The sequence below is a fragment of the Terrihabitans rhizophilus genome (assembly GCF_033898525.1).
GTDB lineage: Bacteria > Pseudomonadota > Alphaproteobacteria > Rhizobiales > Methylopilaceae > Flaviflagellibacter > Flaviflagellibacter rhizophilus.
Genome location: NZ_JAXAFJ010000013.1, coordinates 1 through 54807, shown reverse-complemented (window position 1 = coordinate 54807; position 54807 = coordinate 1). Strand labels below are relative to the sequence as shown.

Annotated in this window: 61 protein-coding genes and 1 pseudogene (1 of these 62 only partly in view); 43 read left to right on the top strand and 19 right to left on the bottom strand. The window is 65.7% G+C overall.

Features of this window, described 5'->3' with window-relative positions; translation table 11 throughout:
- The 6 genes from tesB to xth all read left to right on the top strand — a co-directional run.
- Window positions 1-734 carry the 3' portion of an acyl-CoA thioesterase II gene (tesB, locus tag SCD90_RS15875; RefSeq protein WP_319845694.1) on the top strand. It extends 142 nt beyond the left edge of the window, so only the last 734 of its 876 coding nucleotides appear in the window; its start codon lies off the left edge, out of view; its stop codon occupies window positions 732-734.
- Window positions 735-956: 222 nt separating this feature from the next.
- Complete coding sequence (locus tag SCD90_RS15870; protein ID WP_319845693.1) at window positions 957-1295, top strand: P-II family nitrogen regulator; 339 nt, start codon at window positions 957-959, stop codon at window positions 1293-1295.
- 39 nt (window positions 1296-1334) lie between these two features.
- Window positions 1335-2711, top strand: a complete 1377-nt coding sequence (locus SCD90_RS15865; protein WP_425265711.1) for an ammonium transporter — start codon at window positions 1335-1337, stop codon at window positions 2709-2711.
- A 212-nt stretch (window positions 2712-2923) separates the two neighbouring features.
- Window positions 2924-5428: an FtsK/SpoIIIE family DNA translocase gene (locus SCD90_RS15860; RefSeq protein ID WP_319845692.1), complete on the top strand. Its 2505-nt coding sequence runs from the start codon at window positions 2924-2926 to the stop codon at window positions 5426-5428.
- A gap of 69 nt (window positions 5429-5497) precedes the next feature.
- Window positions 5498-6331, top strand: coding sequence for an outer-membrane lipoprotein carrier protein LolA (locus tag SCD90_RS15855; RefSeq protein ID WP_319845691.1), 834 nt, complete (start codon window positions 5498-5500; stop codon window positions 6329-6331).
- A gap of 248 nt (window positions 6332-6579) precedes the next feature.
- Window positions 6580-7380 carry an exodeoxyribonuclease III gene (gene xth / locus SCD90_RS15850; RefSeq protein ID WP_319845690.1) on the top strand — a complete coding sequence of 267 codons (801 nt, stop codon included), beginning with the start codon at window positions 6580-6582 and terminating at the stop codon, window positions 7378-7380.
- Here the strand turns inward: xth and SCD90_RS15845 are convergent.
- Window positions 7377-7823 (bottom strand): L,D-transpeptidase family protein, encoded by a 447-nt coding sequence (locus SCD90_RS15845; protein ID WP_319845689.1) that lies wholly within the window; start codon window positions 7821-7823, stop codon window positions 7377-7379. The two genes, xth and SCD90_RS15845, sit on opposite strands and share 4 nt — an antisense overlap.
- 190 nt (window positions 7824-8013) lie before the next feature.
- Between SCD90_RS15845 and SCD90_RS15840 the strand changes: the two genes are divergently transcribed.
- Window positions 8014-8700 (top strand): response regulator transcription factor, encoded by a 687-nt coding sequence (locus SCD90_RS15840; RefSeq protein ID WP_319845688.1) that lies wholly within the window; start codon window positions 8014-8016, stop codon window positions 8698-8700.
- A gap of 33 nt (window positions 8701-8733) precedes the next feature.
- Window positions 8734-9198 (top strand): Crp/Fnr family transcriptional regulator, encoded by a 465-nt coding sequence (locus SCD90_RS15835; protein ID WP_319845687.1) that lies wholly within the window; start codon window positions 8734-8736, stop codon window positions 9196-9198.
- On the opposite strand, the gene SCD90_RS15830 is transcribed toward SCD90_RS15835, so the two are convergent.
- On the bottom strand, window positions 9195-9887 hold the full coding sequence (locus SCD90_RS15830; protein ID WP_319845686.1) for a YggS family pyridoxal phosphate-dependent enzyme: 693 nt from the start codon (window positions 9885-9887) through the stop codon (window positions 9195-9197). The two genes, SCD90_RS15835 and SCD90_RS15830, sit on opposite strands and share 4 nt — an antisense overlap.
- Before the next feature lie 133 nt (window positions 9888-10020).
- On the opposite strand from SCD90_RS15830, the gene leuS reads away from it, so the two are divergent.
- The 3 genes from leuS to holA are packed head-to-tail and all read left to right on the top strand — an operon-like array spanning window position 10021 to window position 14203.
- The gene (gene leuS, locus SCD90_RS15825; protein WP_319845685.1) at window positions 10021-12624 is read left to right on the top strand and encodes a leucine--tRNA ligase; all 2604 of its coding nucleotides are present in this window, start codon (window positions 10021-10023) and stop codon (window positions 12622-12624) included.
- Complete coding sequence (gene lptE, locus SCD90_RS15820) at window positions 12611-13165, top strand: LPS assembly lipoprotein LptE (RefSeq protein ID WP_319845684.1); 555 nt, start codon at window positions 12611-12613, stop codon at window positions 13163-13165. Before leuS ends, lptE begins: the two co-directional genes overlap by 14 nt.
- Window positions 13166-13171: 6 nt before the next feature.
- On the top strand, window positions 13172-14203 hold the full coding sequence (gene holA / locus SCD90_RS15815; protein ID WP_319845683.1) for a DNA polymerase III subunit delta: 1032 nt from the start codon (window positions 13172-13174) through the stop codon (window positions 14201-14203).
- Between the two features lie 151 nt (window positions 14204-14354).
- Here the strand turns inward: holA and SCD90_RS15810 are convergent, their stop codons facing one another.
- From SCD90_RS15810 to hemE, 9 genes and pseudogenes are all read right to left on the bottom strand, one after another.
- On the bottom strand, window positions 14355-15224 hold the full coding sequence (locus SCD90_RS15810) for a ParB/RepB/Spo0J family partition protein (protein ID WP_319845682.1): 870 nt from the start codon (window positions 15222-15224) through the stop codon (window positions 14355-14357).
- A 17-nt stretch (window positions 15225-15241) separates the two neighbouring features.
- A complete protein-coding gene (locus SCD90_RS15805) occupies window positions 15242-15679 on the bottom strand; it encodes a ParA family protein (RefSeq protein ID WP_319845681.1) in 438 nt (145 codons plus the stop codon).
- Window positions 15680-15702: 23 nt separating this feature from the next.
- Window positions 15703-16149, bottom strand: a pseudogene (locus SCD90_RS15800) (ParA family protein); the annotation flags it as partial.
- 5 nt (window positions 16150-16154) lie between these two features.
- Window positions 16155-16796, bottom strand: a complete 642-nt coding sequence (gene rsmG / locus SCD90_RS15795; RefSeq protein ID WP_319845680.1) for a 16S rRNA (guanine(527)-N(7))-methyltransferase RsmG — start codon at window positions 16794-16796, stop codon at window positions 16155-16157.
- Window positions 16793-18658, bottom strand: a complete 1866-nt coding sequence (mnmG, locus tag SCD90_RS15790) for a tRNA uridine-5-carboxymethylaminomethyl(34) synthesis enzyme MnmG (RefSeq protein ID WP_319845679.1) — start codon at window positions 18656-18658, stop codon at window positions 16793-16795. The genes rsmG and mnmG overlap by 4 nt, the downstream gene beginning before the upstream one ends.
- Complete coding sequence (mnmE, locus tag SCD90_RS15785; RefSeq protein WP_319845678.1) at window positions 18659-19957, bottom strand: tRNA uridine-5-carboxymethylaminomethyl(34) synthesis GTPase MnmE; 1299 nt, start codon at window positions 19955-19957, stop codon at window positions 18659-18661.
- Between the two features lie 97 nt (window positions 19958-20054).
- The gene (gene rho, locus SCD90_RS15780) at window positions 20055-21317 is read right to left on the bottom strand and encodes a transcription termination factor Rho (protein WP_319845677.1); all 1263 of its coding nucleotides are present in this window, start codon (window positions 21315-21317) and stop codon (window positions 20055-20057) included.
- A 192-nt stretch (window positions 21318-21509) separates the two neighbouring features.
- Window positions 21510-21941 (bottom strand): protoporphyrinogen oxidase HemJ, encoded by a 432-nt coding sequence (gene hemJ / locus SCD90_RS15775; RefSeq protein WP_319845676.1) that lies wholly within the window; start codon window positions 21939-21941, stop codon window positions 21510-21512.
- Window positions 21941-23002 (bottom strand): uroporphyrinogen decarboxylase, encoded by a 1062-nt coding sequence (gene hemE, locus SCD90_RS15770; RefSeq protein WP_341849675.1) that lies wholly within the window; start codon window positions 23000-23002, stop codon window positions 21941-21943. Before hemE ends, hemJ begins: the two co-directional genes overlap by 1 nt.
- Window positions 23003-23278: 276 nt before the next feature.
- Between hemE and SCD90_RS15765 the strand changes: the two genes are divergently transcribed.
- From SCD90_RS15765 to dnaQ, 4 genes are read left to right on the top strand one after another with little or no spacing between them, the layout of a single operon-like run.
- Window positions 23279-23908, top strand: coding sequence for a Maf family protein (locus SCD90_RS15765; protein ID WP_319845674.1), 630 nt, complete (start codon window positions 23279-23281; stop codon window positions 23906-23908).
- Window positions 23905-24753 carry a shikimate dehydrogenase gene (locus SCD90_RS15760; RefSeq protein ID WP_319845673.1) on the top strand — a complete coding sequence of 283 codons (849 nt, stop codon included), beginning with the start codon at window positions 23905-23907 and terminating at the stop codon, window positions 24751-24753. Before SCD90_RS15765 ends, SCD90_RS15760 begins: the two co-directional genes overlap by 4 nt.
- Complete coding sequence (gene coaE, locus SCD90_RS15755) at window positions 24750-25355, top strand: dephospho-CoA kinase (RefSeq protein ID WP_319845672.1); 606 nt, start codon at window positions 24750-24752, stop codon at window positions 25353-25355. The genes SCD90_RS15760 and coaE overlap by 4 nt, the downstream gene beginning before the upstream one ends.
- Window positions 25356-25369: 14 nt before the next feature.
- Complete coding sequence (gene dnaQ / locus SCD90_RS15750) at window positions 25370-26080, top strand: DNA polymerase III subunit epsilon (protein ID WP_319845671.1); 711 nt, start codon at window positions 25370-25372, stop codon at window positions 26078-26080.
- Here dnaQ and secB read toward each other — a convergent pair whose 3' ends face one another.
- Window positions 26081-26572 carry a protein-export chaperone SecB gene (secB, locus tag SCD90_RS15745; RefSeq protein ID WP_319845670.1) on the bottom strand — a complete coding sequence of 164 codons (492 nt, stop codon included), beginning with the start codon at window positions 26570-26572 and terminating at the stop codon, window positions 26081-26083.
- Between the two features lie 190 nt (window positions 26573-26762).
- On the opposite strand from secB, the gene SCD90_RS15740 reads away from it, so the two are divergent.
- From SCD90_RS15740 to SCD90_RS15730, 3 genes are read left to right on the top strand one after another with little or no spacing between them, the layout of a single operon-like run.
- Window positions 26763-27467: a Tim44/TimA family putative adaptor protein gene (locus SCD90_RS15740; RefSeq protein ID WP_319845669.1), complete on the top strand. Its 705-nt coding sequence runs from the start codon at window positions 26763-26765 to the stop codon at window positions 27465-27467.
- Window positions 27464-28546, top strand: a complete 1083-nt coding sequence (gene mltA, locus SCD90_RS15735) for a murein transglycosylase A (protein ID WP_319845668.1) — start codon at window positions 27464-27466, stop codon at window positions 28544-28546. Before SCD90_RS15740 ends, mltA begins: the two co-directional genes overlap by 4 nt.
- On the top strand, window positions 28543-29109 hold the full coding sequence (locus tag SCD90_RS15730) for a Smr/MutS family protein (protein ID WP_319845667.1): 567 nt from the start codon (window positions 28543-28545) through the stop codon (window positions 29107-29109). Before mltA ends, SCD90_RS15730 begins: the two co-directional genes overlap by 4 nt.
- Here the strand turns inward: SCD90_RS15730 and SCD90_RS16710 are convergent.
- The 3 genes from SCD90_RS16710 to hslV form a co-directional block, all read right to left on the bottom strand.
- Complete coding sequence (locus tag SCD90_RS16710) at window positions 29106-29192, bottom strand: small membrane protein YohP (protein ID WP_482258158.1); 87 nt, start codon at window positions 29190-29192, stop codon at window positions 29106-29108. The two genes, SCD90_RS15730 and SCD90_RS16710, sit on opposite strands and share 4 nt — an antisense overlap.
- Before the next feature lie 62 nt (window positions 29193-29254).
- Window positions 29255-30568 carry an ATP-dependent protease ATPase subunit HslU gene (gene hslU / locus SCD90_RS15725; RefSeq protein WP_319845666.1) on the bottom strand — a complete coding sequence of 438 codons (1314 nt, stop codon included), beginning with the start codon at window positions 30566-30568 and terminating at the stop codon, window positions 29255-29257.
- Window positions 30569-30609: 41 nt separating this feature from the next.
- A complete protein-coding gene (gene hslV, locus SCD90_RS15720; RefSeq protein ID WP_319845665.1) occupies window positions 30610-31161 on the bottom strand; it encodes an ATP-dependent protease subunit HslV in 552 nt (183 codons plus the stop codon).
- A gap of 191 nt (window positions 31162-31352) precedes the next feature.
- On the opposite strand from hslV, the gene hisB reads away from it, so the two are divergent.
- The 7 genes from hisB to coaA are packed head-to-tail and all read left to right on the top strand — an operon-like array spanning window position 31353 to window position 35882.
- Window positions 31353-31949 (top strand): imidazoleglycerol-phosphate dehydratase HisB, encoded by a 597-nt coding sequence (gene hisB / locus SCD90_RS15715; protein ID WP_319845664.1) that lies wholly within the window; start codon window positions 31353-31355, stop codon window positions 31947-31949.
- Between the two features lie 6 nt (window positions 31950-31955).
- Window positions 31956-32447, top strand: a complete 492-nt coding sequence (locus tag SCD90_RS15710; RefSeq protein ID WP_319845663.1) for a DUF2628 domain-containing protein — start codon at window positions 31956-31958, stop codon at window positions 32445-32447.
- On the top strand, window positions 32444-33079 hold the full coding sequence (hisH, locus tag SCD90_RS15705; protein ID WP_319845662.1) for an imidazole glycerol phosphate synthase subunit HisH: 636 nt from the start codon (window positions 32444-32446) through the stop codon (window positions 33077-33079). Before SCD90_RS15710 ends, hisH begins: the two co-directional genes overlap by 4 nt.
- Window positions 33067-33807, top strand: coding sequence for a 1-(5-phosphoribosyl)-5-[(5-phosphoribosylamino)methylideneamino]imidazole-4-carboxamide isomerase (hisA, locus tag SCD90_RS15700; RefSeq protein ID WP_319845661.1), 741 nt, complete (start codon window positions 33067-33069; stop codon window positions 33805-33807). Before hisH ends, hisA begins: the two co-directional genes overlap by 13 nt.
- Window positions 33804-34604 carry an imidazole glycerol phosphate synthase subunit HisF gene (hisF, locus tag SCD90_RS15695; protein ID WP_319845660.1) on the top strand — a complete coding sequence of 267 codons (801 nt, stop codon included), beginning with the start codon at window positions 33804-33806 and terminating at the stop codon, window positions 34602-34604. The genes hisA and hisF overlap by 4 nt, the downstream gene beginning before the upstream one ends.
- Window positions 34601-34921, top strand: coding sequence for a phosphoribosyl-ATP diphosphatase (locus tag SCD90_RS15690; RefSeq protein WP_319845659.1), 321 nt, complete (start codon window positions 34601-34603; stop codon window positions 34919-34921). Before hisF ends, SCD90_RS15690 begins: the two co-directional genes overlap by 4 nt.
- 10 nt (window positions 34922-34931) lie before the next feature.
- Window positions 34932-35882, top strand: coding sequence for a type I pantothenate kinase (coaA, locus tag SCD90_RS15685; protein WP_319845658.1), 951 nt, complete (start codon window positions 34932-34934; stop codon window positions 35880-35882).
- Window positions 35883-35896: 14 nt separating this feature from the next.
- Here coaA and SCD90_RS15680 read toward each other — a convergent pair whose 3' ends face one another.
- The 3 genes from SCD90_RS15680 to SCD90_RS15670 all read right to left on the bottom strand — a co-directional run bounded on the left by SCD90_RS15680 (window position 35897) and on the right by SCD90_RS15670 (window position 37689).
- On the bottom strand, window positions 35897-36178 hold the full coding sequence (locus tag SCD90_RS15680; protein WP_319845657.1) for a DUF551 domain-containing protein: 282 nt from the start codon (window positions 36176-36178) through the stop codon (window positions 35897-35899).
- 186 nt (window positions 36179-36364) lie between these two features.
- Window positions 36365-36688: a YnfA family protein gene (locus SCD90_RS15675; RefSeq protein ID WP_319845656.1), complete on the bottom strand. Its 324-nt coding sequence runs from the start codon at window positions 36686-36688 to the stop codon at window positions 36365-36367.
- Window positions 36685-37689 (bottom strand): adenosine kinase, encoded by a 1005-nt coding sequence (locus SCD90_RS15670; RefSeq protein WP_319845655.1) that lies wholly within the window; start codon window positions 37687-37689, stop codon window positions 36685-36687. The genes SCD90_RS15675 and SCD90_RS15670 overlap by 4 nt, the downstream gene beginning before the upstream one ends.
- 125 nt (window positions 37690-37814) lie before the next feature.
- Between SCD90_RS15670 and trpS the strand changes: the two genes are divergently transcribed.
- The 14 genes from trpS to trmB all read left to right on the top strand — a co-directional run bounded on the left by trpS (window position 37815) and on the right by trmB (window position 50238).
- The gene (gene trpS, locus SCD90_RS15665) at window positions 37815-38864 is read left to right on the top strand and encodes a tryptophan--tRNA ligase (protein ID WP_319845654.1); all 1050 of its coding nucleotides are present in this window, start codon (window positions 37815-37817) and stop codon (window positions 38862-38864) included.
- 152 nt (window positions 38865-39016) lie between these two features.
- Entirely contained in the window at window positions 39017-39583 is a 567-nt protein-coding gene (locus SCD90_RS15660) for a NifU family protein (RefSeq protein WP_319845653.1), read from the top strand.
- Between the two features lie 65 nt (window positions 39584-39648).
- Entirely contained in the window at window positions 39649-40323 is a 675-nt protein-coding gene (tsaB, locus tag SCD90_RS15655; protein ID WP_319845652.1) for a tRNA (adenosine(37)-N6)-threonylcarbamoyltransferase complex dimerization subunit type 1 TsaB, read from the top strand.
- A gap of 2 nt (window positions 40324-40325) precedes the next feature.
- Window positions 40326-40814: a GNAT family N-acetyltransferase gene (locus SCD90_RS15650; protein ID WP_319845651.1), complete on the top strand. Its 489-nt coding sequence runs from the start codon at window positions 40326-40328 to the stop codon at window positions 40812-40814.
- 97 nt (window positions 40815-40911) lie between these two features.
- Window positions 40912-41292, top strand: a complete 381-nt coding sequence (locus SCD90_RS15645) for a Fur family transcriptional regulator (RefSeq protein ID WP_319845728.1) — start codon at window positions 40912-40914, stop codon at window positions 41290-41292.
- A 7-nt stretch (window positions 41293-41299) separates the two neighbouring features.
- Window positions 41300-42088 carry a lyso-ornithine lipid O-acyltransferase gene (olsA, locus tag SCD90_RS15640; RefSeq protein WP_319845650.1) on the top strand — a complete coding sequence of 263 codons (789 nt, stop codon included), beginning with the start codon at window positions 41300-41302 and terminating at the stop codon, window positions 42086-42088.
- A 101-nt stretch (window positions 42089-42189) separates the two neighbouring features.
- The gene (gene miaB / locus SCD90_RS15635; protein WP_319845649.1) at window positions 42190-43575 is read left to right on the top strand and encodes a tRNA (N6-isopentenyl adenosine(37)-C2)-methylthiotransferase MiaB; all 1386 of its coding nucleotides are present in this window, start codon (window positions 42190-42192) and stop codon (window positions 43573-43575) included.
- A gap of 2 nt (window positions 43576-43577) precedes the next feature.
- A complete protein-coding gene (locus SCD90_RS15630) occupies window positions 43578-44603 on the top strand; it encodes a PhoH family protein (protein WP_319845727.1) in 1026 nt (341 codons plus the stop codon).
- Window positions 44600-45100 (top strand): rRNA maturation RNase YbeY, encoded by a 501-nt coding sequence (ybeY, locus tag SCD90_RS15625; RefSeq protein WP_319845648.1) that lies wholly within the window; start codon window positions 44600-44602, stop codon window positions 45098-45100. Before SCD90_RS15630 ends, ybeY begins: the two co-directional genes overlap by 4 nt.
- A 19-nt stretch (window positions 45101-45119) precedes the next feature.
- Window positions 45120-46124 carry a hemolysin family protein gene (locus tag SCD90_RS15620; protein WP_319845647.1) on the top strand — a complete coding sequence of 335 codons (1005 nt, stop codon included), beginning with the start codon at window positions 45120-45122 and terminating at the stop codon, window positions 46122-46124.
- 2 nt (window positions 46125-46126) lie between these two features.
- The gene (lnt, locus tag SCD90_RS15615; protein WP_319845646.1) at window positions 46127-47710 is read left to right on the top strand and encodes an apolipoprotein N-acyltransferase; all 1584 of its coding nucleotides are present in this window, start codon (window positions 46127-46129) and stop codon (window positions 47708-47710) included.
- A 142-nt stretch (window positions 47711-47852) separates the two neighbouring features.
- Window positions 47853-48266, top strand: a complete 414-nt coding sequence (locus tag SCD90_RS15610) for a helix-turn-helix domain-containing protein (RefSeq protein ID WP_319845645.1) — start codon at window positions 47853-47855, stop codon at window positions 48264-48266.
- A gap of 78 nt (window positions 48267-48344) precedes the next feature.
- Window positions 48345-49523, top strand: a complete 1179-nt coding sequence (metK, locus tag SCD90_RS15605; protein WP_319845644.1) for a methionine adenosyltransferase — start codon at window positions 48345-48347, stop codon at window positions 49521-49523.
- Window positions 49524-49536: 13 nt separating this feature from the next.
- Window positions 49537-50238 carry a tRNA (guanosine(46)-N7)-methyltransferase TrmB gene (gene trmB, locus SCD90_RS15600; protein WP_319845643.1) on the top strand — a complete coding sequence of 234 codons (702 nt, stop codon included), beginning with the start codon at window positions 49537-49539 and terminating at the stop codon, window positions 50236-50238.
- A 559-nt stretch (window positions 50239-50797) separates the two neighbouring features.
- On the opposite strand, the gene SCD90_RS15595 is transcribed toward trmB, so the two are convergent.
- Window positions 50798-51472 (bottom strand): superoxide dismutase, encoded by a 675-nt coding sequence (locus SCD90_RS15595; protein ID WP_319845642.1) that lies wholly within the window; start codon window positions 51470-51472, stop codon window positions 50798-50800.
- 172 nt (window positions 51473-51644) lie between these two features.
- Between SCD90_RS15595 and rimP the strand changes: the two genes are divergently transcribed.
- The 4 genes from rimP to SCD90_RS15575 all read left to right on the top strand — a co-directional run.
- Window positions 51645-52304, top strand: a complete 660-nt coding sequence (gene rimP / locus SCD90_RS15590) for a ribosome maturation factor RimP (RefSeq protein WP_319845641.1) — start codon at window positions 51645-51647, stop codon at window positions 52302-52304.
- A 4-nt stretch (window positions 52305-52308) separates the two neighbouring features.
- Window positions 52309-53904: a transcription termination factor NusA gene (gene nusA / locus SCD90_RS15585; protein WP_319845640.1), complete on the top strand. Its 1596-nt coding sequence runs from the start codon at window positions 52309-52311 to the stop codon at window positions 53902-53904.
- Entirely contained in the window at window positions 53901-54596 is a 696-nt protein-coding gene (locus SCD90_RS15580; RefSeq protein ID WP_319845726.1) for an RNA-binding protein, read from the top strand. Before nusA ends, SCD90_RS15580 begins: the two co-directional genes overlap by 4 nt.
- Window positions 54593-54807, top strand: a 215-nt coding sequence (locus tag SCD90_RS15575; RefSeq protein ID WP_319845639.1) for a translation initiation factor IF-2 associated domain-containing protein, incomplete at its 3' end; no start/stop codon positions are given. The genes SCD90_RS15580 and SCD90_RS15575, both read left to right, overlap by 4 nt.

Here is a 54807-nt window from a genome sequence, read left to right as displayed (position 1 = left end):
TCAACACGGTGTCGGAGCGGGCGGTGCATTCGCTGCACGCCTATTTCCTGCTTGCGGGCGACGCATCGGTGCCGATCATCTACGACGTGGAGCGCCTGCGCGACGGCGGCAGCTTCAGCACGCGGCGGGTCACGGCCCTTCAGCACGGGCAGACGATCTTCGAGATGTCGGCTTCTTTCCACGCAGCCGAGACGGGGCTGACCCACCAGTTCGCCATGCCCGAAACGGCCGATCCCGAGAGCTTGCCCGATGCGCACAGCATCCGGGACATGCCCGATGTCCCATCTCCGGTTCGCGCCTATTTCGATGCAGCAAGGCCGATCGAGATGCGGCCGGTGGACATGACGCGCTACCGCAAGCGCGGAGAGGCGCGCGAGCCCCGGCAGGCAGTGTGGTTCCGCACGTCCGAGCCGCTGCCGGACGAGGACGGCCTCCATCAGGCGGCGCTTGCCTATGCGTCCGACAAGACGCTGCTGGACACCGCGCTGGTGACGCATGGCAAGACCGTGTTCTCCATGGAGATCATGGCGGCCAGCCTCGATCACGCCGTGTGGTTTCACCGTCCGTTCCGCGCCGACGACTGGCTTCTTTATGTCCAGGACAGCCCGAGTTCCGGCCACGGCTTGGGTCTGGCACGCGGCCTGATCTTCAGCCGGGATGGGCGCCTTGTCGCCAGCACTGCGCAGGAGGGTCTGATCCGCGTGCGCAAGCCGAAGCCATCGACGCTTTTTTAGGCAATCGCCTCAAATCAACCTGCACAACAATGCGCCATTTGCCCGCGGATGTTGCTCGATGCCTCCGCGCACGCGGGCAACATCTCCTGAGATGAGCAATCTCCGCCCCGCCGCGCAACTTGGCACGACCCTTGAATAGAGGGATGCGGCTGAGCCCGGCAATGACCGGGCGCTGACAGACGCTGCGGGTTCTCCGCGGCGCATCAAGACGGGGGACCAGGCATGAAACTGGTGATGGCTATCATCAAGCCGTTCAAGCTGGACGAAGTCCGCGACGCACTGACGTCGCTGGGCGTTCACGGCCTGACGGTGACTGAGGTGAAGGGGTATGGCCGGCAGAAAGGCCATACGGAGATCTATCGCGGCGCGGAATACGCGGTGAGCTTCCTGCCGAAGCTGAAGATCGAGGTGGCGGTTGCCGCCGGCATGGTGGACGCAGTCGTCGAGACCATCACCACCGCCGCGAAAACCGGCCAGATCGGCGACGGCAAGATCTTCGTCACCCCCATCGAGCACGCGATCCGCATTCGCACCGGCGAGTCGGACAACGACGCGCTCTGAGCCCATCCCTTTCATCCGATCCTTCTCCGGAGCACATCAATGAACGTCTCGAAACTCGCAGGGCTCGCGGTGCCTGCGGCGCTGCTCGGCCTGATGGCCGTGGCACCCGCCCTCGCACAGGAAGCCATCCCGTCCGCCACCGAGGCCGCGCCCGCCGCGGCTGAAGCCGTCGCCGCAACGGTGAACAAGGGCGACGTCACCTGGATGCTCGTCGCCACCGCGATGGTCTTCCTCATGATCGCGCCTGGCATCGGCCTGTTCTACGGCGGCCTCGTCCGCTCCAAGAACATGCTCTCCGTGCTGATGCAGACCTTCGTGGTCGGCTGCATGATGATGCTTGTCTGGGTCGTCTACGGCTATAGCGTTGCCCTGAACGCCGGCGGCATCGCCGACCAGTTCTTTGGGGGCGCCAGCCGCCTCTTCCTCGCCGGCATCAACAACGACTCCACCGCCGCCACCTTCACGGACGGCGTGGTCATCCCGGAATACGTCTTCGTCGCCTTCCAGATGACGTTCTTCGCCCTGACTCCCACGCTGATCATCGGCGGCCTCGTCGAGCGCATGAAGTTCTCGGCCATCCTGCTGTTCTGCCTGCTGTGGGGCACCTTCGTGTACCTGCCGGTCGCGCACATGGTCTGGTACGCTGAAGGCTACCTGTTCAAGATGGGCGCTCTGGACTTCGCGGGCGGCACGGTCGTGCACATCAACGCCGGCATCGCCGCTCTTGTCGGCGCCATCGTCCTGGGACCGCGCATCGGCTATGGCCGCGAGATCCTCGCTCCGCACTCGCTGGTTATGACGCTGATCGGCGCCGCGATCCTGTGGTTCGGCTGGTTCGGCTTCAACGCCGGCTCCAACCTCGAGGCAAATGGCGGCACGGCGCTGGCCATGCTCAACACCTTCGTCGCAACGGCCGCCGCAACGCTCGGCTGGCTGCTGGTCGAAGCTCTCGGCAAGGGCAAGGCCTCTCTGCTCGGCGCGGTGTCCGGTGCCATTGCCGGCCTCGTGACCGTGACCCCGGCGGCTGGCCTCGTCGGCCCAATGGGCGCAATCGTGATGGGCGGTCTTGGCGGCGTGGTCTGCTACTACTTCTCCACCTCCATCAAGAACGCCCTCGGCTATGACGACTCGCTGGACGTGTTCGGCATCCACGGCGTGGGCGGCATCATCGGCTCCATCCTGACGGGCGTCTTCGTCGCCCCGTCTCTCGGTGGCGTCGGCGTGGACGGCTACACGATGGGTGGACAGGTGATGACCCAGGTCATCGGCGTGCTGATCACCGTCGTGTGGTGTGGCGTGGTGTCCTTCATCCTCTTCAAGCTTGTCGACATGATCGTCGGCCTGCGCGTGTCGGCAGAGGCAGAGCGGGAAGGCCTCGACATCACCTCGCACGGGGAACGCGCCTACACGCACTGAGCCAGATTTCTCCTCCCAAACTCGACCCGGGCAGCCACGCTGCCCGGGTTTTTCTTTGCCTGCACGGCCGCAGATCGCGCTTTCCGCCGCGGAAGAGCCATCAGGGTTAAGCCCGCCTTTACCCTGTTGCCGCTAGTGTCACGACAGGTACGGTTCGGAGGGGTCCGGTGCGAGCGCTGGTTTATCGCGGCGGTGTACGGCGCAGGCGTGCGATGTCCGACGACATGCGCGACGCCCTTGGCAGGAGGGCCGTGGAATTCGGCGGCCTGGTTCTGGTGGCGCTGGCCGCCACAGCCGCGTTGGCCCTGGCGACATGGTCCGCAGCGGATCCGAGCCTCAACAATGCTTCCGACGCGCCGGTGAGCAACATGCTCGGCGCGACGGGCGCATTCATCGCCGACATCCTGATGCAGACCGTTGGACTTGGCTCCATCGCCTTTCTGCTGCCGATCGGCGCATGGGGCTGGAGGCTCGTCAGCCACCGGCCGCTGGAGCATGAGAAACTGCGGCTCGCCGCTTGGCTGGCAGCGGCCCTTGCGGCTTCCGGCTTTGCGTCCGCCTTTCCGGCAGGTGAATTCTGGCCCCTTCCGAGCGGCTTCGGCGGATTTGTGGGTGAGACGGTTCTCGGCCTGTTCGAGGGCCTGCTCGGGACAGGCTGGCTATCGGCCATGGCGCTGGGCGTCATCCTCCTGCCGGTTCTGGTCTTTGCGGCAGGTTTCGGCTTCAACGGCGCACGTCGGGAACAGCGTGCCGAGGACGAGGACGAAGATGCGGATCTCCTCGGGATGGACGAGGAAGAGGAACGCAGCTTCCTTCCGATCGGGCTTGTCGCGCATTACTGGTACACGCTGAAAGGCGCGCTGGAACGCCGCCGCCGCACCCTGTCGGTGGCCGAGCACCGCGAGGCGCCGCGCGCCGGACTTACCGATGTGCTGCGCCGCCTGGAGGAGGAAGACGACCAGCGGCAGCCGCCGCATGCCGGCCGCGCGCTTGATGTCTTCGAGCTTCCGGAAGCGGATGACGAGGACGAGCAGGACGTGTTCTTCGATCCGCCGCCGCGCAAGCCCGTGGCCGCACCGCCCGCTCGGATCGCAAAGGCCGCGCCAGCGGCTGCGCGTGCCGCTTCAGCGCCTCCCGCGCGAAAGCGTGATCTTGCGGCCGTCCCTACCGCCATGACAGCCATGCCCGGCCTCTACGAGATGCCGCCCATCGAATTGCTGGCACCGCCCAAGAAGTCGCCGGTCGGCGTCGTCAACAAGGAAGCGCTGCAGCACAATGCCCGCTTGCTGGAAGGCGTGCTGGAGGACTTCGGCGTCAAGGGCGAGATCATCGAGGTCAAGCCCGGCCCGGTCGTCACGCTGTACGAGCTGGAACCCGCGCCCGGCATCAAGTCGTCGCGTGTCATCGGCCTGGCCGACGATATTGCCCGCTCGATGAGCGCGGTGTCCGCCCGCGTCGCCGTGGTGCCCGGCCGCAATGTCATCGGCATCGAACTGCCGAACCAGCGCCGCGAGACCGTCTATTTCCGCGAGATGATCGCGTCCGAGGATTTCACGGAATCCAAGATGCGGCTGCCGCTGTGCCTCGGCAAGACGATCGGCGGCGAGCCCGTCATCGCCGAACTGGCCCGGATGCCGCATCTGCTGATCGCCGGCACCACCGGCTCGGGCAAGTCGGTCGCCATCAACACCATGATCCTGAGCCTGCTCTACCGGCTGAAGCCGGAGGAGTGCCGCCTCATCATGATCGACCCCAAGATGCTGGAACTGTCCGTGTATGACGGCATCCCGCATCTGCTGGCGCCGGTCGTCACAGACCCGAAGAAGGCGGTGATCGCCCTGAAATGGGCGGTGCGCGAGATGGAGCAGCGCTACCGCAAGATGTCCAAGGTGGGCGTCCGCAACATCGACGGCTTCAATGCCCGCGTCGACGAGGCCGCGCAGCGCGGCGAGGTGATCCAGCGCACGGTGCAGACCGGCTTCGACAAGCAGACCGGCGAGGCCATCTACGAAACCGAGGAGATGGATCTCTCGCGCCTGCCCTACATCGTCGTCATCGTCGACGAGATGGCCGACCTGATGATGGTCGCGGGCAAGGAAATCGAGGGCGCCATCCAGCGTCTCGCGCAGATGGCCCGCGCCGCCGGCATCCACATCATCATGGCCACGCAGCGCCCCTCGGTGGACGTCATCACCGGCACCATCAAGGCCAATTTCCCGACCCGCATCTCCTTCCAGGTCACGTCCAAGATCGACAGCCGCACCATCCTCGGCGAGCAGGGCGCCGAGCAGCTGCTTGGCCAGGGCGACATGCTCTACATGGCCGGCGGCGGGCGCATTGGCCGCGTCCACGGGCCCTTCTGCTCGGACGAAGAGGTGGAAAAGGTGGTCGCACATCTGAAGATGCAGGGCCAGCCGGATTACCTCGACGCCGTCACCGAGGCGGACGACGAGGAAGGCGGTGCCGGCGAGGACGGCGCTGTGTTCGACAAGGGCGGCATGGGCGAGCCCGGCGGCGAACTGTTCGACCAGGCCGTGCAGATCGTGCTCCGCGACAAGAAGTGCTCGACGAGCTACATTCAGCGCAGGTTGCAGATCGGCTACAACCGGGCCGCGTCCCTCGTGGAACGCATGGAGCGCGAGGGCATCGTCGGCCCGGCAAACCATGCCGGCAAACGCGAGATCCTGCTCGAGGCGGAACGTGTCGAGAACTACTAGGCCGCCGTCCCCATCATCATCCAAGTGTCGCCACACGGGCGGTCTAGAACACCGGCAAACGGATTGACCATGAACCTCCGCGCCATTCTTCGACTGTCCACCGGCACGGCCCTGTTGGTGGGTGTGGCCGTGCCCGCCATGGCACAGGGTATTCCGGTGCCGATGGCCCGGCCGGCAGCCTTCGCAGCTTCGACGTCGGTGACCTCCGTAGCCAGCCGCGGCCTTACGGCCGAGGCGCTTGTGGCTTCGCGCGGCGCGAGCAGCGGCGCCGTGATGGTGCCGGTCGCGAACACCGAGGCGCCCATGCAGTTGAACGCGCAGGCCGTGGCGGCGCCACGTGTCGCGGCTCCGGCCCAGGCACGTTCCGGCAATGCCGTCGCCAAGGTGAATACCTATTTCAACGGCATCCGCACCCTGGTCGGCAATTTCTCGCAGATCGCGCCGGACGGCTCGCGCACGCAGGGCAAGTTCTTCCTGTCCAAGCCGGGCAAGGCGCGATTCTACTATCAGGCTCCCTCGACGACCGACATCATCGCCGACGGCAAGTCGCTTGTGGTTCGTGACCGCAAGCTCGCGACGCAGGATGTCTATCCGCTCGGCCAGACGCCGCTGAAGTTCCTGCTCGATCCCAATCTGGACCTTGCCACGGACTCGAAAGTGGTCGGGGTTGCCGAGCAGGGCGGGCAGGTGAGCGTCGCCCTCGAGGAAAACTCCACGTTCGGCGGCAAGTCCCGCGTGCTCCTCGTGTTCGCGGAGGATGGCCCCAACGGCATGCAGCTCAAGCAGTGGACGATCACCGACCCGCAGGGCCTCGACACCACGGTGCTGGTTTCGGAACTCGACACCAATTCCAAACCGGACGACAAGTTGTTCAAGGTCGATTACACGCGCTACCACAAATAAGCGGGCCGCCGTCACGCCCTCGTGAATTGGGCGCTTCTTGCCGCCGCGCCGGCCCTCTCCCAGATGATGTGACAGGCAGGAGCCTGTTCCCCGTGGCGTCCCCGTCGTCATATGGCTCCTGCAACGCCGGCTAACCCTCCCGGCGTTAACGCGAAAAGCGTGAGCGCGCCCGGTCATCCCCCAGACCGGGCGCTGCTTTTTGCGGGTGCGCTATGGCGCAGTACCGCGCCGTGGCTTAAGCCGTCGCCATGCCCGTGAAGATCATCAGCTGGAACATCAATTCCGTACGTCTGCGTATCGAGCAGGTGATGCGCGTGCTCGACGAGGAGCAGCCGGATCTTCTCTGCCTTCAGGAAACGAAGTGCCTTGAGGCACAATTTCCGCAAAACCCCTTCAACGGCCGGGGCTACACCCATTCCGCGCTGACCTGCCAGAAGGGCTATCACGGCGTGGCCATTCTCTCGCGCCTGCCTTTCGCCTCCGTGGATCGCTTCCGCTTCGGCGGCAAGGAAGATGCCCGGCACATCGCCGTCACCATGGCGGAAGGCCCGGCCGAAGGTGTCACGCTGCATAACTTCTACGTGCCGGCGGGTGGCGACATCCCGGACCCTGAAGCGAACCCGAAATTCGCGCACAAGCTCGCCTATCTCGACGAGATCGGCACATGGACGGGCGGGCGCTCGCCGGAACGCGCCATCCTGGTCGGCGACCTCAACGTGGCGCCTCTGCCCGACGATGTCTGGAGCCACCGCCAGATGCTGGGTGTCGTCAGCCACACGCCGGCCGAGACCGAGCGCATGCTGTCGATCCAGAACCTCGGATGGGTGGACACCGTGCGTAAGCGGATGCCCGAGCCGGAGCGCGTCTTCACCTGGTGGAGCTATCGCTCACCGAACTGGGAGGCGTCGAACCGCGGGCGAAGGCTCGACCACATCTGGACGAGCCGCGATATCGAGGGCGCGGCAACAGATGTGCGCATCCGCAAGGATGTCCGGTCCTGGGAGCGTCCGTCGGACCACGTGCCTCTGGTCGCCAGCTTCAGCTTCTAAAGTCCGACGCGGAGACGGGTGTTCGGGCCGAGGCGCGGCAGCAGACGCAGCATGTCGCGCCGGCGCAGCGCCACGCAGCCTTCGGTCGGCAGGAAGCCCGGCCGGGCGATATGCATGAAGATGGCGCTTCCCCGACCCTTGATCGGCGGATCGTCGTTCCAGCCAAGCTCCACCACCACATCGTACAGCCCGTCCTCGCGCCACATCGCTTCGTGTGACACCGTGCATGGCGCGGTCACGGGCCTGTTGTAGCGGCGATCATCCGGGGCATCGCACCACAGGTCATCCGGCGCGGTCCTGACCATCGGCAGGCCTGTTCCCGGAAGCTTCAGCCGGTCGCCGCGCCACCAGACGCGGCGCAGAGGGAGCACGGCTCGCGGCGTCGCGCCATCGCCCTCGCGCTTGGCGGTGCGGATGCCGGAGCGTCCGAGGGCACACGGCATCGAAATCCCTTCGCCGAAAAGCCGGCCCTTGCGTCTGTCCAACGCGGAGGCTCGTACATAGATAGTCTGCAACGCATCGGACATCTGGTGCATCATCTCGAACATCATGGCGGTTGAACCACGGCGAACCGTGAATCTACTGCCCAACTGACCTTTCAAGGCCATCCGGCCAAAGATCAAGGAGACTGTCATGGCCTCTGTACGCAAGATCCTCGTCGTAGAGGACGACGAAGACCTGCGGCAAGCGGTGATCGAGCAACTGGCCGTGCACCCGGAGTTCGACGTGTCCATGGCGGCCACCGGTGACCAGGCCGTCTCGGCGATTCGGGCAGGCCATCTCGACCTCGTGTTGATGGATGTCGGCCTTCCCGATGCGGATGGCCGGGACGTGGTGCGCACCGTGCGCTCCGGCGGCTTCCAGGGGCCCATCATCATGCTGACGGGCCAGGATAGCGAGGACGACACCATCCAGGGGCTGGACGCCGGCGCCAACGACTACGTCACCAAGCCGTTCCGCTTTGCCGTGCTGCTCGCCCGCATCCGCGCCCAGTTGCGCAGCCACGAGGCCAGCGAGGATGTGGTGTTCGCGCTGGGTCCGTACACGTTCCGCCCGTCCACCAAGCTGCTGACGAGCGAAAAGGGCTCCAAGGTCCGCCTGACGGAGAAGGAGACTTCCATCCTGCGCTACCTCTACCGCGCCGGCGGCAAGGTCATCGGCCGCGATGAGCTCTTGCAGGAAGTCTGGGGATATAATGCGGAAGTGACGACCCACACGTTGGAAACGCATATTTACCGTTTGCGTCAGAAGATCGAGAAGGACCCGTCGAACGCGGTGCTGCTCGTCACGGAAGCCGGCGGATATAAGCTGGTTCCGTAGCGGAGAGGCCTCGGGGTACGGCCAGGGAGCCGAATGAGCCTTGAGGACACCCTTCGCGTACTAGAGCGTGCGCCGTTGTTTGCCGAGATCCGGCAGGACGCGCTGCGCCTTCTCGCCTTCTCGGCCGAGGAAGTGGCGCTTCGCGAGGGCGAGAGGCTGTTCCAGGGCGGCACGCCCGCCGAGGGCGCCTTCGTTGTGCTGGCCGGCGCTGTCCGGCTCGTCGTGTCCAGCCGCAAGAATGGGAGCGAACGCCGGGTCGGCCCCTCAACGCTGATCGGGGGGATGGCCCTGCTGATCCCCACGGAGCGTCCCTGTGACGCATTCGGTGCGGAACCGAGCAACCTGCTCAGCATTCCGCGCCCCCTGTTCCGGCGCATGCTGACGGAGTTTCCCGACATCGCAGCCCAGTTGCGGCACAAGCTGGTGGAGCGGATCGGCGGCGATCAAAGCGCACTGCTGGACGTGGCCGCGACCTTGCGCGGCTTGGACAAGGCCTAGCCCGCTTCCGCCGTTGGCAAAGGCGGCCTCGTCCCGAAGATGGCGCTGCCAACGCGCACATAGGTGGCGCCGAACATCACAGCGGCTTCGAAATCGCCGCTCATGCCCATAGACAGTTCCGGGAGAGCGTTGCGGCGGGCGATCTTTTCCAGCAGCGCGAAATGCGGCGAGGGGTTCTCGTCCGCCGGCGGGATGCACATCAGCCCCGCTATCGTGAGACCGTGCTCCTCGCGGCACAGCGCAAGGAAGGCATCCGCCTCTTCCGGCAGCACCCCCGCCTTCTGCGGCTCGGCGCCCGTGTTCACCTGCACGAACAGCTTCGGCGCGCGGCCCTGGCGCTCCATCTCGGCGGCCAGCGCCTCCGCAATCCTGGGCCGGTCAACGGTGTGGATGGCATCGAACAGGGCCACGGCCTCGCGCGCCTTGTTGGACTGCAAGGGTCCGATGAGGTGAAGCTCCACGTCCGGGTAGCGCTCCCGCAAAGCTGGCCACTTGGCTGCGGCCTCCTGCACACGGTTCTCGCCGAAGCAGCGTTCGCCGGCTTCGAGCACCTCCGCAATCACCTCCGCGGGGAACGTCTTGGAGACGGCGATCAGGCGTACATCGCCCGCTTCGCGGCCGGCCTTGAGGCATGCAGTGCCCAGCGCGGCTCGCACCGATTGCAGCCGCTCGCCCACGCCATCATCCATGACCGTCCTCCACTTCATGTTCATCGGCCACGCCCCGAACGGGCGCCATTGACCCGCCAAGGGCAAAAGGCCAATTTCCGGCAGCACTTCGCGGCGGCCGCCGCTCCACACATTCATGAATGGCACAAAGCATATGACGACGGAGCGCTACAACGCCCGCGAAGCCGAGATCAAATGGCAGGGCGAATGGGACGCGCGCGGCGTGTTCAACACCGACACCTCCGATCCCCGGCCCAAATACTACGTGCTCGAGATGTTCCCCTATCCTTCGGGGCGCATCCATATGGGCCATGTGCGCAACTATACGATGGGCGATGTGGTGGCCCGCGTGAAGCGCGCCAAGGGCTTTAACGTTCTGCACCCGATGGGCTGGGACGCCTTCGGCCTGCCGGCCGAAAACGCCGCGATGCAGAACAACGTGCATCCCGCCGAATGGACCTACGCCAATATCGCGTCCATGCGCGGGCAGTTGCAGAGCATGGGCCTGTCGATCGACTGGTCGCGCGAGATCGCAACCTGCGACCCGTCCTATTACCGGCACCAGCAGCGCCTGTTCCTGGAGTTCCTGAAGGTCGGCCTTGTCGACCGCAAGCAGTCGCGCGTGAACTGGGACCCCGTCGACAACACCGTTCTCGCCAACGAGCAGGTGGTGGACGGCAAGGGCTGGCGCTCCGGCGCGCCCGTCGAGGTGCGCGAGCTGACGCAATGGTTCCTGCGCATCACCGACTTCAGCGAGGACCTGCTGGAAGGCCTGGATACGCTGGACCGCTGGCCGGAAAAGGTGCGCCTGATGCAGCGCAACTGGATCGGCAAGAGCAAGGGGCTGTCCTTTGAATTCACGCTGAACGGAGCGCCGGAAGGCTTCGACAATCTACCTGTCTATACAACTAGACCTGACACCATGATGGGGCCGACTTTCGCGGCCATCGCGGCGGATCATCCGCTGGCGAAGCGCCTTGAAGAGGACAATCCGGAGATCGCCGCGTTCAATGCGCGCTGCCGGGTGCTCGGCACCTCCGAGGAAGCCGTCGAGACAGCCGAGAAGCTGGGCTTCGACACCGGCATCACCGTCACGCATCCTGCCGACGCCACGCTGCACCTGCCGCTGTGGATCGCCAATTTCGTGCTGATGGACTACGGCACGGGCGCCGTCATCGGGTGCCCGGCGCACGACCAGCGCGACCTCGATTTTGCCCGCAAATACGGGCTCTCTGTTATCGATGTCTTCAAGCCGCTCGACAGCGACGAGAGCGTGGGCGACACGGCCTTCGTGCCGCCCAAGACCGAGACGGTGCGCTACGTGCAATGGCACGGAGAGCCCGGCACGGTGCAGACATGCCAAGAGGCCATGGACCGCACGCTCGCCCTCTACGAGGAGCGCGGTTGGGGACAGGCCGAGGTGCAGTACCGCCTGCGCGACTGGGGCATTTCGCGGCAGCGCTATTGGGGCTGCCCGATCCCGATCATCCACTGCGAAAGCTGCGGCGCGGTGCCGGTGCCGAACGACCAGCTTCCGGTGACGTTGCCGACGGACATCACCTTCGACCGTCCGGGCAATCCGCTGGACCACCATCCGACATGGAAGCACGTCGCCTGCCCCTCATGCGGCGGCAAGGGACGGCGCGAGACCGACACCATGGACACCTTCGTGGATTCGTCCTGGTACTTCGCGCGCTTCACGGACCCGAAGGCCGATGAGCCGGTGGTGCCGCTGACGGTGGATCGCTGGCTGCCGGTAGACCAGTATATCGGCGGCATCGAGCACGCGATCCTGCACCTGCTCTACTCGCGCTTCTTCACCCGCGCCATGGTCGAAGCTGGCTATACCGGCGTGCAGGAGCCGTTCGCGGGCCTGTTCACGCAGGGCATGGTGGTCCACGAGACCTACAAGGATGCCTCGGGCCAGTGGCTCTCTCCGGCTGAAGTGCAGATCGTGGAGAATGACGGCGAACGCGCCGCCTTCACCGCCGATGGCACGGTGGTGGAGATCGGCGGCATCGAGAAGATGTCGAAGTCCAAGAAGAACACCGTGGACCCGACCGACATCATCGAGACCTATGGCGCCGACACTGCGCGCTGGTTCGTGCTGTCCGACAGCCCGCCGGAGCGCGACGTGATCTGGACGGAATCCGGTGTCGAAGGCGCGGGCCGCTTTGTGCAACGCTTGTGGCGCCTTGTCGGCGAGGCGGCGGCGATCAGCGCTCCCGCCACGGCTCCAGAAGCCTTCAGCGCAGAGGCAAAGAAGCTGCGGCAGGCCACGCACAGGACGTTGGCCGCGGTCACGGACGACGTGGAGCGGCTGCGCTTTAACCGCTGCGTCGCCCACGTCTACGACTTCGCCAACACGCTGGGTGGTGCTCTGCAGACGGTGCGCGCCACGCCGGCCGAGGACATGGCGTTCGCCGTCCGCGAGGCCGCAGGGATCCTCGTTCAGATCGTGGCACCTATGATGCCGCACCTCGCCGAGGAGTGCTGGCAGGCTCTTGGCGGGCAGGGCCTCGTCGCAGAGGCGGAATGGCCGCACGCCGACCAGTCGCTTGTGGTGGCCGATGTGGTGACCCTTGCCGTGCAGGTGAACGGCAAGCGCCGCGACGAGATTGAAGTGCCGGTCTCGGCCACGCCAGCGGAGATCGAGGCTGCCGTGATGAAACTCGATTCCATCGCGCGCGCGATTGGTGATATGCCGGTGCGCAAGGTCATCGTGGTGCCGCAGAGGATCGTCAATGTCGTTGTCTAGCGGTCGGGTACGCTCTTCCCTGAAGGTGGCCGTGGTGCTCGGTGCCGCGCTGGCGCTCGGCGGCTGCTTCCAGCCCATGTATGCCGGTGGCACCATGTCCGGCGTGCTCTCTCCGGCAAATGCCGGTCCCGCCGGTGCGAATCTTGCCGCCATCGACATTCTGCCCATGGAAGGCCGGGTCGGACAGCAGATCCGCAATCAGCTGATCTTCGTTCTGACGGGCGGCACCACCGCTCCGGCGCCTCGCTTCCGCCTGGATGTGAAAACCTCCGTGGTCGCCGCGCAGACGGCGGTCGTCGATCCCTACACCGATCGTCCGGAGGTCGAGACTGCGGGTGTCGATGCCTCCTTCACTCTCGTCCAGGTGGGCAGCGGCGCCCCCGTATTTGCTGGCAAGGCCTTTGGCCGTGCGACCTACACCCGCACACGCCAGCGGTTCGCCAGCGAGCGTGCCCGCCGAGATGCCGAAGACCGTGCCGCCCGCATCGTGGCCGAGCAGATCCGCGCGCAGCTGCAGGGCCATTTCGCTAGGGGCTCTTAGCCCCGCATGGTCGCGGTCAAGGCGGGCGGGGTCGATGCCTTCCTCGCCAAGCCGCCATCCGGTCTGGTCTGTGCGTTGTTCTACGGGCCCGATGCGGGGCTTGTAAGCGAACGCGCGGCCCTCTTCATCAAGACGGCCGTACCTGGATTGGACGAGGGCTTCGGCCTTATCCGCCTTGAGGGGGATGATCTCGCATCCGATCCATCCCGGCTGCTGGACGAGGCCCACGCCATCTCCATGTTCGGTGGCGCGCGCGTGCTTCGCGTCAAAGGGGGCAGCCGCGCCTTCCATGCCGCCATCGACGGTCTGCTCGGCGGACCGCCACCGGAGGCCCTGACCGTCGTGGAGGCGGGGGATCTCCGGAAAGGCGCGCCGCTCCGTGCCTTGTGCGAGCGAAGCCCGAAGGCCGCGGCTATTCCCTGCTTTGCCGATAACGATGCCGCCATCGGGCGCCTGATAGATGCAGCCTTTTCGGCAGCCGGCGTCCAGATCGACCGCGACGCACGCAGCCTGCTTCTCGGCTCGCTTGGGGCCGACAGGCTGGCCACGCGGGGCGAGATCGACAAGCTGCTGCTTTACGCGCACGGAGCCCCACGCCTTACCGTCTCCGATATCGAAGCCCTCATGTCCGACACATCGGCGACAGCGGCGGACGATCTGGTGGACGCGGCATTCGCAGGTGATGTCGGAACCCTTGACGAGGGTCTGACCAAGCTGGCGCTCGTTGGCACGTCGCCCTCCCAGATCCTCGGGGCTGCGTTACGCCACCTTCTTCAACTGCATCGCCTCCGCTGCGCGGTCGAAGCGGGAGCCGCGCCCGGCGCGGTGCTCGATCGCGAATGGCCTCAGCTGCATTTTCGCAGAAGGCCGCTGGTTGAGCGTGCGCTGACGGGCTGGAACCTTGAGCGACTTACACGACTGCTCGGCCATGTGTCCTCCGGCATTCTGGAAGCGCGGCGCGGCGGATCGTTCGGTGAAGTCCTGGCCCGCCGGATCATGCTCGAAATCGGATCGGCCGCGCGCAGCATGAGGCGCTGACGGAAAGGAGTTCGCGGAAAAGTTGCGCTGCTGGAGGCCCCCTCAGCGGCAGAACGGGAATGCCCGCCTACGATTCCTCTCCGGGCGGCAAACGCGCCCTGACGGCGCTCCGGATCGATTTAAGGGCTGCCAACGAGTTTTCGCCGGCTCGCTAACCCTTCAATCGCCGGCAAAGCTCATCCAGCTGGTCCAGGGACGCGTAGCGGATCTGGATCTGGCCGCGTTCGCCCTTGTGGTCGATGATGACGTCCATTCCGAGAAGATCCGACAACTGCTTCTCGAGGGCAGCCGTATCCGCGTCCTTGCCGACCGCTGCCTTCCGCCCTCGCAGGCTGGATGTCGCACCCTGCGCCATCGCCTCGGCGTCGCGAACCGTCAGTCCCTCGTCGACGATGCGCCGCGCTGCGGAGGACGGATCATCCAGACCCAGCAATGCGCGCGCATGGCCGGCGCTCAGCGCTCCCTGCCGGACCTTCTCGCGCACGTCTTCGGGCAGCTTCATCAGCCGCATCGTATTCGCGATGTGGCTGCGGCTCTTGCCGATGATCTTCGCCAGGTCGTTCTGCGTGTAGCCATGAGAGGCGACAAGCGACTCGTAGCCCGCCGCTTCCTCGATCGCGTTGAGGTCGGCGCGTTGCACGTTCTCGATGATCGCCAGTTCGAGCGCCTCGCGATCGGAGACTTCGAGGACGACAATGGGCACTTCGTGGAGCCCGGCACGCTGCGCCGCGCGCCAGCGCCGCTCGCCCGCGATGATCTCAAAGGAGCCCTGCTGGCCGGGTGCGGAACGCACGAGAATGGGCTGCACCACCCCTTTCTCGCGGACCGAGTTCACGAGATCTTCGAGTTCCGCTTCCGTAAAGGCCTTGCGCGGATTGCGTGGGTTGGCTCGCAGGAACTCGACTGGCGCACGCCGTTGCCCGTTGCGCGGACGCTCGGACAGGCGCTCATCCTCACCGACATCCCCGATAAGCGCCGCCAGGCCGCGCCCCAGTCGGGGCCGGATCACATCCTCAGCCATCTCTGTCTTCCCCGATATCAGGCGGCGCGGAGCGCACGTTCACGCTGGATGATCTCGGAAGCGAGCTTCAGGTAGGCCTGGCTTCCCGTGCAGTTCAGGTCGTACAGCAGCACCGGCTTGCCGTGCGAAGGTGCCTCAGAGACGCGCACATTTCGAGGAATGACCGTCTCGAACACCTTGTCACCCATGAAGGCACGCACATCCGCCACGACCTGCCCGGACAGGTTATTCCGGGCGTCGAACATCGTCAGCACGATGCCCTGGATCTGCAGCGCGGGGTTCAGTGTGGTGCGCACCTGATCCACGGTGCGGAGAAGCTGCGAGAGCCCTTCCAGGGCAAAGAACTCGCACTGCAGCGGCACCAGGATGGATTGGGNGCGGGGTTCAGTGTGGTGCGCACCTGATCCACGGTGCGGAGAAGCTGCGAGAGCCCTTCCAGGGCAAAGAACTCGCACTGCAGCGGCACCAGGATGGATTGGGCCGCGGCAAGCGAGTTGATCGTCAGCAGATTGAAGCTGGGCGGGCAGTCGACGAGAACATAGGTGTAGGGCTGCTCGCTCTGAAGCGCCTTCAGGGCGTCGCGCAGCCGGTAGGCGCGGTGGCGGTCCGAAGCGATCTCCATCTCCACCCCGAGCAGATCCATCGTGGATGGAGCGACATCGAGCTGCGGCACGGCTGTCGGAAGGATGACCTCCCGCATGCTCGCATCGCCCACCATCACATCGTAGGTCGATCGCTTGCGGCTCTTGCGGTCGATGCCGAGCCCGGTCGACGCATTACCCTGCGGATCGAGGTCGACGATAAGCACCCGCTCGCCGATCGCGGCCAAAGCCGTGCCTAGGTTTATGGCAGTGGTGGTCTTGCCGACGCCACCCTTCTGGTTTGCGACGGCGAGAATGCGAACAGGCTTGGCCATGTCAGCCATTTACGTTAACCGCCCGATTGTTGAACAGGTCGTGGGGACAAGCTCGATACCACAACCACGCGTGCGTGCGGATCGCTGATGCTCGGCATCAACCCCGCCTCGATGTTCCAGTATTCACGTGCCGCGGTCAATTCAGCTTCCGCATCGCGGCCCTTCGGAAACACGCCCTTTGCACCGTTTTCGAGGATCGGTGCGGCCAGCGACAGCAGCTTGGGGAGCGGAGCGAGTGCGCGCGCGCTCACGACATCAATCTGCGCGGGAAGATCGCCATAGCAGGCTTCGATCCGCATGCTGTGAATGCGCACCGTAACGCCCATAGCGCGCGCCGCCTCCCTGAGGAAGGCGCATTTGCGCTGGTCGCTTTCCACCAGATGGACATCGGCGCTGTCCAGCGCGGCAGCGATCAACAGTCCGGGAAAGCCGGCTCCGGAACCGAGGTCTACCCAGGCCTTTGCGGTTGGTGCCGCCTGAACGAGTTGAAGCGAATCCACGACATGGCGTGTCCACGCATCGGAGAGAGTGCTGGCAGAGACCAGATTGATGCGCGGCTGCCATTTCAGGAGGATCTGGATCAGGCGATCTGCCCTGTCCCATGTTTCACGTGAAACCTCCGGAAGGAGGAGTTCCGCATGGCTACGGGCGTTCATGCCGCGGATCGCCGCTTGCTATGGGCGAGGATCAAGGTCAGCGCGGCAGGCGTCATGCCTTCGATGCGTCCTGCCTGGCCCAGTGTCCGCGGTCGGATGAGCGCCAGCTTCTGCTGAAGTTCGCCGGAAAGGCCGGGGACCGCCCGGTAGTCTAGAGTATCCGGGATCTCGCGCGCCTCTTCTCGCCTGAAGCCCTCCACATCCGCAGCCTGCCTGTCGAGATAGACCGCGTAGGTGGCTTCGATCTCGAGCTGGTCCGCTATGCGATCGTCCACCCCGTTCAATTCCGGCCAGACCCGACGCAGATCACCCACGCCGATCTCTGGACGGGCGAGAAGTTCGTAAGCCGAACGCTTGATGCCATCCTTGTTGATCTGGATGCCATGAACCTCGGCAGCACTTGGCGAGAGGGTCAGGGAGAGAGCCAAGTCCCTGGCATGGCCAAGTGCTTCCCTCTTGCATGCCCAGTGTTTGGACCGTTCTTCAGCAACACAGCCGAGCGCCACGCCCTTGTCCGTGAGGCGCTGGTCCGCATTGTCGGCACGTAGCGCGAGGCGGAACTCGGCGCGGGAGGTGAACATCCGATACGGCTCCGATACGCCCCGCGTGACCAGATCATCCACCATCACACCAAGATAGGCGTCAGCCCTGTCGATCACCGCACCGTCCTGGCCCGAAGACCGACGCGCGGCATTGATCCCGGCCAGAAGCCCCTGCGCCGCTGCCTCTTCGTAGCCGGTCGTGCCGTTGATCTGTCCGGCCAGGAACAGACCCCGGATTCGCTTGGTTTCGAGCGTAGGTTCGAGTTCTCGAGGATCTACGAAATCGTACTCGATGGCGTAGCCCGGACGCAGGATCCGAACCTCTTCCAGGCCTGGGATCGTGTGCAGGAGCGCAAGCTGAACGTCCTCCGGAAGGGAGGTGGAAATCCCGTTTGGATAGATTGTCGGATCATCAAGACCCTCGGGCTCCAGGAAGATCTGGTGGCTGTCGCGGTCGTTGAAGCGAACCACCTTGTCCTCGATGGACGGGCAGTAGCGCGGGCCGCGGCTGGCGATCTGCCCGGAATACATGGGAGCCCGATGCAGGTTGGCCTGAATGATCGCGTGCGTTGCCGATGTGGTCCGGGTGATGTGGCAATCGACCTGAGGGTTGGGGAGCCTTTCCGTCAGGGTGGAGAACGGCTCCGCCACATCATCGCCGGGCTGAACCTCCAAACCGCCGAACGCGATGGTGCGCCCGTCGAGCCGGGGCGGAGTGCCCGTCTTCAGGCGCCCGACCGCAAAGCCGGCATCCCGGATCCGAGCTGCGAGTGGCACCGATGGATTATCTCCGGCCCTGCCTGCAGGCCATGTCCGTTCGCCAAGATGGATCATGGCATCAAGGAAGGTACCGGTCGTGATCACCACGGCAGCGGACGGGATCTCGCACCCGCCCGCTAGCTTGACGCCGGCGGCCTGAATGCCCTGCATGATGAGGTCGGTCACCTCACCTTCCAAAACGGAGAGACCCTCCTGTGACGCCAGGGCCTTTTGCATGGCGGCGGCGTAGAGCTTGCGATCTGCTTGGGCCCGGGGCCCTCGCACAGCTGCACCTTTGCGGCGGTTCAGGACGCGGAACTGGATACCGCCCGCGTCAGCAACCCTGCCCATCAAGCCATCAAGAGCATCTATCTCACGAACCAGGTGCCCCTTGCCGAGCCCGCCGATCGCGGGGTTGCAGGACATCGCACCGATGTTCGTCGACTTCTGGGTAACCAGCAGTGTGCGCGCGCCCATCCGCGCAGCCGCCGCAGCAGCTTCGCAGCCAGCGTGGCCGCCGCCGACCACAATGACGTCGAAAGGGTGTTTCACATGAAACATCTACTTTCCGATACAGAACTGACCGAAGATCTTATCCAGCACATCTTCTACGTCGACGCGGCCGGAAATGCGACCGAGCGCACGAGCGGCGAGCCGCAGATTTTCAGCCATGAGTTCCGGTTCAACCAGATCAATGGCGGCCTCAAGATACCCGGTGGCATCCCGCAGTGCGTCGCGATGCCGGGCTCTGGTAATCAGCGCCGACTCGGCACCGACCAACAACTTCTTGGCCCATGCTTCCATAGCTCCAAGCAGGTCCGGGATACCATGGCCGGACACAGCCGAAATGACGAAACCCGCCGCAGCGTCCGGCCCAAGGAGATCCGCCTTGGTATGCACTTGCCAAACGGTGGTCCCGCCTAGATCGGGCGGGCCGATCGCCGCGTCGTCCGAGAGCCACAGAACAAGATCCGCCTTCTCGGCGCGCAATCTTGCGCGCCTGATGGCCTCTCGTTCCACCGGATCCGACGTCTCGCGGAAGCCCGCTGTATCGACCAGCACAGCGGGATAGCCCCCCAGGTCCAGCATCACCTCGATCATGTCCCGGGTGGTGCCCGCATGCGGCGTGGCGAGCGCAACATCTCGTCCGGCCACGGCATTGATAAAGGTCGATTTGCCCGCATTTGGAGGGCCGGCGACGATGATAGTCGCACCATCGCGAAGCCGCTCCCCGTCGGGGGCCGCAAGAACAAGGTTCATCTCCCTGAGCAAGGCACGGCTGTCGGACGCAGCCCGGTCGATCAAGCCCGTGCCGATGTCCTCCTCTTCGGAGAAGTCGATCGCAGCTTCAACCAGCGCCAGCGCATCGATGAGCATTGCGCGCCAATGATCGGCCTTGCGGCCGATGCCGCCTCCAAGGCCCTGCAACGCCTGCCGCCGTTGTGCACCAGTTTCCGAGTCGAGAAGGTCGGCAAGTGCCTCGGCTTCCGAAAGGTCCATCTTGCCGGCCTCGACGGCGCGACGCACAAATTCCCCCGCTTCGGCTGGCCGCAGGCCGCTCATGCTCGCTAGGACGCCGATCACCCCCTTAAGGATCGCTCGGCCACCATGGAGGTGGAACTCAACCACGTCCTGTCCGGTGAAGGAGTTCGGGCGCGGAAAATAGATGACCAGGCCACGGTCGAGCACCTCGCCCGAGAATTCCCGCAAGGTCCGGAGGGTGGCAACACGGGGCGGAGGGCACTGCCCGGCCAGCTGAACGGCCGCCTCGGAGGCGAGCCTTCCTGACACGCGCACGACTGCTACACCCGCTCGCCCGGGAGCCGTCGAGAGCGCAAAGATGGTGTCGTCCGTCATCATCGTGTCCACGGCCGCGCAGCGTTTCACGTGAAACAAAGAAGAAGGGCCCGCGACATGTCCGCGAGCCCTCGGGCAGTTCCCAAGCCTTCAAGGACCGTCAGGTGTTCATCGAATCGAAGAACTCGGAGTTGGTCTTTGTCTGGCGCATCTTGTCGTTCAGGAACTCGATGGCATCCACCGTGCCCATCGGGTTCAGGATACGGCGCAGGACATACATCTTCTTGAGAATGTCGGGCGCGACCAGGAGCTCTTCCTTCCGGGTGCCGGAGCGTGTGATGTCCATCGCCGGGAAGACCCGCTTGTCCGAGACCTTGCGGTCGAGAATGATCTCGGAATTGCCGGTGCCCTTGAACTCCTCGAAGATCACTTCGTCCATGCGGCTGCCGGTGTCGATCAGCGCAGTCGCAATGATGGTCAGCGAGCCGCCTTCCTCAATGTTCCGCGCAGCGCCGAAGAAGCGCTTCGGGCGCTGCAAGGCATTGGCGTCAACACCGCCGGTCAGCACCTTGCCCGACGAGGGAACGACCGTGTTGTAAGCGCGGCCGAGGCGGGTGATCGAATCCAGCAGGATGACGACGTCACGGCCATGCTCGACCAGGCGCTTGGCTTTCTCGATGACCATCTCCGCCACCTGCACGTGACGCACCGCCGGCTCATCGAAGGTCGAGGATACAACCTCGCCCTTCACCGTGCGCTGCATGTCCGTGACCTCTTCCGGCCGCTCGTCGATGAGCAGGACGATGAGGTAGCATTCCGGGTGATTGTTGGTGATGGACCGCGCAATGTTCTGCAGCAGCATGGTCTTGCCGGTGCGCGGCGGGGCGACGATGAGGCCGCGCTGACCCTTGCCGATCGGCGAAACGATGTCGATCACGCGAGCCGACTGGTCCTTGATCGTCGGATCCTCCACCTCGAGCTTCAGGCGCTCGGATGGATAAAGCGGCGTCAGATTGTCGAAATGAACCTTGTGACGCGCCTTCTCGGGATCCTCGAAGTTGAGCGTGTTGACCTTCAGGAGGGCGAAATAGCGCTCGCCTTCCTTGGGGCTGCGAATATGGCCTTCAACCGTATCGCCGGTGCGCAGCGAAAAGCGGCGGATCTGCGAGGGTGAGACATAGATGTCGTCCGGACCCGGAAGGTAATTCGCATCCCAGGACCTGAGGAAGCCGAAGCCATCCGGCAAGACCTCGACCACGCCGCCGCCAATGATCTCATGCTCGCGCGCTGCATGCTGCTTGAGGATGGCGAACAGCAATTCCTGCTTCCGCAGCGTCGAGGCGTTCTCGATCTCGAATTCGTCGGCAAGCGCCAGCAATTCCTGCGGCGACTTCTTTTTCAGGTCCTGAAGCCTGATCTCCATCGGAGAACTTTCAGCAATGATGGCCGCCAGAGGCGACAGGAGGGGAGGGGCGCAGGCAGGGACCAGCGGGACCGCTGATGCCCGGTTCTTGGACCAGAAGGCCTCAGAAACGCTTGATAGCATCCACCTGCGAAAGGAGATGAGACACAAATACGGATTCGTTGAGGAACCCGCAAGTGGCGTTTTCGTGATCTAGAACGGCTTCACCACGACCAAGACCACGATGATGATGAGGCCGACCGTCGGGACCTCGTTCAGGATCCGGTAGAAGCCGGCCTTCCGCGTGTTGCTGTCGGCCGCGAAGGTGCGGGTCGAGCGCGCCAGGAAGCCGTGATAGCCGGACAGGATGAGGGCGAAGAGCAGCTTTGCGTGCATCCAGCCTTCGCTGAACGCGCCGCTCATCACGGCGAGCGTGATCCCGAGGATCCAGGTCAAGGCCATCGCGGGTGTTGCGATCGCCTTCAGCAGGCGGCGCTCCATGACCTTGAAGGTCTCCGAGGCTTCCGATCCGGCAGCCACACCTGTGTGGTAAACGAAGAGGCGGGGCAAATAGAGCATGGCCGCCATCCACGCCGTCATGGCGACGATGTGGAATGCCTTCACCCAAGGATAGAACTCGGCCATCAGACGTCTCCCCGGACGCGCGCCACGAGCCGCTCCACATGGGCAATCGGCGTCTCCTGCCGAATGCCATGTCCCAGATTGAAGATGTGCGGCCGATTCGCGAATGAGGAAAGCACGTGATCGATCGAACGGTCGAGCGCATCACCTCCGGCAACCAGCGTAATTGGATCCAGATTGCCCTGAACCACGCGATCCGCGCCGATGATGCGGTCGAGGCCCGCCGCACTTTCAGCCGTGTCGATGCCAAGTGCGACATCGGGCAAGGCTGCAGCGAACGCGCCCAGCTTCGAACCCGCCGCCCGCGGAAACGCAATGATCGGCACTCTCGGGAACTCCGCACTCAGGCGTTCCACGATCCGGGCCACGGGACGGATACACCAGCGTTCGAAATCCAGCGGCGCCAGTTCACCGCCCCAGCTGTCGAAGATCTGCACGGCATCGACGCCGGCTCTGATCTGTCCGGCGAGATGCGCAACCGAGGCATCCACGAGCCGATCCATGAGTTGGCCGAAGCCGTCGGGATCCCGCGCCGCCCAAAGCCGTGCGTCGGCATGGTCCTTCGAACCTCCACCGGCAACCACATAGGTCGCGACGGTCCACGGCGCGCCGACGAAGCCGATGAGCGTCGTGGAGGGCGGCAACTCGCCCCGGATCAGCCGGATCGCCTCGTAGACCGCGCCGACCTTTGCAGGGTCGAGATCACCCGCCAGCTTGGAGAGCTCATTCGTCGAGCGAACGGTTTCCATCCGCGGGCCTTCACCTTCGAGGAAATCGAGGCCAAGTCCCAGCGCGTGCGGGATGATCAGGATATCGGAGAACAGGATCGCCGCATCGAAGCCGAACCTGCGGATTGGCTGGAGAGTCACCTCTGCCGCCAGATCGGGCGTGTAGCAGAGGTCGAGGAAGGAGCCGGCCTTGGAGCGAAGAGCACGGTATTCGGGGAGGTAGCGTCCCGCCTGTCTCATCATCCAGAGCGGGGGCCGTTCGAGGCGCTGTCCGCCGAGCACCTGGAGGATCGGCTTCCCCGGTCCAGCGCGGTCACTTAACGGAACATTTACCAATGGTTTTCTTCTTTTAGTTGTTTGTTAGGGGGCTCTTTAGCGGTGTTCCGAACCGCCCACAAGCAACCCACAGGCCGCCCCGGCATCCGCCGGGCGTCATCTCCCGATGACAAATGCCTTGTCATCCACACAGTTCACAGAAAGCCTGCGCACCACGTCCACCGCATCACGGGTGTTGATAGATATTGTGGGAAACCACAGAGTGGCGGCAGATCGGCCGTCTTCGCCGAACTGTCCACATGGTCCGGCCCTACCTGTTAACAAAGTGTTAATTTCTTGAGCGACCTCGCCCACCCTCTCTGGATCGATCCGTGGCCGCTCGTCCTGGCTTCGGCCAGTGCATCGCGTGCCTCGATGCTGCGCGCCGCCGGCATTCCTATCCTGTGCAAGCCCGCCAGCATCGACGAGCGTGCAGTGGAACAGGATCTGAAAGCCTCGGGGGCAAGCACAGAAACCATGGCGCTGGAACTCGCGTCTGCGAAGGCCGTGCATGTCAGTGCCACGCTTCCGGGGCAGCCGGTCATCGGCGCCGACCAGATGCTGGCGGCAGGGAACGAGCTGTTCCACAAGCCCGAGAGCCTGGACATGGCCCGCCGGCAATTGCTGAAGCTGCGCGACCGGGAACACCGGTTGATCTCCGCCGCCGTCCTTGTTGTCGACGGCAAGGTGGTGGAGCGCGTCGTGGATGACGCCAGGCTCGAGATGCGCCCCTTCAGCGAGGAATTCCTCGACCGCTACATCGCGGTGGCGGGCGACGCGATCCGCACCAGTGTCGGTGGATACCAGCTCGAAGGCGCCGGCGTGCATCTGTTCTCGCGGATCGAAGGCAACCACTTCACCATCCTGGGGCTGCCTCTCCTGCCCATGCTCGAATGCCTCCGTCGGCGCGGGATGATCCTTGGATGACCGACGCACCACGTGCCTGCGTCATCGGCTGGCCCATCGCCCACTCTCGTTCGCCGATGATCCATGGCTATTGGCTGGCGCAGCACGGCATCGCCGGCAGCTACGGGAAAACAGCCGTTCATCCCGACGATCTGGGGGCCTTCATGCAACGGGTCCGCTCCGGGGAGTTTCGGGGATGCAACGTCACCGTGCCTCACAAGGAGGCGGTGATGTCCCATCTCGATGAGATCACCGAGACCGCCCGGGCTATCGGCGCGGTCAACACGGTGTGGCGTGATGACGATGGCCGGCTGGTCGGCGACAACACGGATGCCAGGGGCTTCCTGTCCAATCTGGATGAGCTGGTGCCCGGCTGGGACAAGGCGCCCCTGCGCGCGGTCGTTCTTGGTGCGGGCGGTGCTGCACGTGCGCTGGCCTACGGGCTCGCCGGACGCGGTGCGGAACGTATCACGCTGTTGAACCGCTCGCTGGATCGCGCCATCGCGCTTGCTGGCGATATCGGCGGGGTTGTGCAGGCAAGGCCGCTGGATGAAGCGGGTCCGGCGATGGCCGATGCCACCCTCCTCGCGAATGCCACCAGCCTCGGCATGACAGGCAAGGACCCGCTCGACCTCGACCTCGATGCCCTGCCGCTGGACGCCGTCGTCAGCGACATCGTCTATGTGCCTCTCGAAACCGATCTTCTCCGGCAGGCTGCGATGCGCGGGCACCGGACCGCGGAAGGCTTGGGCATGCTCCTGCATCAGGCCGTGCCGGGCTTCGAGCGATGGTTCGGGACAAGGCCCGCAGTGGACCCCAGGCTGCGATCGCTGGTGGAAGCCGACATCCGGTCGGCCCTGCCATGATCGTGCTTGGCCTGACCGGGTCCATCGGCATGGGCAAGTCCACCGTGTCCGCCATGTTCCGGGCCGAAGGTGTCCCGGTGTTCGAGGCGGATGCCGCCGTCCATGAGCTTTACTCAGGTGCAGCGGCGCCCTTGATCGAGGAGGCGTTCCCTGGAACGGTCCGCGACGGAGTGGTGGACCGGAAAGCCTTGTCGCGGGCCGTGTTCGGCAAAACAGACGCATTGCGCAGGCTGGAAGCCATAGTTCATCCGCTCGTCCGTGAGGCGGAAGCGCGGTTCATCGCAAAGGCACAGGTCGATGGCCACGCTTTGGCGGTGCTCGACATTCCGCTCCTGCTGGAGGGCGTCGATGCCGACCGGTGCGATGTGGTGGCCGTCGTTTCGGCTCCCGCCGATGTGCAGCGGGCGCGGGTACTGGCACGTCACGGCATGACGGCGGAGACGTTCGAAGCGATCCTTGCGCGGCAGATGCCCGATGAAGAGAAGCGCGCGAAAGCCGACATCGTCATCGACACAGGCACATCGCTCGAGGACACGCGCAAAGCTGTGCAGGAGATCATCGGGCAATTCAGCGCCACGCCCGACAATGCTAAGGAAGGCTGAGGAGGCGGCATCCAGTGCGCGCGATCATCTTCGACACCGAGACGACCGGACTTGAGTGCCACAAGGGCGACCGCGTGGTGGAGATCGGCTGCATCGAGATCCTGAACATGATCCCGACGGGGCAGGTCTACCACGTCTACATCAACCCGGAACGCGACATGCCGGAGGATGCGTTTCGCGTTCACGGACTGTCGACGGAGTTCCTGGCCGGGCACAAATGCTTCCACGAGATCGTGGACGAGTTCCTGGCCTTTGTCGGCGACGATTCGAAGCTGATTGCCCACAACGCGACCTTCGACTTCGGCTTCCTGAACGCGGAACTTGGCCGTTGCGGCAAGCCGCCGCTGTCGCTGGACCGGATGATCGACACGCTCGCGCTTGCCCGTCGCAAACACGGCTTCGCGTCCAATCGGCTGGACGATCTCTGCACGCGTTACGGCATCAACAATTCGCACCGCACGAAGCATGGAGCGCTGCTCGACGCCGAATTGCTGGCCGAGGTTTATGCGGAACTGATGGGCGGCCGGCAGGCTGTTCTCGGACTGGCTGTCGATGCGCGTCGTATGACGGGTGGGCAGGCGGAAGCGATCCGTGCCCGCCCCGTGCCGCTTGCACCGCGGCTCGATTCTGAGGATCTGGCAGCCCACGCGGCCTTTGTCGCCACCATGGGCGACAAGGCCTTGTGGAGCGCCTATGCGGAGCCTGTCAGCAACGCCGCCGAATGATCAGCTGAGAACCGCGCCTTCGGGAATGGACGCAGCCGCCTGCTCACTCAAACGCTGGCGGTAGAGCGCTGCGAAATCGATCGGATCCAGCATCAGCGGCGGGAAACCACCGTTGCGGACCGCATCGGCGATGATCTGCCGCACGAAGGGAAACAGCAGGCGCGGGCATTCGATCAGGACGATCGGCATCCGGCTTTCCGCGGGCACACCCTCGATGCGGAACACGCCGGCATACACCACGTCGAAGCGGAACACCGTGTCGGCACCCTCGCCGGCCTGGCCGTCGATCTTCACCTCGACTTCGACATCCGTTTCGGACATGCCCCGCGCATTGACGTTCACATTCACCTGAATGTTCGGGTTCTGACCGCCGGCTCGCAGCGAGCGTGGAGCTGCCGGATTCTCGAACGAGAAATCCTTCACGTACTGAGCAAGAACCGCGAGCGATGGAACTGCCGTCGCTGCTTCCCCGGGTGCGCCGTTGGTCGCCATTGTGATGTCCTGTCTCGGTGCTTGGCTGGTGGGGCGCAGCTAACACGGGCTCCCGGCACCGGGCAAGCACGGGTGGACGGCTCCGCACGGCCCGTGCTCTAAGATGTGAGGCTCTGGACAGGATGAGCACTGGCCGTCGACCGGCCGGTGCTTATATCCATCCGGCAATGCCGCGCCCCGTTCTAGGTCAGTGAGCGAAGTGTTCGACATCTATACCGTAATATTCCTGGTCCTGGCGGTCTTCATCATTCTGCGTCTGAGATCGGTTCTTGGAACCCGGACCGGAAACGAGCGGCCGCCTGAACGCGCTGCACGGCGCGACGCCCCGCCCGAGACAAGCGCCAACGAAAACGTGGTGCGCCTGCCCACCGCCGGAAGCGAGATCCCTCCTGAACCGGTGGTGGATCCCTCCAAGCGCTGGAAGGGCGTCGTCCCTGAGGGCTCGCCTGTCGAGGCGGGACTCGATGAGATCAAGGCACGTGACCCTTCCTTCGACGGCCTGTCCTTCGTGGAAGGTGCCCGTGCCGCCTACGAGATGATCGTCACTTCGTTCGCGAAGGGCGATACCAGGCAGCTGAAAATGCTGCTGGCCAAGGATGTCTACGAAAGCTTTGCCGCTGCCATCGCCGACCGTGAACGGCGCGGCGAGGTGATGGACAGCAATTTCGTCTCCGTGGGCAAGCCGGAGATCCAGGAAGCGGAGTTGGCCGGCAACATGGCGCAGATCGCAGTGCGGTTCGTGTCGCAATTGATTACCGCGACGCGCGACAAGAGCGGCGCCGTGATCGACGGCAATGCCGAGACCGTCACCGAGGTGGTCGATCACTGGACGTTTGCACGTGATGTCACCTCGCGCGATCCGAACTGGAAGCTGGTCCGGACCGAGGCCGCGTGAGGCAAGGACGGGGGCATGGCGCATCTGCGCTTGCAGGTGCCGTCTTCCTTCTCCTGACGATGCTGGTCGGAGCCGTGGCGCAGGAGGTGCGTGGGGCCCGTCTCGAACCGCTCGGCTTCTCCGACCTCGCGGATTGGCGAACCGAGGATTTCCGCAGGCCTTTTGCAGCTTTCCTCGCCAGTTGCGGAAAGCCCGACCGCACGAGGAGTGCCGCAACGGCATCTGCACTGGCCCTGTCCTGCACAGAAGCCCGGCGTCTGGTGAACCCCACAAGCGCGCAGGCGCGAGCTTTCTTCGAAGCCCGGTTCACGCCCCACAGGGTTGCTCCCACCACGGGGAACGCCTTTTTCACCGGCTATTTCGAACCCGAATTCGAAGGTGCGCGGCGACCGGATGCGCAGCATTCCGCGCCCCTTCTTTCGATGCCGAAGCGGATGCCGAGCCCTGCTCCGGACCGCGCAGCAATAGAAGATGGAGCTCTGAAGGGGCTTGCCACCGCCCTGGTTTGGCTGGATCCCGTCGACGCATTCCTGGTGCACATCCAGGGTTCGGCGCGCATCCGCCTCGATGACGGATCGGGGATGTGGGTGGCCTTTGCGGGACGAAACGGGCTCCCCTACACCGCCATCGGCAAGGTTCTGGTGGATCGTGGCGCGCTGACGCTCGATCAGGTCAGCATGCAGACCATACGTGCCTGGCTTTCGGCAAACCGGAGCGAAGCGGCGTCAGTCCTGAGGCAGAACCGCTCCTACATCTTCTTCAGGCGCGATGATCGCACGGCCGGCGGACCGGTCGGCGCGGCGGGTGTTCCGCTCGTGCCAGAACACAGCCTTGCGGTGGACCGCAGCGCCTGGACTCTTGGTCTTCCCGTCTGGGTGTCCACCGATATGCCACAGGCGGGCGGCGGTGAGAGGCCGTTCCGGCGGCTGACGATCGCGCAGGACACGGGAGCCGCCATCAAGGGCGCGGCTCGCGCGGATATCTTCACGGGCACGGGCGAGGCAGCCGGCGCGGTGGCCGGCCTGCTGAAGCATTCGGGCGACTTCGTGGTCTTGTTGCCGAAAGGCGCCAAGCCATGAAGCGCCGACGCGATCTCACCGGAGAGGAGCGCGAACTTTGGGACGTGGTGGTGAAATCCGTCACGCCGTTGCGGCACCGCAAGTTCAAGCGGCCGGAACAGACGCCCGTGCTTGCGGCCGAACCGACCCCACCTTCGGAGAAGCCGAAGGGAAAGGTGGGGATCCAGCCGGCGCCTAAGCCCCTGCCCTCCAAACCGCCGGTACGGCCACTCGCACCGATCGAACCGAAGATCGCCCGCAATCTGCGGCGTGGCGGCGAAGTCGATGCGCGGATCGATCTGCACGGGCTGCGGCAGGATGAGGCTCACGCGCGGCTGCGCAGCTTCATCCACGGCGCGCAGGCACGCGGCGCTCGCGTTGTGCTGGTCATCACCGGGAAGGGCGCCCCTGCCGGGGATCGCCCCCTGTTCGACGAACGTGGCGTTCTGCGCCGCCACGTCCCATCCTGGCTTTCGGAGCCGGGCATGCGCGATGTCGTGCTCGGCTTCTCGGAAGCGTCGCCCGCCCACGGCGGAGCGGGCGCTCTTTATGTGCGCATCCGCCGGACGCGCGGAACCGCTTAGAAGATCAGCTTCAGGACGCCGGTAATCACGAGAAGGCCGACGATGAAGATGAACACGATGACGCCGAGCAAGATCTTGAGCATGGAAGCCTTCCCTTTACGTAAAGGCTAGACGCGCCAGCCCGGCGTCATGTTCCGTGTACCGCCTAAAGTACGAAGCGGGACAGATCCGCGTTCTTCGCAAGATCCCCGATGCGCGAGCGGACATAGCCGTCATCGATGACAACTGTCTCCCCGCTGCGATCCGTGGCGGTGAAGGAGATTTCGTCCAGCACCCGCTCCAGCACGGTGGAGAGACGCCGCGCGCCGATATTCTCCACGCTGCCGTTCACCTCCGCCGCCACGTCGGCGATGGCGTCGATGCCGTCATCGGTAAAGTCTACCGTCACGCCTTCGGTGCGCATCAGCGCCACCGTCTGGCGGATCAAGCTTGCCTCCGTCTCCGTCAGGATGCGCCGGAAGTCCGAACGCGTCAGCGGCTCCAGCTCCACCCGGATCGGCAACCGCCCCTGAAGCTCCGGCAGCAGGTCGGAGGGCTTCGAGACGTGGAACGCGCCAGAGGCGATGAAGAGGATGTGGTCGGTCTTCACCGCGCCGTGCTTGGTGGCGACGGTGGTCCCTTCGATCAGCGGCAGGAGATCGCGCTGCACGCCCTCCCGCGAGACATCGCCGCCCTGCCGGCCCTCGCGCACCGCGATCTTGTCGATCTCGTCCAGGAACACGATGCCGTTCTGCTCGACGGCACGGATCGCCTCCTGCACCACCTGCTCGTTGTCGAGCAGCTTGTCGGATTCCTCGTTCAGCAGGAGACCATGGCTCTCGCGCACCGTCACCCGCCGCGTGCGCTTCTGGCCGGCGCCAAGCTTGCCGAAGATGTCGCCGAGCGACATCACGCCGATCTGCCCGCCCGGCGGCATTCCGGGGATGTCGAAGCTGGGCATGCCGCCTCCCGGAGCGGAGGTGGTCTCGATCTCGATCTCCTTGTCGTCCAGCTCGCCGCTGCGAAGCTTGCGGCGGAAGCTCTCGCGCGTCGCCGCGCCTGAACCCGGACCGACAAGGGCATCGAGCACGCGCTCCTCGGCGGCCTGCTCCGCCCTCGCCTGCACGTCCTTGCGCCGTGTCTCGCGGGTCAGCGTGATGCCGACCTCCACGAGGTCGCGCACGATCTGCTCCACGTCGCGGCCGACATAGCCGACTTCGGTGAACTTCGTGGCTTCGACCTTGAGGAACGGCGCATTGGCCAGCTTGGCCAGGCGGCGTGAGATCTCCGTCTTGCCGACACCGGTGGGGCCGATCATCAGGATGTTCTTGGGCAGCACCTCCTCGCGCAGCCCTTCTTCGAGCTGTTGCCGGCGCCAGCGGTTGCGCAGCGCAATGGCGACGGCACGCTTGGCCTTGTTCTGGCCGACGATGAAGCGGTCGAGTTCGGAAACGATCTCACGGGGAGAGAAGTCGGTCATGTCTATGGATCTCGTCGTGTGCCGGAAGCGATCGGGCCGGATCAGGCCTCGTTCAGCACTTCCAGGGTCAACTGGTCGTTCGTGTAGACGCAGATCTCGGCCGCGATGCGCATCGAGCGGCGGACGATCTCCTCGGCGCTCAGATCGAGTTCGGCCAGCGCGCGCGCCGCTGACAGGGCGTAGTTGCCGCCAGAGCCGATCGCGGCAACGCCCCGCTCCGGCTCCAGCACATCGCCCGTCCCGGTCAGCACGAGGCTGGTCGAGCTGTCTGCCACCAGCATCATGGCCTCGAGCCGCCTGAGATACCGGTCGGTACGCCAATCCTTCGCAAGCTCGACCGAGGCGCGGAGCAATTGGCCGGGATATTGCTCCAGCTTGGCTTCAAGGCGCTCGAATAGGGTGAAGGCATCCGCCGTCGCGCCTGCGAAACCGCCGATCACCGTGCCGCCCGCCAGCCGGCGAACCTTCCGGGCGGTGTGCTTCATCACCGTCTGGCCCATGGACACCTGCCCGTCGCCGCCGATGGCGACGACGCCGCCTTTGCGGACATGCAGGATGGTTGTGCCGTGCCACGGCGCGTGCGGTTCTGACATGTAAATCCTCGGACGATCAGGCGTCCTACTTAAGTGCGCGTCGCGGCCCCGCAAAGACCGTGCAGTCCAGAACCATTGGCGCGTGGGGACGTGTCCTGCTAAAGACGCGCCCAAACCAGCATGACAACCCGGTGACCGGGCGTTCATGCTTGTGGTCTATGCTGCACCGCAGCGAACGCAGGACCCTTTTCATGACCCGCCGCGCCACCATCGTCCGCAAGACGAGCGAGACCAGCGTGAACCTAACCGTCGATCTGGACGGCACGGGCACCGGACGCATCGCGACCGGCGTTGGCTTCCTCGACCACATGCTGGACCTGCTGGCCCGCCATTCCGGCATGGACCTCACGGTCGAGGCCACGGGCGACACCCACATAGACTTCCACCACACCACGGAAGATATCGGCATCGCGCTCGGCCAGGCCGTGCGGCAGGCGCTGGGCGACATGCGCGGCATCAACCGCTACGCCGACATCTGCATGCCCATGGACGAGACGCTGACGCGCGTGGCGCTCGACATCTCCGGCCGGCCGTTCCTCGTCTGGCGCACCGAGTTCCCGGCGGCCAAGGTGGGCGAGTTCGACACCGAACTGGTGCGCGAGTTCTTCCAGGGCTTCGCCATCAACGCGGCGGTGACGCTGCATGTCGAGACGCTGTACGGCGCCAACGCGCACCACATCGCGGAATCCTGCTTCAAGGGTCTCGCACGTGTGCTGCGCACTGCGCTGGCGGTGGATCCGCGCGCGGCGAACCAGATCCCCTCCACCAAGGGCAGCCTGGGCGGCTGAGGCGGCATGCGCATCTGGACTGTTCACGAGCCCGCCTCCGCCACCACCGCTATCGAGCGGGCGGAAAAGCTCGTCTTGATAAAGGACGGCTTCTCCTGGCTGGCCTTCTTCTTCTCGCCGCTGTGGATGCTGTACCACCGGCTGTGGCTCGGCACGCTGCTCTACGTCCTGATCTCGGCGGCCACCATTGCGGCAGGCTTGCTCCTGCCGCTCGGCAGCGGGTCCGAGTTCCTGCTGGGCTTCGTCCCCATGCTCTATGCCGGCTTCGAGGGAAATGACCTGCGCCGCCGCAAGCTGGAGCGCCGCGGCTACACCCAGATCGGCGCCGTCGCGGCCAGGTCCGGCATGGAAGCGGAGGTTGCGTACTTCGCGAGCGCGCCGGAAGTGGCGTCCGAGACCCGCCCGGCAGTGCCCGCGCTGCTGAAGCCGCTGGTTCAGCGGCCGGTGCCGGACCATGGCGTGCTCGGCCTGTTCCCTATGCCGGAGGTGCGCCGGTGAGCGTGGTCCTTGTCGATTACGGCGCCGGTAATCTGCGCTCTGCTGCCAAGGCGTTCGAGGTTGCGGGGGCGCGCGATCTGGTCGTCTCCTCCGACCCGGAGACCGTCGCGGCCGCAGACCGCCTGATCCTGCCGGGCGATGGTGCATTCCCGGACTGCCGGCGCGGTCTCGCGGCTGTGGACGGACTGACCGAAGCGCTGGAGGAGGCCGTGCGGCAGCGCGGTGTTCCGTTCTTCGGCATCTGCATCGGCATGCAGCTTCTCGCCACGCGCGGCGACGAGCATGAAGGTGCCGACGGCCTTGACTGGATCCCCGGCGAGGTCGTGCGCGTCCAGCCCTCCGATGCCGCGCTGAAGGTGCCGCATATGGGCTGGAACACGCTGGAGCAGGACAAGACGCATCCCTTGCTCAAGGATGTTCCGCTCGGCCCGTCCGGCCTGCACGCCTTCTTCCTGCATGCCTTCCACTTCGTGCCGGCCGACCGGGGCGACGTGCTGGCCCATGCGGAATATGGCGGCGCCGTCACCGCCATGGTGGCGCGCGACAACATCGCCGGCACGCAGTTCCATCCCGAGAAAAGCCAGACGCTCGGACTTACCATTCTCTCCAACTTCCTGAGGTGGAAGCCGTGATCCTTTATCCCGCGATCGACCTCAAGGAAGGCCAGGTGGTCCGCCTGCGCCAGGGCGACATGGATCAGGCGACCGTCTACGGCGTCGATCCTGCCGGCACCGCGCTTGGTTTCGAGGAAGCTGGCTTCCAGTGGCTCCACGTTGTCGATCTCGACGGCGCGTTTGCCGGCGCCAGCGTCAACCTCAACGCCGTGGAAGCGGTGCTCGACTGCGTCTCCATTCCCGTCCAACTCGGCGGCGGCATCCGTGACATGGAAGCCGTGGATGCCTGGCTGCAGCGCGGCGTCTCGCGCCTGATCCTCGGCACGGCGGCGGTGCGCAATCCTGACTTCGTCAAGGAAGCCGCCCGCAACCACCCCGGCAAGATCGCAGTGGGTGTCGATGCCCGCGACGGCCGTGTGGCGGTCGAGGGCTGGGCCGAGCTGTCGGAATTGACCTCGCTCGACCTCGCAAAGCGCTTCGAGGATGCCGGCGTCGCGGCCATCATCTACACCGACATCTCCCGCGACGGCCTCCTGAAGGGCCTCGATTTCGACGGCACCCGCGCCCTCGCCGAAGCGCTCTCGATCCCGGTCATCGCGTCTGGCGGGCTGGCCTCCATCGACGATGTGAAGCGCCTGCTGCAGCCGGAAAACAGTGCCATCGCCGGCGCCATCACCGGCCGCGCGCTCTATGACGGGCGGCTTGATCCTGAAGAGGCGATTGCGTTGATCCGGGGCTCGGCATGAGCCTGAAGGTCCGCGTCATTCCCTGCCTCGACGTCAAGGACGGCCGGGTCGTGAAGGGCGTGCGCTTCATCGACCTGGTGGATGCGGGCGATCCCGTGGAAGCCGCCAAGGCCTATGACGCCGCCGGTGCCGACGAGCTCTGCTTCCTCGACATCACCGCCAGCCACGAGGAACGGGCAATTCTGCTCGATGTGGTGGCCCGCACGGCCGAGAACTGCTTCATGCCGGTCACCGTCGGCGGTGGCGTGCGCACGGTGGACGATGTGCGCAACCTGATGCTGGCCGGCGCCGACAAGGTGTCCATCAACTCGGCGGCGGTCATTGATCGCGCGATCGTCGGCCGTGCCGCCGACAAGTTCGGTGCGCAGGCCATCGTCGTGGCGGTGGACGCCAAGAAGGTGTCCGCACCGGGCGAGGCAGACCGCTGGGAGATCTTCACCCATGGCGGTCGTCGGCCCACCGGCATCAACGTGCTGGACTATGCGCGTGAGGTTGCGGCGCTCGGCGCGGGCGAAATCCTGCTGACCAGCATGGACGGCGACGGCACCAAAGAGGGCTACGATCTCGGCCTGACGCGCGCGGTGGCCGATGCAGTGCCCATCCCGGTGGTTGCATCGGGCGGCGTCGGCACGCTCGACCACTTCGTGGAAGGCGTGCGCGAGGGCGGCGCCAGCGCGGTGCTGGCCGCCAGCGTGTTCCACTTCGGCACCTTCACCATCGGCGAGGCCAAGACCCACATGGCCGCGGCGGGACTGCCGGTGCGGCTCGACCCGTCCTGGCGAAAGGCGGTGGCATGACGGATTTCTCCCTGACCAGTCTTGAAGCCCTCATCGCGGAACGCGCAGGTGCCGAGGCTTCGGCGTCGTACACCCGTCAATTGCTTGAAGCGGGCGTGGAGCGCTGCGGCAAGAAGTTCGGCGAGGAAGCTTTCGAGGCAGTGCTTGCGGCCGCTCTGGACGACCGCGACGGGCTGACGAAGGAAGCCGCCGACGTGCTGTACCACCTGCTTGTCCTGCTGCGGCTGAAGGGCGTGGCGGTGGATGAGGTGATGGCCGAGCTGGAATCGCGCACCCGGCAGTCCGGTCTTGCCGAAAAAGCATCGCGGCGTGGCTAGGGGCAGGCGGATGGATATGCGTTCCCCGGGCGCCAAGTCGCCCTACCGCATCTTCTCGCGCGGCGAATGGGCCAAGCTTCGCGCCGACACGCCCATGACGCTCTCGGAAGCCGAAGTGGAGCAACTGCGCTCCGTCGACGATCCGGTGGATCTCAGGGAGGTCGAGCAGATCTACCTGCCGATCTCGCGCCTTCTGGCCCTCTATGTCGAGGCGACGCAGGGGCTCTATAACGCCACGCGCGCCTTCCTGAACACCAACGGCGCCAAGGTGCCCTACATCATCGGCATCGGCGGCTCGGTCGCGGTGGGAAAATCGACCACGGCGCGCCTGCTGCAGGCGCTGCTCGCGCGCTGGCCCAATACGCCAAAGGTCGATCTGGTGACGACCGACGGCTTCCTTTTGCCCAATGCGGTGCTGGAGGAAGAGGGCCTGATGCAGCGCAAGGGCTTTCCGGAGAGCTATGATCTTCCAGCGCTTCTCGGCTTCATGTCCGACATCAAGGCCGGCAAGAGGCGGGTGTCGGCACCCGTCTATTCGCATCTGACCTATGATGTGGTGCCGGGCGGCGAGGTCGTGGTCGACCGGCCCGATATCCTGATCCTCGAAGGCCTCAACGTCCTGCAGGCGGGCACCGCCCGTTCGGGCAAGGCCATGCCGTTCGTGTCCGACTTCTTCGATTTCTCGGTCTATATCGACGCCGAGGAAGCGCTTATCCACGACTGGTACGTGCACCGCTTCCTGCACTTGCGGGAAACGGCGTTCCGCGATCCGCAGTCCTACTTCCAGCGCTATGCGGCGCTGCCCGCCAGCGATGCCTTGCAACTGGCCGAAGGCCTGTGGGACCGCATCAACCTGCCGAACCTGCGCGACAACATCCTGCCGACACGCGGGCGGGCGAGCCTTGTCCTGCGCAAGGCCGCGGATCACCGCGTGGAGGAAGTGGCGCTCCGCAAGCTCTAGCGCGGCATTGCCCGTCAGGGGCGCGGCGGCAGGGGCATCCAGTGCGAGAGATTGGCCTGCTCCAGCAGGTCGCCATACTGGTACCAGCCGTTCCAGCCTTCCGAACCTTCAAGGTAGACGGCGATGGTCACCTGGTCGTTCGTCACGTCCCAGGCCAGCACATGGGTGCCGTCCTGCGGCGCGGTGTCGATGTCGCGCCATCCCGAGAGCACCGGCTCCGTCTCGCCGTGGAGCATGGAGTGCTCGCGGCGGCGAGCCGCCGATCCATTGATCCAGTCCCGATTGGCTGCGCCCAAGATCCTGCTCCTCACGCTGTCGGAGGCATAGCCCGCGCTTCGTGAAGATTGCCTTAGGTTGGGTACGTGCATTTTCAGGATCGAGCGTTTCGCGCCCCTCGACGGGGGAGATCTTTCCGCTGAGCCGCTTACCCCTTCAGCACGCAGGACGCGCGGCATGGGTGTCCGATCCCATGTTCGGCATGGTCAGCCGCGCGGGGCCAGCAGAACCAGCGCCGCACCAGCCATGCACAATGTGGCGCCCGAGACATCCCACACATCCGGGCGCTGGCCTTCCACGGCCCACATCCAGCCCAGCGAGGCCGCGATGTAGACGCCGCCATAGGCAGCATAGGCGCGGCCTGCGAAGGGCGTGTCGATGAAGGTCAGCAGCAGGGCGAAGCCGGCAAGGCCCAATGCGCCCGGCACCAGCCACAGCGCGGACTTGTCCAGCCGCAGCCAGGCCCAGACGGCGAAGCAGCCGGCGATCTCGATGAGCGCAGCCGCGGTGTAGAGCGCCAGCGCCTTCATGCGGTGGCGAACAGGCCTTCCTGCACCGCGAGATCGGCCAAGCTGCGCTGCGGGCGCGGTCCCATATGCGTCAGCGTTTCGGAGGCCGACAGCGCGCCGAGGCGGGCAGCGTCGAGGGACGACAGGCCACGGGCGAGGCCGGCCAGCACGCCGGCGGCGAAGAGGTCGCCCGCGCCGGTGGCGTCCACCACGCGTTCCACCGGGAAGGCGGGAACGGCCAAAGTCTCTTCGCGGGTGACCACAAGCGCACCCTTCTCGCTGCGGGTGACCACCGCAAAGCGCGCATCCTCACGAAGCGCTGAAACGGCGCTGTCGAAATCCGCGGTCTCGTAGAGCGACTTAAGCTCGCCCTCATTGGCGAAGAGGAGATCCACGGTGCCGGAGCGCACGAGCTCCAGGAATTCGGCGCGGTAGCGGTCGACGCAGAACTGGTCGGACAGCGACAACGCGACCTGCCGCCCAGCGGCATGGGCGATCTCGGCGGCGCGGCGGAAGGCCTCCTTCGCGGCCGGCGGATCCCAGAGATACCCCTCAAGGTAAACGGTGGCGCTGGCGCGGACGACATCCTCATCGACATCCTCCGGGCCAAGATGCTGGCTGGCGCCTAGGAAGGTGTTCATCGTGCGCTCGCCATCCGGGGTGACGAGGATGGTGCAGCTGGCGGTGGCGGGGCCTTCCGTGGCGAGCGCGGTGGGGTAGTGGACGCCGACGGCGCGGATGTCATGCGCGAAGCTGTGGCCCAGCGCGTCATCGCGCACCTTGCCGATGAAGGCTGCGCGTGCGCCGAGAGAGGCCACGCCGGCGCAGGTGTTGGCGGCGCTGCCGCCCGAGGCGAGGATGGTGGGGCCAATGCGCTCGTAGAGCTGCGCGGCGCGTGCCTCGTCGATCAAGGCCATGCCGCCTTTGTTCAGGCCTTCGCTGACGACCAGGTCATCCTCGACGCGGGCCAGGATGTCGATGATGGCGTTGCCGAGGCCGAGGACGTCGTAGGTGGCGGACATGGTGCGCGAGTCTCCGAGGGGTCCGGAGGCTTTAGCGGTGCGGGGCTGGGCTGCCAAGGGCGGCAGCCTTGCGCAACACCCCGGCCATTGCGATAACCCGCGCCTCTTTGCGGGACCTTTTCCTCATGTCCACTTTCCAGCCGCGCGTGTTCTCGGGCGTCCAGCCCACCGGCAATCTGCATCTCGGCAATTATCTGGGCGCGATCATCAAGTTCGTCGCCCTGCAGCACGAGCACGAGTGCCTGTTCTGCGTCGTGGACAGCCACGCCATCACGCAGGACCGCAGCGTGTGGGGCGGGCCGGCCGAACTGCGCCGCCAGATCCGGGAAGTGGCCGCCGCCTTCATCGCCTGCGGCGTCGATCCCGAGAAGAACATCATCTTCAACCAGAGCCAGGTACCCCAGCACGCCGAGCTTGCCTGGATCTTCAACTGCGTCGCCCGCATCGGCTGGCTCAACCGCATGACGCAGTTCAAGGAGAAGGCCGGCAAGGACCGCGAGAACGCGTCCGTCGGCCTCTACGACTACCCCGTGCTGATGGCCGCCGACATCCTTGTCTACAAGGGTACGCATGTGCCGGTGGGCGAAGACCAGAAGCAGCATCTGGAACTGGCCCGCGACATCGCCCAGAAGTTCAACAACGACTTCGCGGAGAGCATCGCGGAGAACGGCTTCGGCGACGCCTATTTCCCGCAGCCGGAACCCCTGATCACCGGCCCGGCCACGCGGGTGATGAGCCTGCGCGACGGCATGAAGAAGATGTCGAAGTCCGACCCGTCGGACGCCTCCCGCATCAACCTGACGGACAATGCCGACACCATCGCCTCCAAGGTGCGCAAGGCGAAGACCGATCCCGAGCCGCTGCCCTCCGAGGTCGAGGGGCTGAAAGGCCGGGCGGAAGCCGAGAACCTGATCGGCATCTATTCGGCGCTGTCGGGCGAGGCGCCGGCCGAGGTGCTGTCGCGGTTCGGCGGCGGGCAATTCTCGCAGTTCAAGGGAGCGCTCGTCGATCTCGCGGCGGCCAAGCTGGGCCCCATCGGCAGCGAGATGAGCCGCCTGATGGACGATCCCTCGGCCATCGACGCCATCCTCAATGCCGGCGCCGAAAAGGCAGAGGCCATCGCGGCGGCGAACATGCGCGAGGTCCGGCAGATCATGGGGTTCGTGGTCCGGTAGGAGCGACGGAGTACCGCGCGCATCCGCAGCCACCTCAGGATGAGGCTAAGACGATGTGGGGCCTCGCCCACTTTGCATTCGCCCCGTCCATCCCCCATATCTTCCCGCACCACAGCCCCGTGCCTTGAACCCGGCGGCGAGCGGAGACCGACATGTTCATCCAGACCGAAGCCACACCGAACCCCGCAACCCTGAAGTTCCTGCCCGGCCGTGACGTGCTGCCCGGCGGCACGCTCGAGATCACGCAGGCCAGCGACGCGCCCTGCTCGCCGCTCGCGGAGCGCCTGTTCGGCGTCACCGGCGTGCGCGGCGTGTTCTTCGGGTCCGACTTCGTGACGGTGACGAAGGCCGAGGGGGAGGACTGGCAGCACCTGAAGCCGGCGATCCTCGGCGCCATCATGGAGCACTACCTGCGTGGTGGACCGCTCCTCGCCGAAGGCGTGCAGGCTGTCGGCGACACCGAGGTCGGCGAGTTCTACGAGCCGGAGGACGAGGTCACGGTCTCCACGATCAAGGAACTGATCGAGAGCCGCGTGCGCCCGGCCGTCGCTCAGGATGGCGGCGACATCACCTTCAAGGGCTTCCGCGAGGGCGTGGTGTTCCTGACCATGAAGGGCTCGTGCGCCGGGTGCCCCAGCTCGACCGCCACGCTCAAGCAGGGCATCGAGAACCTGCTGAAGCATTTCGTGCCGGAAGTGCAGGAAGTCCGCCCCGTCTGATCGGGACATCTTCCGCAGCGGCCGGATCGGGCGCTAATGTGATCGCCTGATCCGGGGTCCCTGCCGTGCGCGTTCTTTCCATCGACACTTCGCTCGCCGTCTGCTCTGTGGCGCTTCTCGACGCGGCCGAGGACGATGTCGTGAACTGCGACAGCATGGACATGGAGCGCGGCCACGCCGAGGCGCTGGTGCCGATGATTGCGCGTGTCGCCGGCGGACGCGAAGGGCTGCGGACGGTGGAGCGTATCGCCGTGACCACCGGCCCCGGCAGCTTCACCGGCATACGCGTCGGCCTCTCCGCCGCGCGCGGGCTTGCTTTGGCGACGGGCCTGCCGCTGATCGGCATCACCACGCTTGCGGTGCTGGCCGCTCCGGCGCTGTCGGAGGGTGACGGGCATGTGGTCGGCGCGGCCATCGATGCGCGCCACGGCCGCGTCTTCTTCCAGATCTTCTCGCCTAATGGTCGCGGTCTCGTTCCCGCGCGCCTGATGTCCGCCAAGGATGCCGCTCGCGTGGCTGGCGATGCGCCGATGCGCCTCGTCGGCAATGGTGCGCCCATCGTGGCCGGAGCCTCCGGAGACGTGGTGCACGATGTCGACGCCACCGCTCTAGCGCCCGACGCGGTCTGGCTCGCCCGCCTCGGTGCGGCCTCAGCAATCCCTGACCGTGCGCCTCGCCCCGTCTATCTGCGGGCTGCGGATGCCAAGCCGCAGACCGGCGGCCGCGTCGCGCGCGCCTAACCATGGGCCTGCTCGACCGCCTCTGGCCGGTGGAATGGCGCGTCGACCGCGCAGCACCGCGCCACGCCGGCCGCATCGCGGATATTCACGCGGAGGGCTTTGCCCGTGGATGGAGCGAGGCGGAGATCGAGGACCTTCTCGGCGACGGCGCCGTGGTGGCCGACATCCTTCGCTCCGAGGCCGGGAGCCCGGTGCTGGACGGCTTTGCCATCTCCCGAATTGCGGGGGACGAGGCGGAAATCCTGACCATTGCCGTGGCCGCCCGGCAGCGCGGGCGCGGCGGCAGCGTTCCCCTTCTTGCCCGCCACCTGTCCCGGGTCGGCGCGGCCGGAGCGCGCCGCGTGGTGCTGGAGGTGGACGAGGGGAATGCGCCGGCTCTTCGGCTCTATCGCCGGTTCGGATTCGAGCAGGTCGGCACCCGCAAGGCCTATTACGAGCGGCGCGACGGCACGAGGGGCACGGCGCTCGTTCTCGCACGCTCTCTTGGCTGACTGCGGCGCAGGCGGTAAGGCTTCGGCACACGCGTTCGGGAGTGCCCGGTTGGAACAGTCTACCTCCTCCATTGAAGAGCAATGCGCCACCAAGGGCATGCGCATGACGGAGCAGCGCCGCGTCATCGCGCGCGTGCTGGAGGCGGCTACCGATCATCCCGACGTCGAGGAGCTGTACCGCCGTTCGGTGAAGGTGGACCCGCGCATCTCGATCTCAACGGTCTACCGCACGGTCAAGCTGTTCGAGGATGCCGGCATCGTGGCGCGGCACGACTTCCGCGACGGCCGCTCCCGGTACGAGCCTGTCTCCGACGAGCACCACGACCACCTCATCAATCTTAGGACGGGCAAGGTGGTGGAGTTCCGCGACGAGGAGATCGAGCGCCTGCAAGCCGAGATCGCGCGCCGGCTGGGCTTCCGGCTGGTCGACCACCGCATGGAGCTCTATGCGGTGCCCCTGAAGGACGACGAGCGCTGATCGCATCATGTCGCGCGCCGGAGCCTTTCTTCGCCTCGGCGCCTTCGGGGCACTGACCGCCGCGGGCATTCCCGTGCAATGGCTGCTGCTGAAGACGGGCCTGCCCGGCAGCCGCAGCGTTCCCCTGGTCTACCACCGCGCTTTGTGCCGAGTTCTGAGGGTTCGCCGCACCGTCTCCGGAGCGCCGGCGACGCAACGGCCCCTGCTGCTGACGGCTAACCACGTCTCGTGGCTCGATATCGTGGTGCTCTCGGCGGTTCTTCCGGTGTCCTTCGTGGCCAAGAGCGAGGTCGGCGGATGGCCGGTGTTCGGCCTGCTGGCGCGCCTGCAACGCACCATCTTCGTGGACCGGACAAGGCGCAGCGCCACCCGCGAAACCACGGCAGAGATGGCCGAAAGGCTGAGCAGCGGCGATGCCATCGTGCTGTTCGCCGAAGGCACATCAAGCGACCACAACCGCATCCTTCCGTTTCGCAGCGCCTTGCTTGGCGCCGCCCGTGAGGCAGTAACCGCCGGCGGGGAGGGCTGTGTCTGGGTGCAGCCCGTGTCGATCACTTACACCGGCTGGAACGGCGTCGGCATGGGCCGGTTCTGGCGGCCCCGCGTCGCCTGGTATGGCGACATGACGCTTCCGCCGCATCTTTGGGATCTGACGAAGCGGGGGCGGCTGGCCGTTACCGTCTCGTTCGGGGCCCCCATCACCGTCGATCAACGCTCCGACCGAAAGGCCGTCGCACGGCAACTGGAGACGGAGGTTCGCTCCATGACCCGCACTGCCCGAAACGGAACGGCCTGAGAGGCCCTATTCTCTTGCTGCCGAAAAACCGGTAAACAGGACCATCAGTTCTCAAAGGCGTGCAGGCGTCTTCGGGCCGCGCCGGAGCACCACAAGCAGGAATGACGCAGAACCACCGGAAGCTTTTCGTCCGCTCCTTCGGCTGTCAGATGAACGTCTATGACGCACAGCGCATGGCCGATGCGCTGGCGCCCGAGGGCTACGTCGAGACGGACCGCGCCGAAGACGCCGATCTTGTCGTTCTCAACACCTGCCACATCCGCGAAAAGGCGGCGGACCGGGTCTATTCCGAGCTGGGCCGCCTGCGCGAGATGAAGGCGGAGCGGGCGCAGGACGGCCGCGAAACCATGATCGCGGTAGCCGGTTGCGTGGCGCAGGCCGAAGGCACGGAGATCCTGCGGCGGGCGCCGGGCGTGGATCTCGTCGTCGGCCCGCAAAGCTATCATCGCCTGCCCGATCTGATCGCCCGTGCCCGCACGGGGCGCGTGGTCGACACGGAATTTCCGGTCGAGGACAAGTTCGCGCATCTTCCGGCGGCGAGCCCGGAGAAGACGCGGGCCCGTGGCCCAAGTGCCTTTCTGACGGTGCAGGAGGGCTGCGACAAGTTCTGCACCTTCTGCGTCGTGCCCTATACGCGTGGCGCAGAGGTGTCCCGCAAGGTGATGCATCTCGTGGGCGAGGCGGAGCGGCTGGCCGCGTCCGGCGTGCGCGAACTGTCGCTGCTCGGCCAGAACGTCAACGCCTTCCATGGCGAGGGGCCCGACGGCACGGTATGGGGCCTTGCCCGGCTGCTGCGCCGGCTGGCCATGATCCCGGGCGTGGAGCGGCTGCGCTACACCACAAGCCATCCGCGCGACATGGACGAGGACCTCATCGCCGCCCATGGCGACCTCCCCGAGCTGATGCCGTACCTGCATTTACCTGTGCAGTCCGGCTCCGACCGTATTCTCTCCGACATGAACCGGCAGCACACTGCGGACAGCTACCTCCGGCTGATCGAGCGCATCCGCGCGGCGCAGCCTGACCTGGCCTTGTCGAGCGACTTCATCGTGGGCTTCCCGGGCGAGACGGACAGGGACTTCGAGGACACGCTGGACCTGATCCGCGCGGTCGGCTTCGCGTCCACCTTCTCGTTCAAATATTCGCCGCGCCCCGGCACGCCGGCTGCCGACATGGACGGGCAGGTGCCCGAACCGGTGAAGGTGGAGCGTCTCGCCGCCCTGCAGGCCCTGCTGGAAGAGCAGCGCCAGGCGTTCAACCGCTCCTGCATCGGGCGCGAGATGGATGTGCTGTTCGACCGCGCCGGCCGCCATCCCGGCCAGGTTGCGGGCCGTTCGCCCTATCTCCAGCCGGTGCAGATGATGGCGGACAATGTGGCCATCGGCGATATCGTCCGCGTCCGCATCCTCTCGAACGGCACCAACAGCCTGTTCGGTGAGCCCGCTTATCCGACGCTCGTTGACCGACCCGTGGAGGCTGTAGCTTGACCATGCCCGCAGTGCCGGCCGCTCTTCCCGCAGAGGAAGGCAAGAGCGAGATCGTTCTTAGCTTCGACGACAACCGCCTCGCACGCGGCGTCTTCGGCAGCCACGACCAGAACCTTTCGTTCATCGAACGGCGCCTTGGCGTTGAACTAACGCCGCGCGGCAACCATCTGGCTGTGCGCGGGCCGGTATCGGCGATCGAGCAGGCGCGTCGGGTCATCGACAGCCTCGCTTCCCGCACCAAGCGCGGAGAGCATGTGAGCCTGGGCGATGTTGAAGGCGTGATAAGGATGACGGCCTCGCAGGGAACGCTGTTCCCGGGCGAGGACGGCGCGCAGCCGCTGTTGGCGCAGCTTTCCACCCGGAAGAAGACGGTGACCGCGCGCACGCCTGCGCAGGACTCCTATATCCGCGCGCTCGGCCGCAACGAGCTTGTGTTCGGCGTCGGCCCCGCCGGCACCGGCAAGACCTATCTGGCCGTGGCCCATGCCGTGGTCCTGCTGGAGCGTGGCGAGGTTGACCGCATCGTGCTGTCGCGTCCGGCGGTGGAGGCCGGCGAGCGGCTGGGCTTCCTGCCCGGCGACATGCGCGAGAAGGTCGATCCCTATCTGCGGCCGCTCTACGACGCGTTGTACGACATGATGCCGCCCGAACGCGTCGAACGCGGACTGCAGTCCGGCGTCATCGAAGTAGCGCCGCTGGCCTTCATGCGTGGACGCACGCTTGCGAACTCCGTCATCATCCTGGACGAGGCTCAGAACTCGACCTCCATGCAGATGAAGATGTTTCTGACGCGCCTCGGCGAGCATTCGCGCATGATCGTGTGCGGAGACGTGACGCAGATCGACCTGCCGACCGGCCAGATGTCCGGCTTGCAGGAGGCGGTGAAGCTTCTGGACGGCGTCGAGAGCGTGCATGTGACCCGCTTCGGCGAGGCTGACGTGGTGCGGCATGCGCTGGTCGGCCGCATCGTGCGCGCCTATGAGGCCGCGCCGCAGCCGACCCCGCAGCAAAGCTATCAGCGACGATGAGCCCCGACGGTCCGCAACCGGTTGTCGAGGTGCAGGCCGAGAGCGCGCTCTGGGAGGCGTTGCCCGGCGTGGAGGCCGCAGCAGAGGCGGCTGTGTTCGCGGCCCTCAAGGCGGCGAACCTGACCTGCCGCCCGGATGCGGAACTCTCCGTAATGCTGGCCGACGATGCCCGCGTGCGCGAACTGAACCGCGATTGGCGCGGCAAGGACAACGCAACCAATGTCCTGTCCTTCCCCGGTGCGGAGGACGAGGATGTCGAGGACGCGGTTCTCCTGGGCGACGTGGTGCTTGCCTACGAGACGGTGGCCCGGGAGGCCGAGGCCGAGGACAAGAGCCTCCGCGACCACTTCACCCATCTTGTCGTCCACGGAACACTCCACCTTTTCGGCTTCGACCACCTGACGGCGGAAGAGGCGGAGGAGATGGAAAGCATCGAGCGCCAGGCACTTGCGGGCCTTGGCATTGCAGACCCCTACAGCGAGACGTCGCCGGCCTAAGCAGCCCGACGCGGAGACCATGACATCCACCGACGACAGTAGATCCGGAGAGCATCCGGCCACAGCGGAGCAGCACCAGCCGGCCTGGAGCCGCCTTGTGCGGCGGCTTCTGAGGATGAAGCCTGCCACCTCGCTCCGCGACGAGATCGAGGATGCCCTGTCATCGACGAACGATGACGATCTCCCGATCGATTTCTCGCCCGTCGAGAGGGCCATGCTGAAGAACATCCTCGGCCTGCGCGAACAGCGGGTCGACGATGTGAAGGTGCCGCGGCCGGACATCGTTGCCGTGCCGGTCGAACTGAGCCTGGCTGAACTGTTGATGCGCTTCGAGGATGCCGAGCATTCGCGGCTCCCGGCTTACGGCGACTCCATGGACGACCTGAAGGGCATGGTCCACATCAAGGACCTGCTGCGCTACATCACGACCCGCGCGCGCTCGGAGGAGGGTGTCGACTTCGGCAAGGCCGACCTGTCGATCCCGCTGGCCGAGGCCAACCTGCTGCGTGAGGTGCTTTACGTTCCGCCTAGCATGGCGGCGACGGCGCTGCTGGCCCGCATGCAGGCAACGCGCACGCATATGGCGCTGATCATCGATGAGTATGGCGGCACGGACGGCCTCGTCACCATCGAGGACCTGATCGAGATCGTGGTCGGCGAGATCGAGGACGAGCACGACGAAATCGAAGGTCCGATGATCCAGAAGGCCCGCGACGGGTCGCTCATCGCAAACGCGCGCACGCCGATCGAGGATCTCATCGAGCGGATGGGCCCGGATCTCGATCTTGGTGACCTGGCCGAGGAGGTCGATACGATCGGCGGTCTGATCGTTACCGTGGCCGGGCGGGTGCCCACGCGTGGCGAGACCATTCCCGGTCCGGCCGGCCTGGAGTTCCAGGTGCTCGAGGCCGATCCGCGCCGGGTGAAGCGCGTGCGCATCCGCATTGCCCCAGCGCAGAGCATGATCGAGGACTTCCGTCCGGTGATCCTGCTCGGTCCTCCCGACGAGAAGGCGCAAGGTTAGTCTTGGATCTGGCGCTTCCGGTCCATCGCATCATCCTGCTGGAGGGTGCGCGCCGCATGCTGGTGGCGTCATTGGCAGGCGCCGCCGCGGCGCTGGCGATGGCTCCTTTCAACCTGTTCCCGGTGCTGGCGATCAGCTTTCCGGTCCTGATTTGGCTGCTCGATGGCGCAGGACCGGGCCGCGCCGGCGCCAAAGCCGCTGCGTGGATCGGCTTCTCCTTCGGCTTTGGATACTTCCTCGCCGGCCTTTGGTGGATCGGTTCCGCTTTTCTTGTCGACGGCGATGCCTATGCCTGGATGCTGCCCTTTGCCGTGGTGGGCCTGCCACTGCTGCTGGCGGCTTTCTCCGCGCTCGGATGTTTTCTTGCGTGGACGATGTGGAGAGATGGTCCGGGCAGGCTGTTCGCACTTGCGCTCGGTCTCGGCGGAGCCGAATGGCTGCGCGGCCGCGTGCTCACCGGCTTTCCCTGGAACGATTTCGGATATGCGCTGGCCGATCACAGCGTGCTGGGGCAGGCGGCTTCCGTCGTCGGCGTGGAGGGGCTGACCCCCATAGCTTTGCTGGTGTTCTCGGCGCCTGCCTTGCTGGCAGATCCTCCGGAGCGGGCGCGCTGGCGCTGGCTGTTCGCCGCCGCAGCCGTGCTCGCGCTGCTTGCGCTGTTCGGCGCGTGGCGGCTGTCCACGCCACTGCCGCAAGCGCCCGGAACGACGCTGCGCATCATGCAGCCGAATGTGCCGCAGGACGCCAAGTTCCGCCCGTCGGCCGGGCCGGAGATCATGGCTCGCTACCTGGCGCTGTCGGAGGGCAGGCTCGGGAACGCCCGGACGGGCCTGGAGGGAATCGATCTCCTGATATGGCCCGAATCGGCATTCCCGTTCCTGATCGGCCGCACGCCGGAGGCGCTCGCCCAGATCGGCGGCCTGTTGCCCAAGGGCACGGTTCTGCTGACCGGCGCCGCGCGCCGCGAGGATATCGAGGATGGTGACGGCCGGCGCTTCTTCAACTCGCTGCATGCCATGGCTGACGATGGCTCGATCATCGCCACCTACGACAAGGTCCATCTCGTTCCGTTCGGCGAATACCTGCCGTTCCAGTCTGCGCTGGAGGCGATGGGTATCCGCCAGCTGACGCGTCTTCCCGGCGGCTTCAGTGCCGGGGATGAGCCTCGCACCATCAGCATTCCCGTACGCGGCGCGCCGAAGATTGCCCCCCTGATCTGCTACGAGGCGATCTTCCCCACGGGGATGATCGACAGCGCCAGCAGGCCCAGCGTCCTTATCAATGTGACTAATGACGCCTGGTTCGGCGATACGCCTGGACCGCGCCAGCATCTTGCCCAATCCCGTGCCCGCGCGGTCGAGCAGGGTCTTCCTCTCCTGCGCTCCGCAAATACGGGAATATCTGCAATCATCGACCCTTACGGGCGGGTGCTGGCAAGCGTTCCGCTTGGTACTGCCGGGGTTCTGGACGGCGCAGTACCCGCTTCTTTGCCCCCAACACTCTACTCCCGGTACGGCATTTTGGCCGTTCTGCTCGTATACATTGCTACTATTGTAGGGCTGCTCATCACCCGCAGGCGGGTTTGACTTTGCCGAATAGGGAAACCATTGTGCGTCGCCCGGATGAAGTGGGCATGCGCGGGCAAAGATGCGGCACATCGGCACCTGCGTCGATGTATCAGCGAGGTGGGGCCGGGTGGCCGCACACGGGCTGCGGAGGAGTAACCGGATGACCACGAAGGCACCGAACCCGATCGACAAGCATGTCGGGAGCAGGGTTCGCATGCGTCGTCTCCTGGTGGGAATGTCCCAGGAGAAGCTCGGGACCGCACTCGGGATCACGTTCCAGCAGATCCAGAAATACGAGAAGGGCACGAATCGCATCGGCGCCAGCCGCCTGCAGCAGATCGCCGGCATTCTCGGCGTGCCAGTCTCGTATTTCTTCGAAGATGCGGCGGGCGACGCGATCGACGACGGCTTCTCGGAGCGCAAGGGCACGGACTACGTCGCGGATTTCCTGTCCACCTCGGATGGGCTGCAACTCACCAAGGCCTTCATGAAGGTCTCGGACCCGAAGGTGCGCCGCCGCATCGTGGAACTCGTCAACGCGCTCGCCGAAGACGAACCCAAGCAGCCGGAATAGCCCGCATCTCTTGACCGGAGGGGGTGCGGCTGCCAGAACGCCGCACGACCCGCGCCGTCCCTTCCCGGAGCATCCATCTTGGCTCGCACCAGCTATCTCTTCACGAGCGAATCCGTGTCCGAAGGTCATCCGGACAAGATTTGCGACCGGATCTCCGACACCGTTCTCGACGCCTATCTCGAAGTCTATCCCGAGACCCGTCTCGGCTGCGAAACCTTCGCCACCACCAATCGCGTCGTCATCGGCGGCGAGGTGCGCGGGCCGGACAGCGTCACCACCGAGCATCTGGTCGAACTGACCCGCGCGGCGATCAAGGACATCGGCTACGAGCAGGATGGCTTCCACTGGGAGCGGGCTCAGATCGACGTGCTGCTGCACGCGCAGTCGGTCGACATCGCGCAGGGCGTCGACGCCGCCGGCAACAAGGATGAAGGCGCCGGCGACCAGGGCATCATGTTCGGATTCGCCTGCACCGAGACGCCGGAGCTGATGCCGGCGCCGCTGCATTACGCGCACCTGATCCTTCGCCGCCTGTCCGAAGCACGGCATGCCCGGCAGGGCGATGCCGCCAAGCTCGGTCCGGACGCCAAGAGCCAGGTCACGGTGCGCTACGAGAACGGCCGCCCGGTGGGCGCCGCCTCCATCGTGCTTTCCACCCAGCATCTCGACGAGAGCCTGAGCTCCGGCGACGTGCGCGCCATCGTCGAGCCCTATATTCGCGGCGCCCTGCCGGATGGCTGGATCAGCGACGCCACCGAATGGCACGTCAATCCGACGGGCAAGTTCGTCATCGGCGGCCCGGACGGCGATGCCGGCCTGACGGGCCGCAAGATCATCGTGGACACCTATGGCGGCGCGGCTCCGCATGGAGGCGGCGCGTTCTCCGGCAAGGATCCCACCAAGGTGGATCGCTCGGCGGCCTATGCCGCGCGCTATCTCGCCAAGAACGTGGTGGCTGCCGGCCTCGCCGACCGCGCCACGATCCAGCTGGCCTATGCCATCGGCGTGTCGAAGCCGCTGTCCATCTACGCCGACCTCCACGGAACGGGGCAGGTGGACGAGGCGGCGCTGGAGCGCGTGCTGGGCGAGATCATGGACCTGTCGCCGCGCGGCATCCGCCAGCACCTGCAGCTCAACAAGCCGATCTACGCGCGCACCGCAGCCTACGGCCATTTCGGCCGCGAGCCGGATGCCGATGGCGGCTTCTCCTGGGAGAAGACGGACATCGCGGACGCGCTGAAGTCCGCACTGGCCTGAGGTCAGCGCGCCGGTGACACAGCCGCCGGACAGTGCGCACCTCAGGGGCGCACTTCATGGACGCCGCAAGGGCAAGCCTCTGCGGGCGGGGCAGAGCGAGCGGGTGGCGACATTGCTGCCACGCCTGCGGCTGGACCTGTCCGAGCCGGCGCCGGTCGATCTCCGCGCGTTGTTTCCAGCGCCGGTCAGGGCTGTGCGCCTGGAAATCGGCTTTGGCGGCGGTGAGCACCTGATGGCCGAGGCCGAGGCCAATCCGGGCATCGGCTTCATCGGCGTGGAGCCGTTCCTCAACGGTATGGCCAAGGCGCTGGCGGGGATCGAGGAGCGCGGCCTCGACAATATCCGCCTGTTCGACAACGACGCCGCGTTTCTTCTGGACTGGCTTCCCGCCGCATCGCTGGTGCGGACCGATCTGCTCTATCCCGACCCCTGGCCCAAGATCCGGCACTGGAAGCGCCGCTTCGTCTCGGATGCCAATGTCGCGCGCATTGCCCGGGCGCTCGTGCCCGGTGGGGAATTCCGCTTCGCGAGCGACATCGACACATATGTGACGTGGACGCTGGACCATCTGCGCCGCAGCGCGGACTTCAGCTGGACGGCAGAACGTGCCGATGACTGGCGAAGGCCTTGGGCCGGCTGGCCGGGCACACGTTACGAGGCCAAGGCGCTGCGCGAAGGCCGCCCCCCGGCTTATCTGGTCTTCCGCCGCCACTGACGGACGACACGGCCGCCGATGAGCCTCCAGCCGGACGACCGGAGGCTCCTGCGGTGCGATCCTACATCGCCGTCATGACAGCAGCGCCCGCCGTGATAGCGGAGCTGGCCAGAAGGATCCACGCAAGGGTCTGGCTCTCGAACATGATCGTACCTCCCGAAGTCTCTTGGTTGACGGACATCGCTGCCCTGCGCATCAGATTAGACGGCAACGTCGGAAGAACAAGTAGTAGAGATGCGGGAGGTGGGCGGAAAGTACTGTTGCCGGGGCCAGAGATATAGTTGCCGTTGTTGTTCGTCAGTAGCGATACGATGCTGCCTACAGTATATCCACAGACGAGAAATCGCGATTGCCGCGGAGGTCGGAGGTCGGAGGTCGGAGGTCGGAGGTCGGAGGTCGGAGGTCGGCGGCGCGGCCTAGCGGCCGATGATCGGCTGAGGTTCCTGGCAATGTCTCGGGCGTGCGGTCTGGCTGCCACGCAGGGGCCTGCCTTCAGCGAGGCACGGGAAGACGCCCTCCAGCCAGGCCAGAGGGCGTCCAATCGATCAGTGCACAGCCGTCACGCCATGCGTTCGGCAACGACATCCCAGTTGACGATGTTGTCGAGAACAGCCTTCACGTGCTCGGTACGGCGGTTCTCGTAGTCGATGTAATAGGCATGTTCCCACACATCCACGCCCAGCAGCGTCTTCTTGCCGCCAGCGAACGGGCTGTCGCCTCCAGGCGTTCCACTGAGCACCAGCTTGCCGCCGTCTTCGGATAGCCAGGCCCAGCCGGAGCCGAACACCCCGCCGGCTGCCGCCACCATCTTCGTCTTGAACTCGTCCACGCTGCCGAAGTCGCGCTCGATGGCCTCCTTCAGCGCGCCAGCCGGAGCCTTCGCGCCGCCCGGCTTGAACTGCTCCCAGTAGAAGATGTGGTTCCAGGCCTGTCCCGCATTGTTGAAGATCTTCCTGTCAGCCTCGGATGAGCGGCTGGCCTTGACCACCTCTTCCAGCGTCATGTCGGCGTAGCGTGTGCCCGGCACCAATTCGTTCAGCGTCTTGAAGTAAGAGGCGTGATGCTTGCCGTAGTGCAGGTTGACCGTGCGGCCGGAGATCGTGGGTGCGAGGGCATCCTCGGCGTAAGGAAGCGGCGGCTGCTTGAAGGGGGCGGCAGCGCGGGCGCTGCGTATGCCGATCGGCAAGGCGGCGCCGCAGGCAAGGCCGGCGATGAGGTGGCGTCGGGTCAGCATGGGCAGGTCTCCTCCGGATCGGGACGCACGGAGAACGGGGCGTGCCGCCGGCTGTTCCTTCACGTTCTTGCGCGGAACGCCTCTTCTGCTATATGAAAGGCCATCTTCTTCTCATGATCGGCTTTCATGAGGGTGGGTCCCCCGGGACCCGCTCCTTTTCGCATTGGGTTAAATGTCGCCAGAAAACAGCGCCACAGACATCGCCGACGGCTCGGACCACCGCCTCATCCGGGAAACCGGAGTGGCCGCGCGCGTCGCCGCGCTGGTGGAGCCGACGCTGCACGATCTTGGCTTTCGGCTGGTGCGGGCCAAGGTGACGGCGCAGAACGGCTGCACCGTGCAGATCATGGCCGAGCGGCCGGACGGCACGATGACCGTCGAGGATTGCGAGGTGGCCAGCAAGGCCGTGTCTCCCGTGCTCGACGTCGATGATCCTATCGGCCGCCCCTATCATCTCGAACTGTCGTCGCCCGGCATCGACCGGCCGCTGGCGCGTCTCGAGGATTTCAGCCGCTGGGCGGGCCATGTCGCCAAGGTCGAGATGCAGGAGCCCATCTACAATCGCAAGCGCTTCCGTGGCGTTCTGCTGGGTCTCGAAGAGGGCAATGCCCGGCTGCAGCGCGACGACGCGCGTGCCGACGAGGACCAGGTCGTCCTTCTGCCGGTGGATGGCATGGCGGAAGCACGGCTCGTCCTGACGGACGCCCTGATCGACGAGGCGCTGAGGCGCGGAAAATTTGCAGAGGGCGCGAAGGCCGCGCCCGAGGATGACGTGGAATCCGGCGAGGAACCGGCCGAACCCCGGCCCGACCGCCACAAGGGACGGAGATAGGGACATGGCCGTCAGCGCCAATCGTCTGGAGCTTTTGCAGATCGCCGATGCGGTCGCGCGCGAAAAGGTCATCGACCGGCAGATCGTTCTGGCCGCGATGGAGGACGCCATCGCCAAGGCCGGCCGCGCCCGTTATGGCGCCGAGACCGAGGTTCGGGCCGAGATCCATCCCAAGACCGGCGAGATCCGCCTGTCGCGCCTCCTTCTCGTGATGGACGAGGTGCAGAACACCTCGACCGACATCTCGGTCGAGGATGCGCGCCGCCGCAACCCCGCCGCCCAGGTGGGAGACTACATCTCCGAGACCTTGCCCCCGTTCGACTTCGGCCGCATTGCCGCGCAGTCCGCCAAGCAGGTCATCGTGCAGAAGGTGCGTGAGGCCGAGCGCGAGCGCCAGTATCTCGAATACAAGGATCGCATCGGCGACATCGTGAACGGCCTCGTGAAGCGGGTCGAATACGGCAATGTCATCACCGATCTCGGACGCGGCGAGGCCATCGTGCGCCGCGATGAACTCCTGCCGCGCGAAGTGTTCCGGCCGGGCGATCGCATCCGCGCTTATGTCTATGACGTGCGCAGCGAGCCGCGTGGCCCGCAGATCTTCCTCAGCCGCACCCATCCGCAGTTCATGGCCAAGCTGTTCAGCCAGGAAGTGCCGGAGATCTATGACGGCATCATCGAGGTGAAGGCCGTCGCCCGTGATCCCGGCTCCCGCGCCAAGATCGGCGTGATCTCGCGTGACAGTTCGATCGATCCCGTGGGCGCCTGCGTCGGCATGCGCGGCTCCCGCGTGCAGGCCGTGGTGAACGAGCTTGGCGGCGAGAAGATCGACATCATCCCGTGGTCGCCCGACGAGGCGACCTTCATCGTCAACGCGCTTCAGCCCGCGGAAGTGGTCAAGGTCGTGCTCGACGAGGACTCGGGCAAGATCGAGGTGGTGGTGCCGGACGACCAGCTGTCGCTGGCCATCGGCCGCCGCGGCCAGAACGTGCGGCTGGCCTCCCAGCTGACCGGCTGGGACATCGACATCATGACGGAAGCCGAGGAATCGGAGCGCCGCCAGAAGGAATTCAACGAGCGCACGCAGATCTTCATGGAGGCGCTCGATCTCGACGAGGTCGTGGGCCAGTTGCTGGCTGCGGAAGGCTTCTCCTCCATCGAGGAACTGGCCTATGTGGACCAGAACGAGATCGCGGGCATCGAGGGCTTCGACGCCGACACGGCCGAGGAGATCCAGAGCCGTGCCCGCGAGCATCTGGCCCGCATCGAGGCCGAGCATGATGCAAAGCGCGTCGAGCTTGGCGTCGCCGACGACCTGCGCGAAGTTCAGGGCGTGACATCGGCCATGCTGGTGGCCTTCGGCGAGAGCGACATCAAGAGCGTCGAGGATCTGGCGGGCTGCGCCACCGACGATCTCACCGGCTGGACCGAGCGCGAGGGAGGCGAGACCAAGCGCTTCCCGGGCGCGCTGGAAGGTTTTGAGGTCTCCCGTGAGGAGGCCGAGGCCATGATCATGGACGCACGCCTCAAGGCGGGCTGGATCGACGAGGCACAGGAGGCCGAGGTCGAGGCCGACGACACCGCGGAGGCTGAAGCCTGAGCGCTGAAGCCGACGAGGACGGCGGCGGCGACAGCCGCGACGATCGCCGGGCCACCAGCCGGATGTGCGCGGTGACACGCGTGGTGCGGCCGGTGGACGAGCTGATCCGCTTCGTGGCGGCGCCGGACGGTACCGTGGTGCCCGACCTCAAGCGCAAGCTGCCGGGCCGGGGCATCTGGGTTACCGCCGACGCCAAGACAGTGGCGGAGGCGGTGCGGCGCAAGGCGTTTTCACGGGGGCTCAAGGCCCAGGTGGTTGCAGGAGGGGATCTCGGACCCCACGTTGAGCATCTGCTGCAAAAAGCTGCCCTCGACATGCTGTCGATGGCCAACAAGGCCGGGCGCGTGATTACGGGCTTCGCCAAGGTGGAGTCGAGTGTTGCGCGCGGCGATGTCGTGGCCCTGCTGCACGCGTCCGATGCCGGTGCAGACGGCAAGCGCAAGCTGGCACAGGTGGCTTACCGGGTAACCGGCGGCGCCGGGCTGCCGGCAGATGATAGTTTCACGAGCGCGCAAATGGATTTGGCGCTCGGGCGTCAGAATGTGGTACATGCGGCGCTGCTCGCGGGCCCCGTGAGCGACGCCCTTCTCGCGCGGATCAGCGATCTTGCGCGCTACAGGACTGGGACCGGATCGCCGGACCCGGTGAAGGCCGATACAACGGGGCAACCCGCAGAAACGGAAGATAAATGACGGATACGAAGAACCCGGGCGACAAGACTTTGGGCGTGGCCTCTGGAAAGACGCTTACGCTGAAGCGCCCGGTCGAGCAGGGAATGGTGCGCCAGAGCTTCAGCCACGGCCGGTCGAAGACCGTCGTCGTGGAAAAGGTGAAGCGGCGCGTGCTTGGGCCTGGCGCGGAAGCCGCGCAGCCCGCGGCTCCGGCCGCTGCACCGCCGCCGCC

Bases quoted from the DNA above. Each gene is read 5' to 3' on its own strand.
- SCD90_RS15845 (WP_319845689.1), bottom strand. From the start codon at position 7,823: ATGCCGTGTGCCCTCGGACGCTCCGGCATCCGCACCGCCAAGCGCGAG.
- rimP (WP_319845641.1), top strand. From the start codon at position 51,645: ATGTCGCCAGAAAACAGCGCCACAGACATCGCCGACGGCTCGGACCAC.
- hslU (WP_319845666.1), bottom strand. From the start codon at position 30,568: ATGACCGACTTCTCTCCCCGTGAGATCGTTTCCGAACTCGACCGCTTC.
- hemJ (WP_319845676.1), bottom strand. From the start codon at position 21,941: ATGGCCGAGTTCTATCCTTGGGTGAAGGCATTCCACATCGTCGCCATG.
- hisF (WP_319845660.1), top strand. From the start codon at position 33,804: ATGAGCCTGAAGGTCCGCGTCATTCCCTGCCTCGACGTCAAGGACGGC.
- SCD90_RS15610 (WP_319845645.1), top strand. From the start codon at position 47,853: ATGACCACGAAGGCACCGAACCCGATCGACAAGCATGTCGGGAGCAGG.
- olsA (WP_319845650.1), top strand. From the start codon at position 41,300: ATGTCGCGCGCCGGAGCCTTTCTTCGCCTCGGCGCCTTCGGGGCACTG.
- miaB (WP_319845649.1), top strand. From the start codon at position 42,190: ATGACGCAGAACCACCGGAAGCTTTTCGTCCGCTCCTTCGGCTGTCAG.
- rho (WP_319845677.1), bottom strand. From the start codon at position 21,317: ATGGAGATCAGGCTTCAGGACCTGAAAAAGAAGTCGCCGCAGGAATTG.
- leuS (WP_319845685.1), top strand. From the start codon at position 10,021: ATGACGACGGAGCGCTACAACGCCCGCGAAGCCGAGATCAAATGGCAG.
- SCD90_RS15650 (WP_319845651.1), top strand. From the start codon at position 40,326: ATGGGCCTGCTCGACCGCCTCTGGCCGGTGGAATGGCGCGTCGACCGC.
- SCD90_RS15710 (WP_319845663.1), top strand. From the start codon at position 31,956: ATGCGCATCTGGACTGTTCACGAGCCCGCCTCCGCCACCACCGCTATC.
- SCD90_RS15830 (WP_319845686.1), bottom strand. From the start codon at position 9,887: ATGGATGATGGCGTGGGCGAGCGGCTGCAATCGGTGCGAGCCGCGCTG.
- SCD90_RS15730 (WP_319845667.1), top strand. From the start codon at position 28,543: ATGAAGCGCCGACGCGATCTCACCGGAGAGGAGCGCGAACTTTGGGAC.
- SCD90_RS15660 (WP_319845653.1), top strand. From the start codon at position 39,017: ATGTTCATCCAGACCGAAGCCACACCGAACCCCGCAACCCTGAAGTTC.
- SCD90_RS15840 (WP_319845688.1), top strand. From the start codon at position 8,014: ATGGCCTCTGTACGCAAGATCCTCGTCGTAGAGGACGACGAAGACCTG.
- SCD90_RS15855 (WP_319845691.1), top strand. From the start codon at position 5,498: ATGAACCTCCGCGCCATTCTTCGACTGTCCACCGGCACGGCCCTGTTG.
- trpS (WP_319845654.1), top strand. From the start codon at position 37,815: ATGTCCACTTTCCAGCCGCGCGTGTTCTCGGGCGTCCAGCCCACCGGC.
- SCD90_RS15810 (WP_319845682.1), bottom strand. From the start codon at position 15,224: ATGGCTGAGGATGTGATCCGGCCCCGACTGGGGCGCGGCCTGGCGGCG.
- SCD90_RS15670 (WP_319845655.1), bottom strand. From the start codon at position 37,689: ATGTCCGCCACCTACGACGTCCTCGGCCTCGGCAACGCCATCATCGAC.
- ybeY (WP_319845648.1), top strand. From the start codon at position 44,600: ATGAGCCCCGACGGTCCGCAACCGGTTGTCGAGGTGCAGGCCGAGAGC.
- coaE (WP_319845672.1), top strand. From the start codon at position 24,750: ATGATCGTGCTTGGCCTGACCGGGTCCATCGGCATGGGCAAGTCCACC.
- rsmG (WP_319845680.1), bottom strand. From the start codon at position 16,796: ATGAACGCCCGTAGCCATGCGGAACTCCTCCTTCCGGAGGTTTCACGT.
- mnmG (WP_319845679.1), bottom strand. From the start codon at position 18,658: ATGTTTCATGTGAAACACCCTTTCGACGTCATTGTGGTCGGCGGCGGC.
- xth (WP_319845690.1), top strand. From the start codon at position 6,580: ATGCCCGTGAAGATCATCAGCTGGAACATCAATTCCGTACGTCTGCGT.
- holA (WP_319845683.1), top strand. From the start codon at position 13,172: ATGGTCGCGGTCAAGGCGGGCGGGGTCGATGCCTTCCTCGCCAAGCCG.
- SCD90_RS16710 (WP_482258158.1), bottom strand. From the start codon at position 29,192: ATGCTCAAGATCTTGCTCGGCGTCATCGTGTTCATCTTCATCGTCGGC.
- SCD90_RS15675 (WP_319845656.1), bottom strand. From the start codon at position 36,688: ATGAAGGCGCTGGCGCTCTACACCGCGGCTGCGCTCATCGAGATCGCC.
- hslV (WP_319845665.1), bottom strand. From the start codon at position 31,161: ATGTCAGAACCGCACGCGCCGTGGCACGGCACAACCATCCTGCATGTC.
- SCD90_RS15620 (WP_319845647.1), top strand. From the start codon at position 45,120: ATGACATCCACCGACGACAGTAGATCCGGAGAGCATCCGGCCACAGCG.
- hisB (WP_319845664.1), top strand. From the start codon at position 31,353: ATGACCCGCCGCGCCACCATCGTCCGCAAGACGAGCGAGACCAGCGTG.
- coaA (WP_319845658.1), top strand. From the start codon at position 34,932: ATGGATATGCGTTCCCCGGGCGCCAAGTCGCCCTACCGCATCTTCTCG.
- secB (WP_319845670.1), bottom strand. From the start codon at position 26,572: ATGGCGACCAACGGCGCACCCGGGGAAGCAGCGACGGCAGTTCCATCG.
- SCD90_RS15870 (WP_319845693.1), top strand. From the start codon at position 957: ATGAAACTGGTGATGGCTATCATCAAGCCGTTCAAGCTGGACGAAGTC.
- SCD90_RS15865 (WP_425265711.1), top strand. From the start codon at position 1,335: ATGAACGTCTCGAAACTCGCAGGGCTCGCGGTGCCTGCGGCGCTGCTC.
- nusA (WP_319845640.1), top strand. From the start codon at position 52,309: ATGGCCGTCAGCGCCAATCGTCTGGAGCTTTTGCAGATCGCCGATGCG.
- SCD90_RS15760 (WP_319845673.1), top strand. From the start codon at position 23,905: ATGACCGACGCACCACGTGCCTGCGTCATCGGCTGGCCCATCGCCCAC.
- SCD90_RS15860 (WP_319845692.1), top strand. From the start codon at position 2,924: ATGTCCGACGACATGCGCGACGCCCTTGGCAGGAGGGCCGTGGAATTC.
- SCD90_RS15595 (WP_319845642.1), bottom strand. From the start codon at position 51,472: ATGCTGACCCGACGCCACCTCATCGCCGGCCTTGCCTGCGGCGCCGCC.
- SCD90_RS15645 (WP_319845728.1), top strand. From the start codon at position 40,912: ATGCGCATGACGGAGCAGCGCCGCGTCATCGCGCGCGTGCTGGAGGCG.
- SCD90_RS15690 (WP_319845659.1), top strand. From the start codon at position 34,601: ATGACGGATTTCTCCCTGACCAGTCTTGAAGCCCTCATCGCGGAACGC.
- mnmE (WP_319845678.1), bottom strand. From the start codon at position 19,957: ATGATGACGGACGACACCATCTTTGCGCTCTCGACGGCTCCCGGGCGA.
- SCD90_RS15835 (WP_319845687.1), top strand. From the start codon at position 8,734: ATGAGCCTTGAGGACACCCTTCGCGTACTAGAGCGTGCGCCGTTGTTT.
- SCD90_RS15630 (WP_319845727.1), top strand. From the start codon at position 43,578: ATGCCCGCAGTGCCGGCCGCTCTTCCCGCAGAGGAAGGCAAGAGCGAG.
- lptE (WP_319845684.1), top strand. From the start codon at position 12,611: ATGTCGTTGTCTAGCGGTCGGGTACGCTCTTCCCTGAAGGTGGCCGTG.